Below are 57,671 nucleotides of genomic sequence, written 5' to 3' on the forward strand. Positions count from 1 at the left end.
GCGATGACCAGATGCAGGGTCGCCGTGGTCGTGGGAGCGAAGCGCAGCCCCCAGGGGGCCCGCGCCACGGTGCGGCAGTAGAGCTGCCCTCGCAGACGGGTGCGCTCGAGGATCTGCCCCAGCAGGTCGGAAGCATGCGAGAGGTCCATGCCCTTGAGGCTAGCAGCGGGCTGCCCTCAGCGCTCACGGCTTGAGCGTCTCAGACAAAAGGTTGAGCTGTCCGCGAATGGCGACTCCGAGGCCTGCACGTCACATTTCCAGCCATGAAAGACACCCGCGTTTCAGCTGGAGGCCTCATGAATCCGAATCCCTCACAATTGCCCTGGAGGCTCACTTCGCCCACGGCCTTGTTCACCTTGCTGCTGGGCGGCTTCATGCTGTTCCTCAGCCTCCGGGCCGTGCTGGACCCGGTCAGCGCGGCCCGGGGCTTCGGTCTGGCCGACTCCGGGAGCGAGGTCATCCCCTGGCTGTACGTCAAGGCGGGCAGGGACCTCGGCCTGGCACTGGCGATGTTCGCCCTGGTGGCCATCCGGCAGCGAAAGGCCGCGGGCGTGTTCGTCCTCGCGTGCATCGTGATGCCCACCGTGGACGCGCTGACCGTGCTGCACGGCGGTGCTTCGCTCGCCTTCGCGCTCGCGGTCCATGGAAGCGCGGTGGCCTACGGAGTCGTGCTGGCCGCCGCGCTGCTGCGGCCCCAGAAGGTCACTTCTTGATGCATCGATCCGCACCTGCTCGACTACGAGGGCGGGCAGTTCCTCGACGGGGCGCTGCACGTGTTCTCGTGTCGCGAGCGGGTCTGCGAGGTGACGTTTGAGGCCCTGGTGTGCTCTCCACCTCTGCCCGGCTGGCGCGGGGCCTCTCAATGCACCGCGGGAGGCTGCTTCTCCGCGGCGGGACGCTCCTCCCGCGCCTCCACCGGCTCGAACCGGAACTCCCCGTCCCGGAAGTCCACGCGCACCCGGTTCCCCTCTTGCAGCGTTCCGCTGATGAGGGACTCGGAGATGGGTCCCTCGATGGCGCGCTGGATTTCCCGCCGCAGCGGCCGGGCTCCGTAGCCAGGATCCCATCCGCGCTCCAGCAGCGCGTCGATGGCCGCAGGCGTCGCCTCCATCTGGATGTCCTGGCCGTGGAGCAGGCGCCGCGTCTTCTCCAGCATGAGGTTGACGATCTCGCGCAACTGGGGGCGGTTGAGAGGCTCGAACACCACCGCCTCGTCGATGCGATTGAGGAACTCCGGCGGGAAGTGCCCCTTGAGCACCGTCATCACCCGGTCACGGATGCGCTCCTGCGACTCCTGGCGCGCCGTCATGTCCTGGATGAGCTGCGAGCCCAGGTTGCTGGTGCCGATGATGACGGTGTTCTTGAAGCTCACCGTCCTCCCCTGGGCGTCGGTGAGCCGCCCGTCGTCGAGCACCTGCAGCAGGACGTGGAACACGTCGGGGTGGGCCTTCTCCACCTCGTCGAAGAGGAGTACTGCGTAGGGGCGCCTTCGCACGGCCTCGGTCAACTGCCCGCCCTCGTCGTAGCCGACATAGCCCGGTGGGGCACCCACCAGCCGGCTCACGGTGTGCTTCTCCATGTATTCGCTCATGTCGAAGCGGATGAGCGCCTTCTCGTCCCCGAAGAGCTGCTCCGCGAGCGTCTTGGCCAGCTCCGTCTTGCCCACCCCCGTGGGGCCCAGGAAGAGGAAGGAGCCGATGGGCTTGCTCGGGTCCTTGAGGCCGGCCCTCGCCCGGCGGATGGCCTGCGAGAGCACGCGGATGGCCTCGTCCTGTCCGATGACGCGCTCGTGCAGCCGCTGTTCGAGGTAGGTGAGCTTCTTGCGCTCGTCCTCGGTCATCTGGGTCACCGGGATGCCCGTCATCCGCGAGAGCACCTCGGCGATGTCCGTGTCCCGCACCTCGGGCGTCTCCTCGCGCTTGGTCGAGCGCCACTCCTTCTGCTCCGCCGCCGCCGCCTTCTGGGCCGCCTCCAGCCGTTGCTCGCACTCCCGGACGCGCCTGGTGTCCTTGCGGTCGCGGGCCTCGTCGAGCGAGCGCCTGGCCCGCGCCACCTCCTGCTCCGCGTCCGTCAGCCGCTGGGGGCGCGCCGTCTGACGCAGTCGCACGCGCGCGGCCGCCTGGTCCACCAGGTCAATGGCCTTGTCCGGTAGGAAGCGCCCCTGCACGTACCGGTCGGACAGCTCCACCGCGGCCACGATGGCCTCCTCCGTGATGCGCACGCGGTGGTGCGACTCGTAGCGGTCCTTGAGTCCCTCGAGGATTTCGATGGCCTGCTCGGGCGTGGGCTCGGGCACCAGGACTGGCTGGAAGCGGCGCTCGAGCGCGGCGTCCTTCTCGATGTTCTTGCGGTACTCGTTGAGGGTCGTGGCCCCGATGACATGCAGCTCTCCACGGGCCAGCGCCGGCTTGAGCATGTTGCCGGCGTCCATGGCTCCCTCGGCGGCACCCGCCCCCACCAGTGTGTGCACCTCGTCGATGAAGACGATGACCTCCTCGCTGTGGTCCTTCACCTCGTCAATCACCTTCTTGAGCCGCTCCTCGAACTCGCCGCGGTACTTGCTGCCCGCCAGCAGTCCGGAGAGGTCCAGTTGCAGCACCCGCTTGTTGCGCAGGGTGTCGGGCACGGACTCAGAGGCGATGCGCTGGGCGATTCCCTCCGCGATGGCCGTCTTGCCCACCCCCGGCTCGCCGATGAGGCAGGGGTTGTTCTTGGTGCGGCGGGAGAGGACTTCGAGCGTTGTCTCGATCTCGTTCGCCCGCCCCACCACAGGGTCCAGCTTGCCTTCGGAAGCCAGCTCCGTCAGGTCCCGGCAGTACTCGTCCAGTGAGGGCGTGTCCGACCGCTTCTTCTCCGCCCCCGGGGCGAGCGCCTCCTTGACGGCCTCGCGCGACCTCTGATGGTTGGCGCCCATTTCGCGCAGGATTTCCGACGCCGTGCCCTCTCCCTCCTGAAGCAGGCCCAGCAGCATGTGCTCGGGGCCCACATAGGAGTGGCCGAGCGCGTAGGCCTCCTCATAGGCGAGTTCCAACGCGCGCTTTGCATTGGGTGACAGCTCCGGCCGCTCCATCGGCCGCTTGCCCCGGCGCATCTCCGCTTCAGCGCGGGTGGCCACCCGGGCCGGATCGAGCTTCAGTCGGGTGAGGACCTCGCGGCCACGCGGGTCCCGGGCAATCGCCGCGAGCAGGTGCTCGGTGTCGATGCCCGGTGCGCCCGCCTGCTGCGCGGTCTCGAAGGCGGAGGCGAGCACCCGGCGGGTGTCCTCGGAGAAGGCCTCGGTGATGTCGTAGCGCTCCACCGGCTGCCGGATGGACTGGGGTGTATCGCCCGTTCCCCCGAAGTCATCGTCGTCGAAACCACTGAAGAACTGGTCGAACAGGGACGTGCCCAGCCCCATGCGCCCGAAACGCGAGCGCTGGCTGGCGCACACGTCACACAGTTCCTCAGTAGTCCTCCGGTTGCCTGTCACCCGGGTGACCCGGGTCGTCGCCGGGCGCTGCTGACACAGTTGGCAAAGGTCGGCCATTGCGTTGGGTCCCCTACAGGGCTGTCACATCCGCGGCGCCCCGTGTCTCGAATGCTGGTGAACCTGGAGACCGCGGCGCGACCCCACCAGTGAGCGCCGAGCAACCGCTCTCTCTTCCCCAGGGGCATGCAGTCCTCCGCAGCGCGCCTGCCCTGCGCCAGACGTGCGCAAGGCGGCGCAAGCGAAGCGGGCAGGAGGACGCGTTGAAGAGCGCACGAGCGTAGCGCTCGGCCCTCTCCCAGTCCGTCTCCTCGCGTCAGGGTTGCTGCGCTCCTTCAACCATGGAAATGGGGCGGTGCCTGGAACAAGCCCATGCGCGGCACGCGGTCGCCTTCCCAGGGGAGCCCTGTCATCGGCTCGAGCTGTGGCCCCTGCCGGTCCTCGATGGCGGCGAGCAGCGCCTCGGCTGTGTAGCCGCCGTTGTGGCGCTCCCCGTTGAGGAAGAAGCTCGGGGTGCCGTTCACGCCGCTGCGCACGCCCTCCATGAAGTCGCGGCGAACCTTGGAAAGATGGCGGTGCTCCTGGAGGTCACGAGTGAAGCGGCCCATGTCGAGCCCCAGGTCGGCCGCGTAGGTCAGCAGCGCGGGAGCCTCCAGGTTCTGCTGGTTCTCGAAGAGCCTGTCGTACATCTCCCAGAACCGGCCCTGCGCGCCGGCGGCCTCCGCGGCCTCCGAGGCCAGCAGCGCGTGCGGGTGGAGTTGGGAGAGCGGGAAGTGGCGGAACACGATGCGGACCCGGTCCCCGACAGCGCTCTCGAGCCGCTTCAGCTCCCAGAAGGCCCGCCCGCAGTAGGGACACTCGAAGTCGCCGTACTCCAGGAGGGTGACGGGGGCATCGGCCGGCCCCTTCGCCCAGTCATTGGTGTCCACGCCTCTGCGAAGTCTGCTCATGTCCGGGCCTCCGGAAGAGATGGCTGCTGCTGTGGCTGGAAGGTGGGGACCTCCATCTGCTTGCCGCTCAGCCGCTCGAGCGCGTCGATGACGCCGTCCGCGCCGGGGTTGATCTCGATGGGCGAGACGTGGCTCCAGTAGATGTCGCCCTTGCCATCGATGACGTAGAGCGCCCGCTCGCAGATGCCGGCGTCCTCCCGGTAGACGTTGTAGCGGCGCGACAGCTCTCCCTTCGGATGGAAATCGGAGAGGAGCGGAATCTGGATGTGGAGTTCCTTGGCGAAGGCGATGTGGCTCCAGAGGGAGTCGCACGAGATGCCGAACACCTTCGCGCCGAACTGGCCAAACTCGGGCAGCAGCTCGTTGTAGAGCCCCAGCTCTCCCGTGCACACAGGGGTGAAGTCCCCCGGATAGAAGACGAGGACGACGGGGGAGCCCCGCTGGTCCGCAAGCTTGATGCGACGCCCGTCGGGGGTGGACGGCGCGTCCCATTCGGGTGCGCGGGTGCCGGGCGGCAGACCGTGCACAAGGATGCCTGAGGCGGGAGGGGGCGGAGCAAGTGTGGCCATCGGGTGGGTTCCTTTCGCCCAAAGCTGTTACCCGACGCGCGCTGGCGTCCACCCCCTGCCCCAAGGCCTCAATGGAAGCACGTGGCGGAAGCACGTGGCCCGGGCCCTGTCAGCGCGCCCTCTTTCGCGTGGGCGTCCTGTAAGGCCCCCCCTCCGCCAGTCCCCGGACGCTCGCGCCAGGGAGGCCCTCGACGTCCTCAGCCAGCCCCTTGCCGTCCTTCTGCCGGGCGGCCGGCACCCGAGGAGGGCCGGGTTGTCGTGACGTGCGCTCCTGCCAAGGTTCGACAAGAACTGCTGCAACGCCATGCACAGCATGCACAGGGAGACGCCATGAAGGCACTCGTCTACGAGGGACCGCGCAAGGTCAGGGTGAAAGAGGTGCCGGACGCGAAGATCGAACGGCCCACCGACGCGGTGGTGCGCATCCGCAGCACCAACATCTGCGGCTCCGACCTGCACATGTACGAAGGCCGCACCGACATGGAGTCGGGCCGGGTGCTCGGGCACGAAAACCTCGGAGAGGTGGTCGAGGTCGGCTCGGCGGTGGACAAGCTGAAGGTTGGCGACTGGGTGGCCGTTCCCTTCAACGTCAGCTGTGGCCACTGCGAGAACTGCGAGCACGGCCTGACTGCCTTCTGCCTCAACGCGAACCCGGCGGGGACGGCCGGCGCCGCCTACGGCTTCGCCGACATGGGGCCCTACAGCGGCGGGCAGGCCGAGTACCTGCGCGTACCCTGGGCGGACTTCAACTGCCTGCGGCTGCCAGAGGACGCCGAGGAGAAGCAGCTCGACTACGTGATGCTCTCCGACATCTTCCCCACGGGCTACCACGTCACCGAGCTCGCCGGGCTCATGCCGGGCGAATCCGTCGTCATCTTCGGTGGAGGGCCCGTGGGACAGATGGCCGCGCTCTCCGCCACCATCAAGAGCGCGAGCAAGGTGATGCTCGTCGACAGCCACCCGGACCGGCTCGCGCTCGCCGAGAAGATCGGCGCCATCCCCATCGACTACTCGAAGGTGGACCCCGTCGAGCGGGTGAAGGAGCTCACCCACGGCAAGGGCGCCGACCGCGGCTGCGAGTGCGTGGGTTACCAGGCGCACGACCCGCAGGGGAAGGAGTACCCCAACCTGACGATGAACAACCTGGTGAAGGCGGTGAAGTTCACCGGAGGCATCGGCGTGGTGGGCGTCTTCATCCCCAATGACCCCGGTGGCCCCGACTCCCTGGCCAAGAAGGGTGAGATCGTCTTCGACTGGGGCATGCTCTGGTTCAAGGGGCAGCGCGTGGCGACCGGCCAGTGCAACGTGAAGGCCTACAACCGCCAGCTGCGCGAGCTCATCCACCTGGGCAAGGCGAAGCCCTCGTGGATCGTCTCGCACACGCTCCCGCTCGACAATGCGCCGGACGGCTACCAGCGCTTCGACAAGCGCGACAGCGGCTGGACCAAGGTCGTCCTGCAGCCGGCCGCATGACGTGCGCAGGGGCGGGCGCGACTTCCGCTTCCACCCCGGGTCGCATCAGCGGGCGGTGTGCGGACGCCGCTCCGCGCGCCGGCCGGCAGGAGGATGCGAGAGTGCCTGCTGCCCGGCTCAGGGACAGGTCGCGGGCTCCAGGTAGAAGGCTTCCCACGAGCCCGTGTCGGTGGGATTGCAGATGCCCCCGTTGCCGCCATTGCCGCTCTGGATGGGAGCGCCGGGGGTGTTCTCCTTCCAGTTGCGCGCGGTGCCTGTCGACGACTCGAAGCCATAGCGATTGCGGCCACCGAAGACGCCGCAGTCATGGCGGGTGAACGACTCCGCCGTGCTGACCGAGGCGTTCACCGTGAGCTGATCCGCGACCACCGCGAGGTACGCGCCGCTCGTTCCCTTGAGCTTGTACTTCGCGCCGCTGATGACGAGCTCGAAGACCTCGCCCCCGGTCTGCGTCGTGCCGAGCGCGGCCACCTTGCTCGCCCCGTCGACGGTGAGCCATTTGTCGGTGCGCTCGCTCTGGATGCGGAAGCAACCCGCGCTGCCGCTGGCCTCGGTGTGGCACGTCGCATCGCAGCCATCTCCGGGCTGGGTGTTGCCATCGTCGCACTGCTCGCCGGTCTCGACCGTGCCGTTGCCGCAGACGGGGCCGGTGCTGCCATCCGGGCAGGCCACCGGCTCGAGGTAGAAGGCTTCCCAGGCACCGCCATCCGCCGGGTTGCAGGCGCCGCCATTTCCGCCGTCACCGCTCTGGATGGGCTCGCCCGTGGCGGTCTCCTTCCAGTGGGGCGCGCTCCCCGACGAAGCCTGGAAGCCGACGCGGGTGCGCCCGCCATAGCCGCAGGCGAGCCGGGTGAACGACTCTCCGCTGGAGAAGTTGGCGCTCATCGCCAACTGGTTCGTCACCACCGTCAGGAACGCGTCGCCCGAGCCCTTGAGCTTGTATTGGGTGCCATTGGGAACGAGCTGGAAGATCTGCCCGCCTGCTTGTGTCGTGCTGCCAGCGACGACCTTGCCCGCGGTGTTGACGGTGAGCCACTTGTCGCTGCGCTCGCTCTGAATCTGGTAGCAGCTACCGCCCGAGGTCTCGACGAACTGGGCGGTGTAGGTGGCCGCGCTGCCAGGCGTGATGAAGGTATGTGATTGCGCGCCGCCGTCCGACCACGACGAGAACGCCCAGAACTTCCCGTTCGCATACTGCGGCGACTCGACGCCGACGGAGCGGACGACACCGACCACGCCCGTCGTTTCGTGTGGCGCCGCGAACGGCCGCCCGTCCATCAACACCTGAAGCCCGCTCGGCACGCTGGTCACCGTAAGTGGGACCGTGACGGGGTGGACGTCGCGATACGTCGTGTGGGTGAGGCCAATCGAGTCGCGCACCGTGAGCCGCACGCGATACCAGACGTTGGCCGAGCTCTCGCCGATGCTCGGGATGGGCCAGCTCCCGCTCGCGATGCCGGTGGTATCGGCCATGGCGGGGTGCGTGTGGGTATCGTGGTGGAAGGTGATGGTCCAGGTCATCGCGCTCGCAGGCAGCGCGCCATCCTCCAGGTCGCTGGCCGAGCCGGAGAACGTCAGGTTCGTGGCCGCGGTGTAGGTCGCGCCCGCGGCCGGAGTCACAATCGTTGCCACCGGCGGCTTGTTGGACGTCACCGTCAGCACGGCCTCGGCGCTGGTGGCCGAGCCCAGCCCGTTGGTCACGACCGCGCGGAAGCGCGCGCCGCTGTCCGCGAGCTGCGCGGCGCTCAGTTCGTAGCTCGGGGAGGTCGCGCCGACGATGTCCACGCCGTTCCGCTGCCACCGGTAGGTGAGGGGCGGCTCCCCGCTCGCCGACACCGTGAAGGTCGCCGGCTGGCCGACGGACACCAACGTGCTCGCCGGTTGCTGCGCGATGCTCGGCGGCAGCGAAGCGGTGTAGGCGATGCGGCCCACCTGGCCCGCGCCGCGCGCCAGGTAGTAGAGCGCGCCATCGGGTCCGACATCGAGGTCCACGGGCCCCGGGGTGGCTGTCGCGAACAGCGAACGCGCGCCGGTGTTCGGGTCGATGCGTGCGATCCAGTTGTTGGTGTAGTCCGCGAAGAAGTACTGCCCGACATACGCGCTGGGGAACGCGGAGACCGGTGGGTTGTAGAAGGCACCGCCAGCGATGCAGTTGCCAGCGGCCGTGCCGGAGCCATGCGGGTACGCGAAGAAAGGCTGCGTGAGCTCCGGGCGGTTCGTGAAATAGCCCTCGGTCATCGGCCAGCCGTAGTTGGCACCTGCCTGGCCGCGGTTGATCTCCTCCCAGCCGCCTTCACCCACGTCGTTGATGAACAGGATGCCCGTGCCGGGCTGGACGTCGAAGGTGAAGGGGTTGCGCAGTCCCATCGCCCAGGTCGCCTTGGCGAGCCCGGTGGCGGTCGCGTAGAACGGATTGTCCGTAGGGATGGTGCCGTCCGGGTTGAAGCGCAGCAGCTTGCCCAGCGGAGTGTTCAGGCTCTGCGAGTTGGAGGAGACCGCGTTCTCTCCGACTGACACGTAGAGCTTGCCGTCGAGTCCGAAGCGAACCGCGCCGCCGTTGTGGTTGGCGGCGTCGAGCGTCGGAAAGTCGGCGAGCACCAGCTCGCTTCCAGGAACCACCACGTTGCCATTGGCGGTGAACCGACTGAGTCGGTTGTGGATGCTGCCGGCAACCGACGTGTAATAGACATACAGGTAGTGGTTGTTTTCGAAGTTGGGATCGAACGCCACGCCCATCAGTCCGCGCTCGTTGCCGGTGTCCACGGCGAGCGTCATGAACGGAGTCGTCAGGAGCTGGCCGTTCGCGACGACCCGCAGCGAGCCATTCTTCTCCGAGATGAACAGGCGCCCATCGTGCGCGAAGGTCATCGTGGTGGGGCCCTGGAGGCCACTGACGAAGACGGAGTCGGCGAAGTTTGCGTCTTGAACGACCGCGCCCGCGCGCGTGACCGCCAGCTCCGGAGACAACTCCGTCGAGCAGCCCACGAAGAGGGAGAAGACCGCGCACACGACGAAGAGCGGCGTGAAAGGCGCCGCTCGTACATTCGTTCCTGGCATCACTGCTTCTCCCGGTTGAACAGGCTGGTGCTATCCGGATTTACACTGAAGTCAGGGTGGGCCGGAACAGAATAAGAATGAGGTCATTCGAGAAGGTGAGGAGCGGTTTCTGCTCGGTTTGCGGTTCGTCGCTGTTCTAGGAGCCCATTCAACGCGATTGGATTGGAATCGCGATGGGCGCCTTTCAATGGACCAGACCCGCACGCATGCCACGGATAGAAAGCGCCGTGACGCAATGTTCATTTGACAGGCCAATGCCCGCCTGACGCATGGCCCCTGCGCGAGGGCCGCCCTGGAGCGCGTGGTGTTGAAGCTCAAGCCGGGTACCAGCGCCGCGCGCGTAGCACGCGGCGCACCGATTCTCCTACCGAGACCGCGCTGAACTTAGGGCACAGCGCCCCATGGCGGTATCGCGGACAGCGACTCAGAGTCCGTTGGGGACCACGGTCACGGTGCCGGAGCCCCTGTTGGTCAGGATGAGATCGGCGTACCCATCCGCGTCCATGTCCGCGGTGGCGATGGCGTTGAGTCCAGGCGATGCACCGGTCGTGACGACGGTGCCCGAGGTGAAGCCTCCGTTGCCGTTGCCGGTCATCGGGCGGACGCCGCCCGTGGCCGTTGTCACGAGGATGTAGGCATCGAGCTTGCCATCGCCGTTGAAGTCATCGGCCACGACGCCCAGCGCCGAGTTGGTGGCCGTCGTGGCCGCGGCGGTGGACTGAACACCGCTCGCGAAGGTGCCGTTGCCGTTCCCCTTGAAGAAGAAGAGGTACCGGCCAGCCGCGCCGTTCGAGAGGATGTCGAGCGTGCCGTCGCCGTTGGCGTCGCCGAAGGCGATGCCCGCCGTCTGGCCGTTGACTGCGTTGCTGTAGGAGACGGGTGCGGCGAACGAGCCGTCGCCCTGGTTGATGAGAATCGACAGGCGTGCGCTGGCGGGGCTCGTCACCACGAGATCGGAGAAGCCATCGCTGTTCAGGTCACGGCAGGCGATCGTCGACTGCACGCCGCCGGTGTTCGGGATGCCGATGAACGTGGGCGCGCCGAAGCTGCCCGTGCCGGTGCCGAAGAGCACGCTCACCTGGCTCAGGGTCACGCTTGTCGTGGCGATGTCCGCCACCCCGTCGTGATCGAAGTCCCCGGTGCAGAGGTGGACGGAGCCCGGGGTGCCGGTGGTGAAGCTCGTCGGCGCGCCGAAGGTCCCGGGCGCGCTCGGGCCCAGGTTCTTGTAGACGCTGATGTTTCCGGGGATGAGGGGCAGGTTGGTCTGGCCGTTGACAGTGACGGCGTCGAGCCACCCGTCGCCGTCCACGTCCACGGCCACGACCGCGTTGCTGGAGAGCGAGGCGCTCCCGTAGTTGACCTCCGACTGGACGCTGGCGTCGCCGTTCCCCAGGAAAACGGAGAGCGAGCCGGAGGGGAGCAGGATCGACCCGGATTCGGCGTTGGCCACCAGGATGTCGAGCTTGCCGTCGCCGTTCACATCGGCGACCGCCGGGGCCAGCGGGTTGTGGTTCGCGGGGGAGCTGATCGGCGTGCCGGGGACCTGACCGATGGGAGCGGTCTGGCATGTGCCGTTCGAGCAGATCTGGCCCGTCGAGCACACGATGCCGCAGGCGCCGCAGCTCTCGGCGTCGCTCTGGAGGTTCACCTCGCAGCCGTCGGACGAGTTCCCGTTGCAGTCCCCGAGGGTGCCGGAGCAAGCCTCGCAGTTGGTCCCCTCGTAGGTCGGCGCGCACTCGCAGGTGTAGCCAGCCACGCCGTCGGTGCAGGTGCCACCGTTCAGGCAGGGGCTTGCGGCGCACTCGTCGATGTTGGTCTCACAGTTGGTGCCGGTGAAGCCCGGAGCGCACGCGCACGTGTAGCTATTGATGCCGTCGGTGCAGGTGCCGCCGTTCAGGCAGGGGTTTGCGGCGCACTCGTCGATGTTGGTCTCACAGTTGGTGCCGGTGAAGCCGGGAGCGCACGCGCATGTGTAGCTATTGATGCCGTCGATGCAGGTGCCACCGTTCAGGCAGGGGCTCGCGGCGCAGTCGTCGATGTTCGTGCAGGTCACGCCGTCGCCCTCGTATCCCGCGTTGCATGCGCAGGTGAAGGAGCCCACGGTGTTGGTGCAGGTGGCGTTTTCGTCGCAGTTGTCGGTACCGGCGGCGCACTCGTTGGCGTCGACGCAGGTGCCGCTCTGGCACGTGAGGCCGTCGCAACAGGGGACCGTGGCGTCGCACGGCGCGTTCACGGGCAGGCAGCCCTGGCCGCTGCACGTCGGGTCGTAGAGCGACGAGGTCGGGTCGAGGCTGGTGACGTAGTCACCGTCGTGAGCGCTGTGCGCGTTGATACACGCCTGCTCGCTAACACGGACGATCGTGTAGGAATGAATCTTCGAGCTGGTCTTGTGGCAGAGCTGGACCTTGCCGTTGGTATCGAAGTAATCGCACTGCTCGGCGGTGAGGGCGGAGTCGGCAGAACCGACGTCCGCGTCATTGTCTCCGGCGGAGACCGGGCTGCAACCGCCGATGAGGCCGAGCAAACCGACCCCCATGATCATGACAAAGCGCGAAATGGATTTGTGTTTCATTGAGGTTCCCCCTGAAAGGACGCACCACGGCTTGCGCTAAGCTCGCGGGCACCCAAGCTGGATTGTATTTGAAGGCAGGCTGGCTTTGTTCACCGGCAGTGAAATGTATTGCACCGCTGAGATGGCTTGTCAATTGCTATTTCGTGATCGCGGTCGGACTCCTGCCGATTCGGCACAATGCCCGTCGGTTTCGCACAGCTAAATCCATGCACGAGTCGACACAAACCCCTCACGTTCGACGTGGGTCGAACGCGCCTGCGGCGATATGTAATTTGCGAATGAAATAGATGGGAAAGAGCTTCTTGTATTCGACGCTGAATCGCCCTCCGGATACGAAGCCGAGCGAGGCCATGACGCTGGCGACGGTCGTCCCCGGCGTGCGTGCGAGCAACGTTTGTCTCACAATCTCGAAGAGAGCGCTCCGGCACCCCGGTGGCGGCGACGATGTCGGCCAGGGAGATGGGCTCGTCCGAGTGCGCCTCGATGAACTGTCAGGGCCGGATCGCGCGGCTTGAGTCGATGGTTCGTCTTGTCAGCCATTGCATGATTGCCTGCCCTGGCGGGCAGTTCTGAATGCAATGGGCGTGGAGGTCTCCTGCCTCCATGCCCGTCATCATCCGTGGCCGCCGCGTCATGTTCCTTCACGGGGCGCTCACAGGCCGAAACCCAGACAGCATTCCCACGAGAGCCATGGCTGGGAAGGTGCCTGGGTGATGGGTGGGATTGATGCCCGGACCCTGGCAGAATCCGTCATGGGCTGCCACGACTCATCGGGGGAGGAACGCCTGGTCTGGGATGAGAGGACCCTGCTCTCCAATGCGTGACATCTCATTGCGTGAGCGGTCCGGGTCGCGGGGTAGGCGTTACCTCGACGATCCCGTCGAACGAGCCCTGGGTTCAGGGTACCTGATGAAAACGAGGACAAGGAAAAGCCCAGCAACCCTTCAAGAGTGCTGGGCTTCTCGGGATGGAGGCGGCGGGAATCGAACCTGCGGCCCGTGGCGGTGGCGTTACGGCCAACCGGCGCTTACTCCTCCACGGCCTCCTGGGGCTCCTGGAAGTCCACGTCGAAGTTGACGCGCTGGCCGGGCTCGATGGTGAAGGTCTTCTGCCAGTGCGACGGGCCCACGGTGACATTGAGGCGGTGGTAGCCCTCGTAGACGTCCAGTTCCTCCACCGGGACCGTGCCCGCGGGCTTGCCGTCGATGGTGACGTTGGCGCCTGCCGGGCCTCGCACGTTGATGAAGGCCTTGTTGAGGAAGAACTGGTAGGCGGAGCGGCCCGTGGGCGCCACCGTCACGGTGCGCGACACGGAGATGCCAAGCGCGCCGTTGGTGAAGGTGAGCAGGTGCTTGCCCGGCGGCAGCGACGCGGACAGCGGCGTGCGGCCCAGCAGTGCGTTGTTGAGCGTGACCTCCACGCGCGGCTCCACCGTGAGGTCCAGGATGCCCATCGTCGGACCCGCGTCGACACCTGCGTCCACGCCCGCGTCCTCGATGCCCGCGTCGAAGGGCTCGGCCACCACCACGGTCGGCAGGCCCGCGTCGAAGGTCTCCACCGTCATCGTGCCCTGGAGCTGGCGTTGGACGATCACCGCGCCCGCGCCGAGCGTCAGCACGAGTCCGCCCACCACGAACGGTACCCAGGAACGCGAAGGCTTCTGTGCGGCCGCGGACTGCACCACCGGGCTCGCCGCGCCGCCGAAGATGGGGCCTGCGGGCCGCGTCTCCGTGGAGGTCGTGGGGGCAGGGGAGGGCGTTCCAGAAGTGGCGCCCTGAGCCGTTACCGCGCTCGCGCTGCTCGCGGCAGCGGCCTGTGCACCGTGCGAAGCCTGAGTGCTCTGCGCAGCCGACGAAGCAGGCACGCTGTGCGCGGACGGCTGGGCGGACGCAGCCTGCGTGGTGGCGGAAGCCTGCGCGCCTTGCGAGCCGTGCGCGGCCGAGGAGGATGCGACCTGCGAGGCCTGCACGGACGCGGAGGCGTGTGCTGCCGGAGCCTGCGTGGAGGCGGAAGCCTGGGGGGCGGCAGTGACGGACTGCACGGGCGCGGGCTTGCTGCTCTCCGCCGAGGAGAGCTCTGGCGCCTTGTTCTTCACGGGCTCCGCGAGCCCCACGCCCTGCGCGATGAGCTCCGCGATCTGCGGCGCGGACATGCCCGCCTTGGACAGCGCCTCCGCGATGCCCTTCTCGATGGTCGCCCGCCGCGCCGCGCGCGCCTCGGCCTCCGGCGGGAACAGCTTCGCCAGGTGCGCCGCGAACTCCTCGTGCTCCGGCAGCTTGCCAATCGCATCCACCAGCGCCTCGCGGAACGCGAGCGCCGACGGGTAGCGCTCCAGCGCGCGCTTCGTCGTCGCGCGGCGCACGACGGCGTCGAGCTTCAGCGGCACGTCCGCGGGCATCGGGGGCAGGGCGCGGTTGAGCACCGCCTTGTCCGGATCCGCCGACTCCTTGAACGGCATCTTCCCCGTGAGGCACTCGTGCAGCGTGAGCCCCAGCAGGAACACGTCCGACTGCACGTTGACCGCTTCACGCCCGCCCAGCAACTGCTCCGGGGACGTGTACGCGCGCCGGTTCTTCACGCGCTTGCCACCCCGCTCGCGCGGCGCCACGGAGAGCGCTCCGTAGCCCGTCACCTTCGTGAAGCCGCTGAAGGACACCATCAGGGTCTCGGGCCGGATGTCCCCGTGCACCAGCGGTGAACCGTCGTCGTTGCCGGCGACGTGCGCGTAGTGCAGGCCCATCGCCGCGTCCGCCACCACCAGCGCCGCGAACCCGGGCGACATGCGCGGGTTCGCCTCCAGCACGCGCCGCAGGGGCTCGCCGTCCGCGAACTCGGTGACTCGCGCGAGGCCGCCGTCCAGCTTCTCCAGGCCGTACACGCGCAGGATGTTCGGGTGTTCGAAGACGATGGCGCGGTTCGTCTCGCGCTCCAGGCGCGCCACCAGCTCCGGGTTCTGGGCAATCTCAGGCGGTGCCCAGATGAGCACGACGGGACGGGGCGTGGCGCCTTCCTCCAGCGACAGGCCGAGGAAGGCACGCGAGCCCTCTCCAGCAAGGAGGGGGCCGAGTGATTGATAGCGAGGCGAACTCATGGGAACGGCATGCTAGTGCCCTTCCCGTCGATCCTGGAATCCCCGGGACGTCCCTAGAGACGCTGGCCTTCGAAAGGCAGTGTCAGGTGGTAGCCGTAACGCCCGCGCCGCACGAGCAACAGCACGCTACGTCCCCGTCGCGCCGTCAGCAGGGCTTCACGGAAAGTGTCACCCGTCGGGACAGGCTGATTGTTCATCCGCAACAGCACGTCCCCCGGCTCCAGGCCAATCTCCGAGGCGGCGGAGCCCGTCCGCACGGACGCGATCGCCATCCCGCCCTTGCTCTCCTTCACCCGCAGTCCCAGCTTCTCCCACGCCAGGGTTTCAAGCAGGCGAGCAGGAAATTCAACCGGCGTCACCTGCACCGTGCGGTTTCCGCCTGCTCGGAAGAGCACCAGGGGGAAGACCGAGCGGGCCGGATAACCACGCACGCGCGAGTCGAAGTCCTCCGCGTCCTGGATGCGCGAACCGCCCAGCTCCGCGACCACGTCGCCGCGCTGCACGCCGGCCTGCGAGGCGGGGCTGTCCGGATCCACGTTCGTCACGATGACGCCGTACGTGCGGTCCCACCCGAGCCGCGCGGCCACCTGCGCGGGCAGGTCCGCCGTGTCCATGCCCACCCACGCGGGGCGCACCTTCCCGAAGCGCGTGAGCTCCTCCACGATGCGCCGCACCTTGTCCGCGGGGATGGCGAAGCCGATGCCCTGGCCGTTGGCGTAGATGGCGGTGTTGATGCCGATGATCTCCCCGTCCACGTTGAGCAGCGGCCCGCCGGAGTTGCCCGGGTTGATGGCCGCGTCCGTCTGGAGGAAGTCGTTGTAGACGCGGTCGTCCGCGCGGAAGGTGCGGCCCGTGGCGGACACCACGCCCGCCGTCACCGTCTTGCTCAGGCCGAACGGGCTGCCAATGGCCACCACCGTCTCGCCAATCATCAAGTCACTGCTGGTGCCCAGCTTCGCGGTGGGCAGGGGCTCCTTCGCGTTGACCTTGAGGACGGCCAGGTCGTTGTTCGCGTCGCTGCCCACCACCTCCGCGTCGAACGTGCGCCCGTCCGCGAGCACCACGTGGATGGCGGAGGCGCCGCGGATGACGTGGTCGTTGGTGACGATGATGCCGGACGCGTCGATGATGGCGCCGCTGCCCAGGCCGGTGATGCGCTGGCGCGTCTGCGGCTGATCCATCCCCTGGCCGAAGAACTCCTCCAGCGGCGAGCGCTGCCGGCCCCGGAAGCGCGACTCCACCTCCTGTTCGGTGCCGATGTAGACGACCGCGGGGGAGACCTTCTGCACCACCTCCACCACGTCGCTGCGCCGCCGGGACAGGTCCGCGTGCGCCGGAAGCGCCAGCACGAGCCCCGTCAGCAAGAGCCCCCACCGGATGTGTGCTGCCCTCATGCCCTTCCTCCATACGCCGCCGGAAATTGTCTCCCGGAAGACAGTCTGAATGTCGGGAAGGCCGCAGCCATTCCCTGGGTGTCTGGAAGCGGCGTCCGGCTCTTCATAGACCAGAAGACGCGGCCGTGAACGAACGCACTTCAGGCAGAACGTCCCTGCCCCGGCCCGATTGCGGCCCGGGAGCGCAGGGCGGCCCTGGGCGTCCCGGCGCGGCGAGTTGCTTGATGCCCGCGGGGGCCGAGGGAGTGGTCGCACATGAGTCTCGTCCTGGTCGCGGATGATGAACCCGCGGTGCTGGAGGTCCTGAGCCAGGTGATTGAGGACCTGGGGCACGACGTGGTGCGCGCACGGGATGGCGAGGAGGCCCTGGCGCTCGCCCGCACCCACCGGCCCCGGCTGGTGGTGACGGACCACATGATGCCGCGCATGAGCGGCATGGAGCTGTGCAGCCGGCTGAAGCAGGAGCCGGGCCTGCGCGAGGTGCCCATCATCCTCTTGAGCGCGGTCCTCCAGCAGGGCTCGCCGGAGGCGTCCGCGTTCCTCAACAAGCCCTTTGAAATCACCGACTTCGAGACGCTGATCCACGACGTGCTGGAGAAGGCCCCCGCCGCGCCCCTGGAGCCCGCGACGCCGGTGGAGGCGCTGAGCCGGTGGGTGGCGCAGTCGCTCCAGGGACCGCTGGAGGCCGCGCGCGAACAACTGCGCACGCTCCGTGACCTGCCGCCGCCCGGCAGGGGCGCGGTGGAGGCGCTGAGCACGCAACTGCAGTCGCTGGAGCGGATGGGACACTACCTCCAGGACGCGGCCCGCCTGAGCGCGGGCAGCGTGACGCTGCGGCCGGTGGAGGGCGACCTGCGCCGGCACCTGGAGGCGTCCGTCGCAAGGTGCCGCACGGCGGGGCCCGGCGTGCCGGTGGAGGTGACGGTGCCCCCGGAGGCGGTGGGCCTGCGCTTCGATCCGGAGCGCCTGGCGCAGGTGTTCGACGTGCTCCTGTCGAACGCGGCCCGGCAGGGCGGGGTGCGCGTGGAACTGGAGGCGTCCCCGGAGCAGGTGCTGGTGCGCGTGAGCGACCGGGGTCCGGGCATCCCGGAAGCGGAGCTGCCCCGGCTGTTCCAGCCCTTCCCGGAGGGCCCCGCGCGAGGAGAGGCGCTGGGGCTCTACGTGGCCTCGGAGCTGGCGAAGCTGCACGGCGGCGCGCTCTCCGCCGAGTCGCGCCCCGGTGAGGGCGCGACGTTCAGCGTGTCGCTGCCGCGCGTGGCCTGAGGGCTCAGGCCTTCTGCGACTTCAGCATCCAGCCGATCATCTTGTAGAGCAGGCGGGCGCCCACGTTGGCGTCCCACTCGCTGCCCTCCGGGTCGGGGGCCACTTCGGTGAGGTCGAAGCCGACGATGGTGCGGCCCGAGCGCACGACGCCCGCGACGAGCGCGGTGGCCTCCGGGAAGGACAGGCCGCCGGGGACGGGCGTGCCGGTGTTCGGGCACAGCACCGGGTCCAGCCCGTCGATGTCGAAGGACAGGTAGACCTGCTGCGGCAGCTTGTCGACGATCTGCTTCACCTGCTGGTTCCAGGGCAGGCCGTCGAAGCGGTTCTGCTGGAGGACGGCGTCGTAGAAGGCGTGGATGCGGCCGCCGGAGCGCTCGATGTAGCGGTGCTCGTTCTCGCTCATGTCGCGCAGGCCCACCTGGACCAGCGTCTTCACGCCCGGGATGCGCTCGCACACGTTGTAGAAGATGGACGCGTGCGACCAGGTGAAGCCCTCGTACGCGACGCGCAGGTCGGCGTGCGCGTCCAGGTGGAGCACGCCCATGCCGGGGTACTTCTCCGCGTGGGCCTGGATGATGCCGTAGGAGATGGCGTGGTCTCCGCCCACGGCGGCCACGCGCTTGCCCTGCTCCAGCCAGTGCTTCGCGGTGCGGTAGACGTGGTCGTTGAGCTTCTCGCTGAAGCCGTTCACGTCCTTCGCGGCGGAGAGCAGCTCGGCGTCGCCGGACTCGATGCCGCCCGCTTCGATGACGAGCAGGGCGCGCTCCTTGGCGCGCTCGTTCCACAGGTGCAACTCGGCGGGGGCCTCCAGCATGGCGATGCCGCGCTCGTAGGGCCGGCCGGTTTCCACGTCGAACAGGTCCACCTGCTTGCTGGCCTCCAGCAGGGCGGCGGGGCCGTTGGACGTGCCGCCGCCGTAGCTGGTGGTGGCCTCGAAGGGCACGGGGATGACGACGACGTGAGCCTCGTCGGGAGAGTGTGGGAGGCCGAAGATGCCGGAGCCCGGCTGCGCGGCGGCGGCGGGGTCGAAGTGGGTAGCCATGGCGGCGCAGGATACGGTTCCGCTCCCCAGGCGCAATGACTTCGGTGATGCCTGGCGGCAAGGCAGGGAGGAAACGGATGGCGGCGCGGAAGAAGACGGCGGCGAAGCGCAAGGGACGGCTCACGGTGGACGACGTGCGCGAAATGGCGCTGGCGCTCCCGGCGACGGAGGAGCGCCCCTCCTACGGCACGCCGGGTTTCCGGGTGAGCGACACGCTCTTCGCGAGGGTGCTGGATGACGACTCCATCGTCATCCAGGTGGACTTCGACCACCGCGAGGCCCTGCTGCAATCACAGCCAGACGTCTTCCTGGTGACGCCGCACTATCAGGACTGGCCCATGGTCATCGTGCGGCTCACCACCGTGGACCGGCCCTTGCTGCAATCCCTGCTCAAGGAGGCCTGGCGGCGGTGTGCCTCCGCCAAGGTGCTCAAGGCGCAGGAGCCAGCTCCAAAGCCCGCCGCCCGCAAGCGGACCGTGTAGCGGCTTTCAGTCCCAGCGAACGACGATCTTGCCCACCGTGCCGTTGCCCGCCATCCGCTCCAGCCCGGAGCGGAGCTCCGTCATGGGCAGCACCGCATCCACGACGGCCTTCAGCGCGCCGGAGTCGAACAGGGGCAACAGCTGCCGCTCCGCCACCTGCGTGAGCAGCATCTTCTCCTCCGCGGGCCTGCTGCGAAGCACCGTCCCCGTGAGCGTGAGCCGCTTGCGCATCACCAGCCCCAGGTCCAGCTCCGCGCGCGCTCCCGCCACCGAGCCCACCTGCATCAACCGCCCCCGGGGCGCCATCGCCTTCACGGACTCCGGCAGGTAGGCGCCACCCACCAGGTCCAGGCACACGTCCGCGCCGCGGCCTCCCGTCGCGGCCAGCACCGCGTCCGCGAACACCGGCGGGTTGCTCTCACACAGCACCGTGTGGCCCACGCCCCACTCGGAGGCCCGCGCCAGCTTCTGCGCGCTGCGCCCCGTGCCCACCACCCGCACACCCATGGCCTTGCAGAGCAGCGCCGCGGCGGACCCCACGCCGCTCGCCACCGCGTGCACCAGCACCGTCTCCCCGGGCCGCAGGTCCGCCTGGAGCACCAGCGCGTCGTACGCCGTGAGGTACGCCTCCGGCAGCGCCGCCGCGTCCGCGAAGTCCAGGCCCTCCGGCATGCGCAGCACCTCGCGCTCATGCGCCGTGAGCACCTCGCTCCACGCGCCCCCGCCGACGAGCCCCATCACCCGGTCGCCCGGCTGGAACTTGCGCGCACGCGGGCCCACCGCCACCACCTCACCCGCGTACTCCAGGCCCGGCACGTCCTGGGGCGCGTCGGGCGGCGGCGGATAGGCGCCGCGCACCTGGAGCAGGTCCGCCCGGTTGAGCGCGCTGGCCCGCACCCGCACCTGCACGTCGTACGGCCCCGGCACCGGCTCCGGCCGCTCGTCGAACGCGAGGACCTCCGGACCGCCCGGCTTCGTGATGCGCACGACCTTCATGACCCTGCCCCCTTCCGCGAGGAACTCCACCACCGTTACAACAACAACCGCGTCACCAATCCGAAGTACGCCAGCAGCGTCACGTTGTCGGACACCGCCAGCACCAGCGGCGCCGACGCCAGGTGCGGATCCACCTTCAGCCGCTTGAAGAGGAACGGCAGCACCCCGCCCAGGCACGACGCCAGCGTGGCGGACACCGTCACCGCCACGAACAGCGCCAGGGGGAAGCCGAACCCCGGCGAATAGAAGCGCCCCAGGAGCGCCACCACCGTCGCCGCCATCAACCCGGCCAGGCTCGCGGCCAGCACCTCGCGGACCACCACCTTCTTGTCCACCTCGCCGTGGGAGACCATCGACACCGACACCGCCGTCGTCTGCACGCCCAGGCTCTCCGACAACACCAGCACCATGGGGATGAAGGCGCTCACCACCACCAGCTCCGCGACCGTGCGCTCGAACAGCCGCGTCGTGGTGGCCGCCAGGAACCCGCCGGCGATGTTCACGAGCAGCCATGGGAAGCGCTTGAGCGCCATGCGCCCCGGACGCGTCTCCCGCTCCTCGCCCTCGGGGAGGCCCACGAAGCGGTAGACCTCGTCGCGCACGCGGCCCTCCACCTCGTCGAAGAGCGTGTCGGAGAACGCGTCCACGAACTGGTTCATCTCCACCACGCCCACGATGCGCCCGTCCGCGTCCACCACCGGGAACGCCAGGAAGCGGTAGGTAACGAAGAAGTCCTCCACCACCGCGTCGGACGCGTCCACCGGCAGCTTCACCACCCGCGTGAACATCAGCGACGCGATGCGCTCGTCGGGCCCCGCGCGGATCAGCTTGCGGATGGGCACCACGCCCACCAGGCGGCCGTCCGGGTCGCACGCGTAGCAGTAGAAGACCTCCCCCGTGCCGGGGTGGGCGCGCAGCTTCTCCAGCGCCTGGGCGACCGTGTCCTCCACGCCCACGGCGGTGAAGTCCCGGGACAGCCGGTCGCCTTGCAGCAGCGTGTGAGCGGTGTCCGAGGGGGTCTGCACGTGCCGGGGCACGAAACGTCCTGGCCCGCCGGAGCGTCAAGGCTTATCTAGGAGTCCATCCACCATGCCACTCGCGCCGTGTCCCATCTGTCAGAAGCCCGTGCCGCCGCGCCCGGAAAACACCTCCCAACCCTTCTGCTCCCGCCGCTGCCGCGCCGTGGACCTGGGCCGCTGGCTGGGCGAGGAGTACCGCGTGCCCGACCGTCAGGCCGAGCAGCAGGAGGACGAGCTACCCTCCGACGGCGAGACGCGCCGCCACGACGCCTGAGCCCGCGTCCGGTGCCGGAGAGTTCCCGGCCCGCTCGGGCGACAGGGCAGGGGAGCGGGCCGCTGGAGGGCCCACGCCCATGCGCCCCGGAGGGCAGGGGCCAGGCGTCCCGCTGGAGTCGCGGAAAGAGTGACGCTATACCCGCCTGCCGTGAAACGCGCCGTCAACCTCATCGCCAGCCTGCTCGTCACCGTTGCCTTCATGTGGTGGGCCTTCCGGGACACGGACGTGTCCACGCAGATCGCCAGCCTCAAGGCGGCCAACTACGCGTGGCTCCTGCCGTACTTCCTGTGCCTCGCCGGCATCCACGTCTTCCGCACGCTGCGCTGGGGCGCGTTGCTGTCGGGCCTGGAGCACGTCCCGTTCCGCAAGCTGAACGAGGCGTCCGGCATCGGCTTCATGATGCTGCTGGTGCTGCCGTTCCGCCTGGGTGAGTTCGCCCGGCCCTTCCTCATCGCCCAGCGCAGCTCCATCCGGCGCAGCGCGGCCATGACGTCCGTGGTGCTGGAGCGCATCACGGACGGCCTCTTCGTCGCGGCCCTGTTCCGCGTGCTGCTCTTCTTCATCCCCACGGAGACCCCCGAGGTCCGGTACGTGAAGCTGGGCTCGTGGCTGATGTTCGCCATCTTCGGCGGCGGCCTGGTGTTCCTGCTGCTGGGCCTGTGGCAGCAGGAGCGCACGGTGCGGCTGGTGCGCGCCACCGTGGGCCGCTTCTCCCCGGGCGTCGCGGACAAGGTGGCGGACATCGTGGACACCTTCGTGGGGGCCATGCGCCAGCTGCCCGACCGCAAGCACGTCGCCCTCTTCTTCCTCTACACGTTCGTCTACTGGGGGCTGAACGGTCTGGGCATGGCGCTGCTCGCGCGCGCGTTCGACTGCTCCGGCGCGGCGCCGGGCGTCGCCTGCGAGCCCATGAACCTGTCGCTGTTCCAGTCCTACATCGTGATGTGCGTGCTGGTGGTGGGCGTGATGATCCCCGCCGCGCCCGGGATGATGGGCACCTTCCAGGCCGCGACCAAGGTGGGCCTGGGGCTGTTCCTGCCCGCCGCGATGGTGAACGCGCACGGGCTCGCGTACGCGAACGTGCTGTGGCTTTGCCAGACGGTGCAGCAGATCGCCTTCGGCCTCATCCTGCTGTCCATCAGCCACATGTCCTTCCGCGAACTGGCGGGGAACATGAAGAAGGGCGACGACACCTCGGCCACCCGCTCGGCGGCCTGAGGCGTTGCCTGGCTAGGGCGTAGGCTGCCCCCCGTCGGCAGCCTGCGAGGCCTGCTGCGGGCGGACGCCCTTGCGCACCTGGTCGGTGACGGCGGCCGGGTCCACGCTGCCCTTGAAGGTGCCGAAGGGCGTCTCGATGCGCTCCTCGTGCCGGCCGTCGGTGCCCGGCGGGCCGCACCAGGCCTTGTCCTGATGCTTGAGGGACGCCACGGGCGTGTGCACCGAGGTGCGTGTCTCGGTGGTGGACTTGGCCACGAGCACGTGGTTGCGCATGAGCACGCAGTGGTCCTCGTCGAAGTACCAGGCCGACGAGCCGTCCGGGAACTCCTGGGCCCGCGCCGGCCCCTTGCCCATGGTGTCCGCCACCTGGGCGGCCGTCATGCCGGGGTAGAGCTTCTCGAAGCGGGGGGTGGCGCAGCCGGTGGCGGCCAGCGCGAGGAGGGCGGTCAGCAGTGCGGAACGCATCAGGGCGCGGCTCCGGAAGAGGGGAGGCGTGCGACCCTAGCGTGCTCCCCCGCGGCGGCTCCAGGGAGGCCCCGGAGGCAGCGGGGAGAGGACTACAGTTCCTGCTCCAGCCAGCGCCGCAGCCGTTCACGCAGCGACAGCGCACGGCGGCGGGGCAGGAGGCCGCTCACGACTCGCCTTCCGTCTTGGCGGGCATGCGGCCGTACTTCGACAGCAGGTCCTCCACGGCCTCGCGCAGGTACTCGCTCTGGTGGATGCGGGTGCGCCGCGCCAGCTCGCGCAGCTTGTGCACCTGCTCCTCGGGGACGAGGACGTGGGTGGAGACGATGTCGGCCTCGGGGCTTCGGACCTCACCGGGTTCCACCGCGGACGGGGACGACGGAGCGTCGGGGCTCAGCGGGCTGGCGCTTCCATCCTGCATCGGGCTTCCTCCAGGAATGCTGCTACAGGCCGCTACCGACCTGGCGTGGGCATTAGGGGGCCGGCCTCTCGTGTCGTCAAAAAAAGGAACACGCGACGCGCCGGGTTGACTTGGTACCCGGTGCGCTGTTACTCGCGCATCCACGTAAGGGGAGTAGTTCCCGCCCGGCATCGAGGGGCGGAGGGGCGCTCGACACACTGGCTGGTGACAGCCCGGGCCCCCATCTCGCGAAGCGCGGGACGAACGAGACCTTCGGACAGGGATTCAATGCTCCCTGGCCGAGGTCCGTCGTGCGCGCTCCTCCCTGACGCGCTCCACCCGACGCCCTCCGTGCCAGGACTGGGATGGAGTGTCATCGTGTCGTTGGAAGCCATCGTGGGTTCATTCGTCCTCGTCGCCGCCAGTGAGATGGGCGACAAGACGCAGCTGCTGGCGTTCTCGCTGGCGTCCAGGTTCCGCAAGCCGTGGGTGGTGCTGGGTGGCATCTTCGTGGCCACCGTGGCCAACCACGCGCTCGCGTCGTCGGTGGGCACGTGGGTGTCCACGCATGTCCCCGCGCGGGTGATGGCGCTGATCCTGGCGGTGCTGTTCCTGGGCTTCGGCCTGTGGACGCTCAAGCCGGACACGCTGGACGAGGACGGCGGCAAGCCCCCGCGCTTCGGCGCCTTCCTCACCACGGTGGCGCTCTTCTTCATGGCGGAGATGGGGGACAAGACGCAGCTGGCCACCATGGCGGTGGCCGCGCGCTACCAGGCCCCGGTGCTGGTGACGCTGGGCACCACCGCGGGGATGCTGGTGTCGGACGGCCTGGCGGTGTTCCTGGGCGACCGGCTGTCCGGGCGGGTGAACATGAAGTACGTGCGCTGGGTGACGGCCGCGCTCTTCTTCCTGTTCGGCTTCGTGTCGCTCTGGACGGCCTGGCGCGGCTGACGGAAGCGCGAAGCAGGCCCCGGCGCGCGCGGACGCCGGGGCTTCACCGGAGCCTGGGAGGCGGCTACTTCGCCTTCAGGCTCGCCGTGTCGATGACGAAGCGGTAGCGCACGTCGTTCTTGAGCATGCGCTCGTAGGCCTCGTTGATCTTCTGGATGGGGATGACCTCCACGTCGGAGGCGACCTGGTGCTTCGCGCAGAAGTCGAGCATCTCCTGCGTCTCCCGGATGCCGCCAATCATCGAGCCGCCCAGCTTGAGCCGGCGGGGGATGAGCGAGAAGGCCGCCAGGGGCGTCGGCGTCTCCGGCGCGCCGACGATGATCATCGTGCCGTCCGTCTTCAGCAGGCTCAGGTACGCGTTGTAGTCGTGCTGCGCGGAGACGGTGTCGAGCACGAAGTCGAAGGACCGCCGCAGCGTCTTGAACGTCTGTTTGTCGGACGTGGCGGCGAAGTGCGCGGCGCCCAGGGCGAGCGCGTCATCGCGCTTGGACGGCGAGGTGCTGAGCACCGTCACCTCCGCGCCCAGCGCCTTGCCCAGCTTCACGGCCATGTGGCCCAGGCCGCCCAGGCCCACGACGGCCAGCTTGCTGCCCGCCTTCACGCCGTAGTAGCGCAGGGGCGAGTACGTGGTGATGCCCGCGCACAGGAGCGGCGCGGCGCGGTCCAGGGGGATGCCCTCCGGGATGCGCAGCACGTACTTCGCGTCCACGGTGATGTGGGTGGAGTAGCCGCCGTAGGTGGGCTGCCCCTCGTAGTCGCGGCCGTTGTAGGTGTTCACCGAGCCGCGCTCGCAGTACTGCTCCTCGCCCTTGAGGCACTGGGGGCACTCGCGGCAGGAGTCCACGAAGCAGCCCACGCCCACGGCGTCCCCCACCTTGAACGCGGTGACGGCGCTGCCCACCTTCGACACCTTCCCGACGATCTCGTGGCCCGGCACCATCGGGAAGAGGGCGCCGCCCCACTCGTCGCGGGCCTGGTGGATGTCGGAGTGGCACACGCCGCAGTACTGGATGTCGATGAGCACGTCCTGGGGGCGCGGCTCGCGGCGCTCCAGGGTGAAGGGGCCGAGCGCGGCCTTCGCGCTGGGGGCGGCATAGGCGGAAGTGGTGGGCAAGGGTGGCTCCTGAAGGGAAGCGAGGCGAGGGCGTCAATGTACCGACGCGGGCGCGTGCGTGCCGGAGAAAGCAAAAGTGTGGACCTGCCTGGGAGCCGTCCGGGAGACTGCCCGCCCATGAGCCAGGAACGCCTGCAGCAATCCCTGTCCGCCGGTCCCCATCACCTCCTCTCCCAGCTGGTTGGCGCATGGGAGGGCGTGGCGCGCACGTGGTTCGAGCCCGACAAGGTGGCGGACGAGTCGCCCATCACCGGCAGCTTCCAGAGCGTGCTCGACGGGCGCTTCGTGGTGCACCAGTACACGTCCGCGATGGGGGACACGCCGCTGACCGGGATCGCGACGCTGGGCTACCACCTGGACGGGCGGCACTTCACCATGTCGTGGGTGGACACCTTCCACGTCGGCACGGACATCATGACGCTGCAGGGAGAGGCCGGGGTGGGTGACCGCATCTCCGTGCTCGGCAGCTACCGCACGGGGGACGACTCTCCCCGCTGGGGCTGGCGCGTGGACATCCAGGTGACCGGCCCGGATGCGCTGGTCGTCACGCACTTCAATATCGAGCCCGGAGCGGCGCCGCAGAAGGCCATTGAAATCCAGTACAAGCGCCGGGACTGACGGGGCGGGGCAGCGTTTGGAGTGAGCCGGGTGGCTGATGTATCAACGCCCGGCGCCGTGCGTTCCGCCGGCGCTCCATTGGAGTCCTCCCCATGCACCTGAAGTCAGTCATCGTCAGCCTCGCGTTCGGTTCACTCCTCGCCGCCTGTGGCGGGGTGGAGGCGGAAGACGGGATGGCGGACCCCACGCCGTCCCTCGCCACCTCCGAGCAGGGCCTCTGTGAGGGGTACGATGCCGGCGCGAGGCGCTGTTCCGTACGGTGCACGGCCAACGGCCCCTGGTACCTGTACGAGCCCGGGATCCTCTACTACGGCGAGTGCCAGGCCCATGGCACGTCGTACTGTGGCCGCACGCCGTCCGCGACGTGCTGGAGCTTCTGAGCCCCCTGGGGCCCGCGCCTGACGTGCTTCAGCCCTGACTGTCATTGACGGGGCGCCGTGCCAGAACGCGCGCCTCGTGACGGCCGGCGTCCGTCCAGCCCTCGGTGAGTGAGAGGGATTGGAGCCCCTGGAGCAGGGTGGGCAGCTCGCCGTCGTCCAGGAGGAAGCGCGCGGACGGGTGCGGATGGCGTTGCAGGTTGCTCCGGGTGGGCTGGGCGAAGACGAACAGCCCACCGGGTGCGAGCAGCCGCGGCACGGCGGTGAAGAGCGGCCGCCAGAGGTAGTTCAAGCACACGACGAGGTCGAACGGACCGGGAGGCAGCGCTCCGGCCTCCAGGTCCAGGCGCAGGCACGTGAGGGAGACGCCCGCGTCGCGCGCCAGGACTTCCGCCTGTGCCAGCGCCACGTCGGAGATGTCCACCAGGGTCACGTCCAGCCCGCGTCGCGCGAGCCAGCACGCGTCCTGGCCCGGCCCACCGGCCAGGTCGAGCGCCCGGCCTTCCCGGGGCAGCCGGTCCGCGAGCGAGCGGAGGAAGTCGGATGGCTCCCGCGGCAGGGCGGCCTGCTGGTAGCGGTCGTTCCAGCGCTGACGATCCTCCTGGGACATGGCTCGGTTCCCTCCGGGGCGGTGTGGCTACTTCCGGCTCATCAGCCCGTTGAGGGACGGATAGCTGGCGGCGGCTTCGAACAGGCTCGCGGAGTGTCCCTCGCGGAGGAACGTGGAGGCGAGCGCTCCCGCCCGACCGAAGATGGACTCCGCGATGGCGGAGCCGGCGCTGAGGCGCTTCACGCCCATCCGCCGCAGCTCCGCCGGAGCGGGCAGGTCCGGCCGCGCGAGCACGTTCACGGGCAGCGGGGTGCCCCGGGTGATGGCCTGGATGTCCGCCGCGTCCGCGATGCCCGCGACGAAGAGGCCATCCGCGCCGGCCTGCTGGTAGCGGGCGGCACGGGCCAGCGTCTCCTCCACGCGGCGCTCGGGCGGCACGAGCTTGCGCAGGTAGACGTCCGTGCGCGCGTTGACGAAGACGTCGACACCCAGGCGCGCGCCGGCCTGCTTCACGCGCTCAATCTTCGCGGCGAGCAGCTCCGGAGGCCCGTTGCCGTCCTCCAGGTTGCAGCCCACGGCGCCCTCGGACAGGAGGCGGGCCACGTTCTCACCGGCGGTGGCCGGGTCATCGGAGTAGCCCCCTTCGGCGTCCACGGTGAGGGGCACGCGGATGACGCTGGCGATGGCGCGCACCGTGGCGACGAGCACGTCCACGGGCAGCGCGTTGCCGTCCGGGAAGCCCAGGGCCCAGGCGACGCCCGCGCTGGTCGTGGCGATGGCGGGGGCGCCCAGGCTCTCGAAGAGGCGGGCGCTGCCGGCGTCCCAGGCATTCGGCAGGAGCAGCAGTTCAGGTCCCTGGTGCAGCGCGCGGAAGGAAGCGGCGGTGTCTGGACGGGAGGTCATGCGAGGGTGCTCCAGTGAGGGGTTGAGAGGGATTCAGGCGTGGGTCTGCTCATGATTCAGCAGCCAGCGTTTGCGTTCCAGCCCTCCGGCATAGCCGGTGAGTGAGGCATTGGAGCCAATGACGCGGTGGCAGGGGACGACGATGCCCACGGGATTGGCGCCGTTGGCCATGCCCACGGCGCGAATGGCCTTGGGGCGCCCGATGCGTTCCGCGAGCCGGCCATAGGTGGTGGTCGTGCCCGCCGGAATCTCCCGGAGGGCACGCCAGACCTCGCGCTGGAAGGGCGTTCCGGCGGTCTCCACGGGGAGCGAGGCGATGGCGGACAGGTCTCCGCGCAGATAGGCCTGGAGCGCGGAGGTCCGTCCGGACGGATCGCGTGCGGGCTCCAGGACGCAGCCGCCCTCGCCGTAGTGCAGGCGCAGCAGCCGGTGCATGCGGGCCTCGTAGCCCTCCCAGTCCAGCGCGCGCAGGCGGCCATCCTCATCACAGACAAGGAGCGCCACGCCGGTGGGGGTGGGCGTGGAATCAATGAAGAAGCGCAGGCGGTCAGGCATGGGCGTTCCGGCGGGAAGGCGCGGTGGAGGGGGGCGCGTCGGTGCGTGAGGAGCGTGCCCGGGTTCTGGCCGGAGCAGGCGGGGCCCGCCTGGGCTCGCGGCCCTGGAGGGCCACCGAGGTCCAGAGGTGCTGAGCGGCGTACGCGCGCCACGGGCTCCAGGCTTCGGCGCGTCGCAGGAGCGCTTCGGGCGTGGGTCGCGGGCCCCCGGGCTCCGTGGCGGCGCGAAGCAGGGCCACGTCGGAGGCGGGAAAGGCATCCGTTTCGCGCACGGCGCGGAGGGCGATGTACTGGGCGGTCCACTCGCCGATTCCGGGCAGGCGCGTGAAGCGGGCCACGGTGTCCGCGAGCGACGGGCCGGGCTGGAACAGCGTGGGGTCCGCCACGGCCGCCGCGGCGAGCTGGGAGAGCGCCCGGGCCCGAGCGGCCGGCATGCCCATGCCGGTGAGGTCCGCGGAGGCGAGGGCTTCGGGACGGGGGAAGGCGCGCAGGAGGCGGGCATCGCCGGTGAGCGCCGGGTCCAGGCTTTCCCCCTGCGTGTCCAGGAGCCGCTGCCCCAGCTGCCGCGCGGCGGCGGTCGTCACCTGCTGGCCCAGGATGGCGCGGACCGCCAGCTCGAAGCCGTCCCAGCCGCCCGGAGCGCGAAGGCCGGGCCGAGCGGCGAGCAGGGGCGCGAGCAGGGCATCCGCCGACAGGTGCGCGCGGATGGCCTCCACGTCCGCGCCCACGTCGAAGACGCGCCGGACCTGGGCGACGACGGAGGGCAGCATCCGCACGTCACTGACGCGCAGCGTGGCCCGCAGGCCGTCGAGCCCCGGAGCGGGGGACACTTCCACAGAGCCCTGGCCCCACGCATTGGTGAAGGCACGCAAATAGCGGCCCGGCTCGACGTGCTCCAGGCCGGTGAGCGCGCGGGCCGCCAGCCAGGCCACCAGCGCGTCCCAGTCGTAGGGGGGGCGGTACGGGATGAGGAGCGTCACCACGGGGACGGCGGACGCCACGGGAGCCGTCCGGGCCCGGCGCATGACGCCCGGAGGACGGCCGTAGAGCGAATGGAAGACGGCGTTGAAGCGCCGCACGCTGCCGAAGCCGGACGCGAGGGCGACCTCGGCCATGGACAGGGAGGATTCGTGGATGAGCTGGCGCGCGAAGAGCACGCGGCGCGTCTGGGCCACCGCGACCGGGGAGGCGCCCAGGTGCTGCTGGAACAGCCGCCGCAGTTGCCGGTCCCCGACGCCGAGCCGGCCCGCCAGGACGTCCACGCTGGCGTCCTCGGCGTCGAGCAGGCCGTCCGCGATGAGGGCCAGGGCGCGCGAGACGGTGACGGAGGTGCCGCGCCAGGGCGCCAGGGAAGGGGAGGTCTCCGGTCGGCAGCGGAGGCACGGCCGGAAGCCGGCCTCCTGGGCGGCGGCGGCGGTGGGGTAGAAGGTGCAGTTCTCGAAGCGGGGCGCGCGGGCCGGGCAGATGGGGCGGCAGTAGATGCGCGTCGTCTTCACGGCGGTGAAGAACCGCCCGTCGAAGCGGGAGTCCCGCGTCGTCAGGGCGCGGTAGCAGGCGGCGGGGTCCAGGCCGTTCATGGGGGAAACGTCCCACGGCGGGCCTTGGATGTCTGGCCGTTTTCGGACGTGGACGTTCCGCTCCTGGAAGCGCGCCTGTCGGCGGCTCGCCTACCACCTCAGCGTCAGGGCGGTCGTCCCCCCAGGGTCAAGCGTCGCGGTCGTTTCGTGACGGCCCAGCGCGGCGTGCTCCAGCAGGACCCGGACCTTCGTTCCGTCGACGCGGACCGCGGGCGTCGGGGACATGCCCACGAACGCGCCATTGATCCACACGCGGGCGCGCGGAATGGCGATGACCTGGAGGCGCGTGGGCGTTTCCGCCACGGGAGGCGCGCTCCATCCTCTTGAACCACCGCCGCCGCCACCGTGACAGTGATAGCCACCCGTGGCCCGTTCGTTGTGACAGCCGGAGCTGTTGGTCCTTCCGGGATGCGCCCACGCGAGGTGCGAGCACACCAGCCCCGCGACGATACCCAGCCCCAGCGCCACCTTCCTGACGCGTCTCATGGCTCCACCCGTCCAATCTGTGCTTCGACCAGCGTGTCGCCTTGCCATCCCAGCAGGGCCGCGTGCCGGCCCAGACGCACCGGGACATGGGCCACGCCCTTGCCGGAGCGCACGAGGTCCTTCGCGGAGAACTCCTGGCCCGTGAAGCGCTTCACGGCCTCTTGCAGTGCCATGGGTGACAGCCCCTGCTGCCCATGCTCTGGGGTGGTGACGTAGAGGCCACGGGTCGTGCCCTGTCCGACGAACAGGTACGTGATCGTTCCGGTGGGCGCGTCCACCACGCGAAAAACGTCGGAGCGTTGCATCTCCAGTCCGGAGGGACCGAGCAGCACCTGGGCGACCTCTACGGGCTCGTTGAGCGCGAAGCGGTTGCGCAGCAGCGCCTCCCTGCGTTCAAGGAGCGCGGCCCGAGCAGCCGTCACCTCGGCATCACTTCCGAGCACGGAGAGCAGGACGCGCGCGTCCTCGTCCGCGCTTCGAAGCTCGCGCAGCGAGGCACCGAGTCCTCCCGCGTGGGTCATGGCCCGTTCCATCCGGGTGAGCTCCGCGCCTCGGAACGAGGCGAGCGCCGCTCGGGCCGTTTCGCCCGTATCGATGGCGACCGCATCGTGGAGGGCCGAGGCGCGGCAGCGCACATCGCGGGCAGGGCATGCGTGCTCCTGAAGCAGATGGGCCCGGGTGAGCAGCGGCTCGGGACGTTCGGAGGCGAGCGTCCGGGCCCGGATGCGTGACAGGACCTGGATGGCCTCGGCCAGGTCTCCCTTCTCCAGCGCGGCCTTGCCCTTCGCGATGCGGAGGTCCTCCAGCGTCGCGCGAAGCGCGTCCATGACGGATGGGAGAGCACGCTCGGAGGACAGGGCCGCCAGCTCCGCCTCCACGGGGTCCTCCTCGCCACGTTCCATCGCGGAGCGTGCCCAGGCCTCGCGCAGCTTCACGCGCTCGGCATCCAAAGGCCCGGTGCCCTTTCCGGAGCCCGTGTAGTGGCGGACCAGCGCCACGGCGTCGCGATTGTCCATGCCCTGGATGCGCGCGAGCACGAACGCATTCCTTGCTTCGATGTATTCGGGACTGGATTCCCCCTCGGCCTCCAGCAGGTCGGCATGCAGCTCGGCCTCGCGGAGCTGGCCCGCGGCCGTCAGGCGGACCAGTTCCGAGGCCGAAGGACGGATGAAGAGGAAGCACCCCGCGAGGACGAGCGCGCAGAGCCCCGTCAGCCCGATGCCGATGCGGTCGTGCCACCGCGCGGGAGAAGTCGCGCCGCCCGCACGCCGGCGCCGCAGCCCGGTCGCGGCCCACCACCAGGTCCCCGGCCAGAATCCCAGGATCGCGAGCATGGCGAGCCCGCTCCGGTCAGGGTCTTCGTAGAAGGCATGTCGCCCGATGAAGGCGGAGACCAGGAAGGGCAGGGCGAAGAAGCCCGCCATGGCCACGCCCATCAGGGCCCCGACACGCCGGTGGAAGGCGGACGCGTCGCGGGCCTTGGTAGGCTGGAGGTCGCGTCCCAGCAGGTGGATGAAGCCCGGCCTGCCCGCGAATTCAAAACAGACAGTGGCGGACGGGGCTTCAAAGACATCCAGTGTCTGGGAAAGGATCTTCCCGCGCAGCGGTTCGAACCCGGGCTCCAGCGAGGAGCGAACCGCGAGGAAGCCCGCGGAACGGGCCTCCTCCTCCAGCGCGGAGTCGGGCAGGGGACCCGGATGTTCCATGGATGCGAGGGCGCGTGCCCCTGGCCATTGGAGTGCCCGTTTCGAATCCTCCAGCAGGCCCTTGTGCGCGGAGAGGGCCTTCGCATCCGGCCACGCACGGACCTGGGTGTGTTCGACGGTCGCGACCTTCAGCCACCGGCGCAGGGTTCCCGAGCCCCGGCAGGGGCGGCAGCCCACCATGCCCTTCGTGCAGCGAACGCACTTCCTCGTGCCGTTTCCCCGGCACTCCGAACAGTTCACCATCCGGTAGCTCTTGCGCGCCCGGCTCATCCGCCGGCCGGATCCGCCGCAGCCGGAGCAGCTCGCGCGCAGGGAGCCACGGCAGGTGGGGCACGTCACCTGTCCTGCGCCGTGACAGTCCCTGCACGCGGCGAGGTGCGACGACTGCTCCGCCAGGGCCTCCGGAGACGCGCTCCAGAGGTCCAGCGTGTCGAGCGAGACCGGGGGCGTGGAGCGGGAGTGCCGGGCCGTGTTCGCGCCGCCCGCGTAGGCCTCCTCCGCCCAGGTGCCGGTGCGGACGGCGTACCGGGTGACGAGCCGCCCATAGCGGAGCACGGACGTGTCGACCCGGGTGATGAGGTCCGCGAAACCAAGGGGGCCCAGCCGCCAGCGCGCCCAGCGGACGGCCGCGGCCCGGGCCTTCGAGTCGGTTCCCTCGTCCAGCATCGTGCGGACTCCCCCCGGAGCGTGGGTGCTGCGCGTCGGGACAGAGGGAATCCGACCGCGCCGGGAGGGGACTGCCAATCCCCCGAACGGGGGAGGGAGAGACGGGCGAACTGGAACAAAAAAGCCCCGGGGTTCACGAGCGGAACCACGCGTCGACCCGGGCGGGCTCGCAGGTCCGCCACAGCTCCAGCGTCAACCATTCCTTGGCGAGACGCGTGGCGTCCTTGTCCCGAAGCCCGAGGGTGAGCAGGGCCAGCAACTCACTCCACTCCGCGGGGGAGAGGGGCTGGCCGGTCCGAGCGCGGCGGTGCAGGGTGCGCAAATCTTCGGTACGCGTCGTGACCAGCTCGGTGAGGGCTCTCTCCACCAACGCAGGGTCATCCACGTTCGAGATTCTGGCCAGGATGTGCTGGCGCAGCGACAGGTAGTTCGAATTCCCGTACGAGAGCCGGCCTTCCTGGTCAGCCAGAACGGCCCGGGATGCGAAGCGCTCGATCCACTCCTTTAGCGCCTGGTCCAGGTCCCGGTTCTGCGCCCCCATGATGGCGCCCAGCAGCAGTTTTACCTGTTGGAGCGGGGTGAGTTCGGGGCGCGCGGCCAATGCCAGCTTTATCGAAGTGGAGAGCCTCCCTTCGTGCATGGACACGAAGTCCAGGAGCAGGCTGGCGCGACGCTCTGGCGGGCAGCCGATCTTCTCGAGGGTTTCGAAGATGTCTGGGGCTTCGTCGCACCCGCGTTCCATGTCCAAGCGCGCACTCATCACATGGATACGCTCCTCCACGGACAATCCCGTCCATTCAAAGAGGTCGGGTAGCCGCTCGAAGGAGAGCATCCACGTACCGCGCACGGTGCGGACCAGGGCATCCCGCAGCGCCTCGTTCGCCGGCTGGAGGGTCTTCAAGACGCTCGCGAACTGGAAGGTTTCGAAGTCATGGGTCTTCGCGAGCATGTGCACGGTGGCTTCGAGTACAGACGGGATGCGCGTGTCGCGGTCTCCCAGTTCGAGGAGCCCGCGGGCGGCAAGCGCCTGAAGATACAGATGTTGGTCCTCATCCTCCTCGACCGAGGCGATGTCGATGGCCAGGGCCCGGCGCAAATTCTCAATGCGCTGCCTGGCGGGCAGTCGTCCCAAGGCCGCGAGCCTGTCGAATTCAGTGATCGCGAAGAGATCCGCGGAAATGGTTTGAGCGGCCAATGCCTCGCGGACCCACTGGCGGACATCCTTGGGCGACCACAGCGGAGGCCTTGCTTCGGCTCGTTCCCGCACTGCTCCCCTGGCTTGGGGTGGCTTACACCAGCGTTGAAGTTGGTTCCCCACGCTCCTGGCCTGCGGAGAGCCGGCATGTGCGAGCACGAACGCGACGGCGAACGCCACCGCGTCTGGCACGACGCGCTGGTGTTCAAAAAGGCAATCCGAGAGCAAGGCGTGCCGTCCGGGCTCCTGCCGCCGGAACACGGCCCAGAGTTCGGGACGATTGTTCAGCCAATAACCGAGACACCCGCGGACCTCGCGCTTCGAGGTTGCTTCGGACACATAGCGGGTGAGAAACCGCTCCGCCATGTTCTGCGAATAGAAGCCGTACTCCTCCACGAATTGGATGACATGCTCGAGTTGTTCGGCGGGGCCCGAACTCAGACGCATCCCGAGGGCCGTGCACACCCGGTCACGGTATGCAGCCTGCTTCTCGAGAATCTTCACGGCGCGGGAGAAGCGCTCGAAGTCGTCGTCCTCCAGCCAGAGCGCGAGTCGCTGCAATCCGAACTCCGGCCAATGTCCGAAGAGCGCATGCATGGCCTCGAAGTCGACACGCGATGAAGAGAGGAACAGCTCGTCCAGCAGCAAGCCATTGGCCGGGCTTGGCGAATCGCCGAATCTCCAGAGCCAGGTCCTGTCGCATCCTCGCATGGATTCGCGTCCGTCCTGCTTGAGACAATCGAGCAGCGCCGTACGCGCTTCCTCCTCCATGAGCCCGTAGCGAAGCGCGAAGCGCGCGGCTTCGAGCCGGTGCATGGGGCTTGGCGAACCAGACAGGCGCTCTGATGTGGATTGGATCCACGTGGCCACATCGTCGGGGAACCATGCGACGAGCGCCTCGGCGGCAGCCAACACGAGATCCAGATCCTCTCCCTGGAGCACGAGCCGCCAGAGCCGGGCGGCTTCTTGCAGCGCATCGGCACTTCGAAGCAGGCCCGCGAGCGTGTCGGTCTGCTTCTGCGTCAGGAGGCTCGGGTCCATGGCCCGGGCCAGCTCAATGGCCTCGGGATACTTCTCGTCCCACAGTCCCAGACGGATGAGGTGGAACTGCCCGAGGGGACTCATCCCCATCCGTGCTCTTCGCAGGCGTTCCCGAAACAGATCACGTACGCCCGCGTGCCCTTTGATCAAGGAACTCAGCGCGACCATCGCGGCGAGACACGCCAGCCCCGGTTGCTCCAGGGCACCCAGCAGATCCTCCGCACAGGACGGATCCTTCTTCGCCAGATCGCTCACCAGGAAGGGCCAGTTCCCCGTCTCCAGCGGGGTATTCAGGGCGTCCTTGGGGGGAGTCATGTGGGCGAGCTCTCGCAGGAGGACGCGCACGGTGACCGCGGCCAGAGGTGCTGTCCTGTGGAGCTCCCAGAGCCGTGCACGCTCCTCCTCCTCCTTCGCTCGTACCGCAGCCTCCGCCAGGATGGTGACGGCCTGGTCGTCGAGCGCATTCCGCCAGAGCAGCTTGCGCGCCGCCGCCCGCCGCACGTTCATGTCCTCGGCGTGGAGCAGCTCGCGCAGGATGGGCACTACCTGCTCACTCAGTGCCTGCACCTGTGCCACGGCTTCCAGCGCGTCGAGCCGGGCCGCGGCCGCCACCTGTCTGTCGGCGGCACATTCGAGCCAACCTTCGAGCCGATTCGTCCTCAGCTGATACATCAGCTTCGCAGGATGCCCGTCGTACACCCACGTCCGCACGGCCCAATCCGGCGAACGTGAACACACCAGGAGCGTCTCCATCGCGGCCTCGGAGAGACCCTGCTCCAACCCCAGTGCCAGCCAGGCCCAACGTGCCCGAGCGGCATCATCCCGGCCGTTCATGCCGCGTCGTAGCGCCTTGTGGAGGCAGCCATCCTCCGGTGCGAGCCGGCGCAGGATCCTCGCGGCGGACATCCGCTGTTCGGTCCTCTCCTCGTGTTCGAGACACCTCCGGAGCAGGTCGGGCAGCGTGTAAAGCTCCTCGCCCATTGCCACCAGCAGCGACTCCAGTTGCTCGCGCTCCTTGTCCGCGGCCCCGGCCATGGACTCCAACACCTTTTGGGGCATGTCCTCGTAGAGGGGCGCCACGTCACGGACGATGTTTCTCGCACGGGTGCCCAGCGTCGAGCTGTCGCGCATCCACTCGAGCAGTGCCTCCCGCACGGCTCCTTCGTCAGCACAGAACCGCACCATGGACTGGAGCTCGGCGTCATGGAATGAGATGGAAGGGCTTTCGAGCAACAGCCTCAGCTCCCTGGCGATCTCCTCATCCCAGTACCCCGCGACCATGAGCAGGCTCGCGGCCGAGCTCCGCCGATTTCGAAGCTCGGACTCGACCCGCACCTCCTCCGCGGAGCGCTCCTCCCGCAGCTTGTCCCGTCCTTCATCGGAAGGCAGACGCGCGTGTACAAGCTCCCGCAGCCGCGCGAGTGTGGGTTCTCCGCTGCCGCGTACCAGCTCACGAATGGCATGGAGACTGTAATTCCGCGTCGCCCTGACCTGGCCCAACGCATCGATCACCTCATCGCTCCAGGCCCCGACGGAGGCTCTGGCGAGACCGTAAGCGCCGTAGAGCCTGAGCGAGGAGTGGGAGGGCTCCCTCATCCACTGTTCGCACGCGGCGCGCACGGCGGGCTCCGCGCGAGCGGCCGGCGCGACGACTCTCGCCACCCCCTCCCGTATCTCCTCCGCGCGGTGGGTGTCGATGCGGACCAGTCGCGCGACGAGCCTCGGGGCCAGAGACGCCAGCGGGACACGCTCGGCGAACCGGCCGAAGTCACCCCAGAGCAGCGAGGGAGGGCTCTTCTCGAGCACCTCAATCCAGGTCTCCCAGATGCGCTCCCGGGTATCCGCGCTGAAGCGCACGCCGTCCACGAGCCATCCCGATACGGTACACAGGCCCGGGCGCAGCAGTTGCTGGACGCCCTCCCCATCCTGCTCGAGCAGCGTTGTGGCGAGCGCGTTGCATTCGTCATGGGCGTCGAGCACGCGATCGAGCAGCGCCGCGGCGAATTGGAGGGTGAGGGGAGTCAGGTGGCTCTTCAGGAGCCGCTCCACGGCACCGGTGCCATCCCCAGCGAGGAAGCGCGCGGCGAGGAACTCGGCGAAGGTCGAGTGCCAGAAGGAGACCGTCGCCCCATTCTCTCGGACGAGGCCCGCCTCGAGCGCCAGATCGAGCGCGGTCTTCGCGTCGATGGGAGAGGGCGCGGGTCCGCCCCCGAGCCTGGCCGAGAGCATGCGGAGGAGCTTCGCGCGCCCGACGACATCGCGCTCCTCCTGGTGTACCAGCTCGGAGGCGACGGCGGACCAGACCTGGAGGATGCGGTCCACCTCCGCCGGAGGGCGCTTCAACGCGGAGCGCCACTTCCCGAGGATCGTCTGGATGAGTTCCTCGAACACGACGACCTGGTGTTCCGGAACGCCCTCCGCATTGGTGCGCGTGAGCGCGGAGAGGGTGAGCAGGAGTGGGTTGCCGCTGAGCTGCTCCCACTCCTCCCGTTTTTCGATCGCGAGCAGCAGCGCGTTCGTGCGGCGCCGCGCGCGCGCTATCCCCTCTGGACCGGGCCGGCCACGCGTCTCGACGAGCCGGTGCAAGCGCGCCACGAGCTGGCGCCGCTGCGAAGGGTCGAGCAGTGCGAGCTGTGCGTGATGGAAGCCTTCCACCTTCGGGTAGTAGCCGTGTGAGCGCGAGGTCACCAGCATGCGCGCCCGCGGGTAGGACCTCGCGAATGCGAGGAGCCCGTCGACGACTCTCTCCCGCAGCTCCTCCGCGGCCTCATCGAGCCCATCGCACAGGGCGAAAAGGCGCCCGGCTTCGAGCAGCGCACCCAGACCCTCGAACAACGCAGGGACTGCTCTCTCCTCCCGGAGCCCGCGTCGGATGAACTCCTCAAGGGACAGCGCCGCGTCCTTCGCGAGCGACCGGCCGAAATCGGCGAGGGAGAGGCGCACCGGGAGCATGTCTCGCAGCGACTCGATGGCCGCGACCGCGTGGGAATTGAACCCGGCACGGCCGCGCAGCAGCACGCGGGCCCGCTCGCCCGTCTCGCCAGGTGAGCAGGCCAGGAAGACGAGCCGCGTGAGCAGGCTCTTGCCCGCGCCCGGGTCCCCAATGACGGTGAAGCGGAGATGGTGGTGGAGCACCTCCGCGAACGAGGAGGGCCTGTCGCGGCGGGCGCCCCAATGCCTTTCCTCCATCCACTGGAGCTTCCGGCGGAGCTCCTCGCGGGCCTCCGGCGTGAGCTCCGGATCCCGCCATTGGCGCCGGAGCTCCGTCTCGGAATCTGCCTGCTCCTTGCTCTCGTCATACAGCGATGGGGCCACCGCGAAGCCGAGCAGCTCGAGAGACGTGACATAGGCGCCCCCGCCGAGCTTCACGAGGCCCCGGGAGGAGAGGTGGGCCGGATCCTCCGCACGGGCACGCTTGAGCTGCGCCAGGGCGCGTTCCTGTGCCTCGGGAGAGGGTTGCCACGCGACCGTCCGGGCGTCCTCGAGTCTGGAGACGGGAATCAATCCCTCCCCCTCGCAGTCGCCCTTCGGGCAGAGGAGCCAGGCCCGGGGCCGTGCCTCACGGCGCAGCGCCAACTTCCCGTCCATGTCACGCACCGGGTTGACCGCCAGCTCGCGTGTGACCTCACCCGTCGCCACGATGCCGTCGTCGAGCTCGTGCTCCTCGATACAGGAGAGGGCCGCGAGCGCCACGGCGAGGCCACACGACGAGCCTTTGATGATCTCGGAGAAGGGCTTGTCGAGGGAGACTCGAAAGCGGCGCTGCTCTCCCATGAGCCGCCGCGCCGCATCCAGCGCCTGCTGCATCGCCTGACGTGCGTCTTCATCCACCTCGCCTGCGCGCGGGAACTCGTCCTGGAGTGCGTCGATGGGCCTCACCGCCGCGACGACGAAGCAGCCGGTCTCCTGGGCCGGGAAGACGACCGGGAACGCCACTTCTCCCACGCGGAGCCGGGAGGTGACCGGAGTGACTCCCAGTCTCCGGGCCTCCTCCCTGCGGCGCTCATCCCAGAAGCTCGCGGGGAGCCGGTGGATGAGGTACGTGCGGAGGAATCCATACTTCAGCACCCGCCTCAGTGTCGGATCGCCCTCCTCCTTGATGAGGGAGCACGCGGCGTCCCAGGCGCGGTGCGGAAGTCCCCGCGCCATGAGCTCTTCCAGGTGGCGCTGGATTTCGCTGCGGCTCATGAAGTCGTGAGGGTGAATTCGACGGTCTTGCCCCGGAGCGAGACGTGGTGCAGTCCGGGGCGTGCCTCGGCCAGCCAGGCCTGGAACTCATCGCGGGTGAACGTGAGAGGCGTGCCATCCCGGGTCCCCCGAGGGGCCTCGTCTCCCTCGGTCCCGGATACCTGCAACACAGGAGTCCGGAGATCCTGCCCGATGGTCAGCTCCAGCACGGCGTCCCCCCAACGGTGGATCTCGACGGGCTCCGGACCGAGATCGATACCGCTACTGGCGAAGGCGTCTCGTGGAATGACCCCCGTAAGGGAGATGGCGTCCAGGATGCGCACCAGATGCGCCCCGAGAGACTCGGTGGGCCGCTTCACCTGATGCGCCGTCGCGGACGCGCGGACGACCGCCTGCCACAGCGCCATCACCGGCGCGTAGGGATCGCCACTGGACGGGCTCGGCTCCGGTTCGAGCGACCCGGCACGCGCGAGCGCCCAGTCTGCCAGGGGGGCTGCCTGCTCCGGTGAGAGTGCGAGACGCGTGGCGGCGAACCGCACCACGTGGTCGCGAGCAGCAGCGTTCGCGATGGCGGGCAGCGGCACCCCGTGGTGCTCGAGGAACATCGCCACGGAGAGCCAGTCGTCGAGGTCCAGGAGGACGTCGTGGAGGACGCCGTGAGAATCATCGCCCGCCTGGCAGGCAGCATCGAGCTCCACGAGCAGCGGTTTCACCTCATCGGGGGGAGCGAGGGTCGCCAGCCCGGAGATGTGAGGCAAGCCTCGTCGCAGCAGGGACTTGAGGGACTCGGATGAGCCGAGTTGCTCGGCACGAGCCATCAGCACGAGCACGCGAGCCGCATCATGGACATCGAGCGCCTCCATCCTCTCCTGCTCGATTCGATCGAGGAATGCGCCAAGCTCTTGCGCGAGGGGATCGCTCCAGGTGGGGGACATCCTCATCCTCGCTTTCGCGGGCTGGGTCGTCTTTGCGAGCCACTTCCGCCGCGCCGCGTTCAAGAAGGACTGGTTCCTTCCGGGTGGACCGTCCTGCCGTCTGGGCTCGGGGCGGAATGCTGTATTCACGCGCCAGCGGACCGAACCACGCTCTCTGGACAGCACGACGAACACACCTTCGTCGCCAGCGGCCATGGCCACGTGGTTCTTCTTGAAGGCGAATGCGAGGTGGCCACTCTTCACCGCCGAATCGAAGGCTCGCCAGTAGGCAGGCTCGAAGTGCAGATCATGGGCTCCGAGCACGTGTTGGCGGCAACCATCCGAAGCCAGCTCGAACCGATAGATGTCCTTTTGCAGGCAGAGCTCGGAACATCCAGCTCGCCTCGCCTCATTGCGAGGGTCGGGTGGAAGTCCAGGGCACACGAGGTGCCAGCACTCGATGGGCTCCATCAGGTGCTTGCGGACCTTGTAGAACCGCTGTGATTCAGGATCGATCCGGTCGACATCCGCTCGGAGCGGGATCCCGTCGCGGCGTGGGGCGTATGTCGGCTGCATCCGTTCTCCTCTCCAGCTGCGAGCTCAAAATTCGCTCAGATGGCCGGCCAATAGAATCGCTTGAGCGGCACGAGCGCGCGGGTCTCGCCATCGAGCGCGTCGTAGTGGTCGATGAGGAGCTTGCGCAGGGAGGCCAGGGTGATGAGCGTGACGGGGACCGATGCCCGGTCGGCCTCATAATGAGCATCCTTGCTGAAGCCTCCCGTGCTCACGTAGAGGCACTTGTCGCCCGGCTTCCGGCCGCCGAGAAAGGCACGAAGCTCCTTGCTGCCCATGATGCTGCCCGGGCGGTGCTTCACCTCGACGAAGATGCGCGGGTCCTGTAGGCCCAGGCCGTCGGGTGAGGCGAAGATGTCTACGCCGCGGTCGGCGCCCTTCGGGCTTACGGTTGTGCGATAGCCCATCGCACGCAGGATGCCGGCCACGAGATCCTGCAGTTGCTCCCAGTTGAGCCGACTGATGGCGTCCTCGACGAACGCGTCCGCCTTCTCCAGCATCTCGGCCCGGAGCTCCGCCTCGCTGCTGACTTCATCGCCCTCCTCGTCCTCGGCTGGCGCGGGCGGGGGACTGACACGGGCGGGCGCTTCGGGAAGGGGAGCGTCCAGGGGGACCTGGAGGCGGTGCAACTCGGCGGCGACGTCCTCGGACAGCTTGAAGAGCGTCTGGATGGCGCCCAGGCTGTTACGAGCGCCCGTGGAGAGAACGTCGCGCGCGACCTGGTGCGTCCACTTCACGTGGCGCACGTTGGGCTTGTCCTCCACGAACTGCGGCTGCCACTCGTAGCCAGACATGATGGTGCCCACGAGGTAGCGGCGGCGCTCGCGGTCGTAGGTGATGACGCTGTCGCCGGTGGCCAGTTCGTACGCGAAGCGCAGCAAGGTGCCGGCCCAGTTGCCGTGGGTGCCCTCCTTCTCGTCTGGGTATGAATAGGCGAGACGTGCGACGAGGTCGGCCTTGTTGGGTGACTCCAGCTTGCCCACGTGAGGCCATCCGAGAGCCACCACGGACTTCTGGAGGAACTCGTCCATGTTCTCGCCGCCACGGCCGGCGCGCACCATCCACATCGTCATCACGGATCCCTCGGAGAGGTGCAGGCGGCCAGCAGGTCGACATGCCGTGCCCAGCGCTCGCCGATGCTGAACAGCGCGAACCACCGCGCGAGGGCCTCGTCTTCGGCGAGGGCGGGTGCACGGCACTCCGAGAGGAAGTCCTCGCGACAGGTGGGCACCTCGAGGGCGGTCGCCTTCAGTAGGCGTAGGAAGAAACGAGAGGCATCAGCTTGTGGCATACGACCAGCAAGTTTACCGAACGGACGCCGCCTTCCCCAGGGAATGGGACGCGAGATCCGTGGGCGCGGTTCCTTTGCGCCGCATCGTTATCGGGTCCCGCCAGTGCCAAACGGGTACCAAATCCGGGGAACGGCTCCGAACGCGTATGGACGCTCAGGGCCCAAAGAAAAAGCCCCGGAATCACTTGGGAAAGTGACTCCGGGGCTGCTTGATGGCCAGGGTCAGACTTGAACTGACTACCTGCGGATTATGAGACCGCCGCTCTAACCAGGTGAGCTACCTGGCCGTGAAGCCCCGCCCATATACCGGGCCACGGCCGTGACCGCAAGAACTTCGGACGGGGCTCCCAGGCCCCTTCTGACAGGGCCGCGGGAGGGTTCACCCGCCCCTTTCCGCCCCTGGACCGGCTGCCCGCCTGTGCGGCAGGGCTCCAGGAGCCGGGGTGTCAACCAAATCGCGGCGCCAGAAGCCCTCGGCGAGGCAGGCGCGCGGCTGCCGCTGCTGCGCGCGGACTGAAGCCGCGCAGGCGCCCCCCTCGCCTCAGCCTTCGACGGTCCGGGTGAGGCCCAGCGCGTCCGCGTAGCTGTGCAGCCCGCGGATGTGATTGCCGCCGTCCACGGCGAGGGTGTCTCCGGTCATCCAGGACGCGAGGTCGCTGCAGAGGAACGACACCACCTTCGCCACGTCCTCCGGCTCACCCCACGCCTTCCCGAGCGGCGTGTGGGCGAGGAAGCCCTGCGCCATGGCGCCAGTCCCCAGGCCGGCCATCTCCGCCAGTGGGGTGCGGATGGCGCCCGGGGCCACGACATTCACCCGGATGCCGTAACGCCCCAGCTCCGAAGCCGCGGCCTTTGAGAAGTTCGCGAGCCCCGCCTTGGATGCGCAGTAGTGGGACAGCCCGTCCGTCACCGCCGTCTGGTTCAGTGAGGAGATGTTGACGATGGAACCCGGCTGCTTCGCGGCGACGAGCGCCTTCGCGAGTGCCTGGGTGAACAGGAAGGGCCCCTTCAGGTTGATGGCCAGGACCTGGTCGAACTCCGCCTCGGGCAAATCGAGCACCGTGCGGATGGTGGCCGTTCCGGCGTTGTTCACCAGGATGCCTGGGAGGCCGAACTCACGCGTGGCGACTTCGAGCGCTCGCGCCACGTCCTCCGCGCGAACCACGTCTCCCGCGAAGGGCACGGCCCGGGTGCGCCCCTCCGCCGCCCGGTTGAGCTCCGCCGCGGCCGTCTCCAACTTCTCCGGTGTCCGCCCGAACAGCAGGACGTTGGCGCCGTCCCGCATGAGGCGCGCGGCGATTCCCAGACCGATGCCCTGTCCTGCTCCCGTCACGATGGCACTGCTCGACATCAGCTTCATGGTGTGGCTCCCAGCTCGGGTTCCCGTGCGGGTCACGACTTTACTCCGAGTGCGCGTCGCCGCGGGTGATGCGAGCTTTTCGGTCGTCACCTCGAAAGGGTCCGGAAGCCGCGTAGCATCGCGCCTGGGGATGGAGACCGCGGCGGCCGTCGTCCCGATGAAGAGGAGCCCGAAGCGTGCCCCGTGCCATGGATGCCATTGAAGCCTTGAAGGAACGTCTTGGTCGCGAGAAGGGACTCCCCCTCCAGACGGTGCGGTTGACGCCTGTCGACGCGAAGGAGCTTCACCTCCTGGAGGGCACCCTGGGCAAGGTGCTGCCCGGGTCGTATCTCCAGTTCATCACCCGGCACGGGTTGTTCTCGGCGACGGATGCGCGTGGCTGCGAGCTCGCGAGGATGCTGAGCCCCGCGGAGGTGCTCGAGCGCCACGAGTGGCAGAAGCAGTTCGTGGAGGAAGGCTCGTTCGGAGACGAAGAGGAGGAGCTCGAAGCCGCCCGCCGCGAGGCAGCGGTGCGGGCGAGACTCATTCCCTTTCAGTACGTCTCCTACGACGTGAGCGACTTCTACTGCTTCGACATGGGGCTGCGCCGCGCCGAGGGGCTGCTCATCTTCCAGGCGTACCATGACGACTTCGACCTCGCGCCCTGGCTGCTGGACGAGTCCCCCGACGTCTCCGCCTGCACCTTCGACTTCGACGAGCACCTGACCTGGGTGCTCCGAGAGTGTCTGAACGAAGGCAAGTGGGGGCGGTAGGTGCTGGACTCGGAGGCAGCGCGTTCCCCGCGGAGCTACTGGTAGCGAGCGACCCACAGGGTGTCGCCCTCCTCGGCGAGCTCAATCCACACCGCCGTCGCATGCCCATTCAGGTCCATGGTCCCCGTGATGGCGCCCACGACGGCTTCAGGCGCGGACCGCAGGGGTTCCGGGGCCCGGAAGTTGCCAGGGGCATACAGGTAGCTTGCCCAGGCCGTGTGGTCGGACTGTGCCCAGAAGGCGACCTGGTCCCCGGCCGGGTCGGAGGCGAGCACGGGATACCCGCCCAGCACGGTGCCTCCGAGCCGCTGGTTGTTCGGGTCGACGCTGCGGTCGAAGCGCGGACGGATGTCCCAGTCGTCCTTCGCCGCGACGTACACGCGCCCCTCGGCGGCCCCGGTGAGGGGCGGGGGATGGGGAAGATACAGCCAGCCGGCCAGTGCATCGCCCGTGTTCGTCGCGATGACGATGGACGGGTTGAACATGCCTCCGTAATCGGAGATGTGCGAGTCGATGCGCTCGGAGGGCTGCCATGTGTTGCTCGCACGGTCGTAGCGGCGTGCGTCGATTCCCTGCATCAGTTGGCCGGACAGCGTCGCGACGTGCTGTGGCCAGACGGCGATGGCGTTGCCCGCCGCGTCCATGGCGATGGCGGGCGTCGAGGCCGGGCCGTAGTTCGTCCGGCTCAAGATCGCATCGCCACACCACTGGAACGTGTCGGCGTTGTACCAGCTGCCATGAATGGCCTGGGTCCCTCGGGCGTCCGCCTGCTGCCACAGCACGAGCGTGCTGCCGTTCGCGTCGAGGGCGGCGGCGGGCCAGAGCGATGGGGTGTCACGCGCCGAGTTGAGGGGCACCGGCGGTTGGATCCACCGGTCGCCGGCCACCGCGTAGCGCATGGCCATCACCCGGTGCTCGACGGGCTTGCACAGCGTCTTGCAGAGCGTTGTCCAGACGAAGACCGCATCGCCCGTGGGGGACATGGCCAGACGCATGGTGGGGGTGTCGTCAACGGGGAACGTGAGCTGGAGCGCGCGGCTCCATTGGCCCGTCGCCTCCGAAAAGCGGCTTGCGAAGAAGGTGTTGCCGGCGGGGGTCTGCTGGAGCCAGACGGTGATGGCATTTCCCAGCTCATCCGCGGCCAGACTGCTCCGGAGAACGTTTCCGGGTTGGGATTGGAGCGGCTGCTCGGGCGTCCATGTGTCGGATGTGGCGGCATAGCGGCTGGCGTAGAGCGCCGTGTAGTCGTGGGGCGCGTTCTGGGTCGTGACATGCGCGAAGATGGCGACGGCGCTCCCGGAGGGGCCCGCCACCACGCGAGTGTGCTCCCACGAAAGCGACGGCCCGGCGGAGAGCCGCTGGGGCTTGCTCCAGCTCATGATGCTGGCAGCCCCCGCGATGGGACTCCGGGGGGAGGGGGGCGCCCCGAGGGTGCAGACCGCGCAGCCGAACCCCCCCAGCGCCAACCCCATCACCATCACGAACAGCCAGACGCAACGGACATGGAATCGCATGTGTCTCCGGGCGCGCCTGTTTGCCCCGGATCTATTCCCCAGGCCCCCTGGCGGACCAGTGTCCGCGCGTCCCTCCTGCGTGAGCAGAATGCAACGGCCAGGGGCCCTGGCGCCCGATGAGAGGGGATTGAGCCGCGAGCCCTCTACGCGATGGCGTCGTAGACGCCTCGAAGCTCCGTGAGCCGATGCCTCACCGTCGCCGGCTTCGTGAGCTGCCGGGCGCGGACCACGATGGAGATGTCGGCGTCGTTGGCTCGACAGGCGTCACCGCAATGATGACCCACCGCGTGCTCGTCATGGGCGCGCAGCTCGTAGAGCACACTGTCTCCATAGGCTTGTGAGAGCCGGCCATAGCCCTGGGTGCGGACGGCGGGAGCTGCGTCGAAGATCTGGTTGACGGCGATGATGGCGTTGGCGTTCGAAATCTCCGCCCGACCCCTGAGCACCTTGCTTGCCTGAAGCTCCAGGAACAGGCCGTTGCCCGCCGGGTTGGCCCAGGACTCGGAGAGCGTCACCGTGCCGTCATGGTTCATGCACAGCATGAACGAGTGCCCATCCGCCTGGGCGGTGCACCGGAAGTGCAAGAGATAGAGCTTGTTGTGATCCGACAGCAATTGCACGGCGAGGGCCCGTGCTTGCTCGCGAAGGGCGGGGCCCCTGCCTCCCGCCTTGTAGGTGGCGTGCTTGCGGCCCAGGATGTTGATCATCCCGGCCGCCGTGGCGTGGCAGATGGCCAGGGCGCCCATCTGAGCATTGTCGAGCGACGCCTGCTTCGCGAACGCTACGAGGTCCCGGCTCCCCTCGGGGACGCGCTCCAGCGGATTCGCGACGACCGCCCGCCTGCTGGAGTTCCACCCATCACCGTCGGCGATGTTGGCGGGGTCGCCGGCGTTGTTGATGAGCAGCTGCGCCCGCCCCGCGAGTTGCTTGTCGGTCAGCAGCCCCCGGTTTCCATTGAGCTCGGCCATGACGACATTGATGGCCTTCGCGCCATTCCAGTCGTTCCGGGTCGAAACCGCATCCGGCCTGTTGATGGTCGCCGTTGTCTGGCAATGCCCCCGCAACACGAGCGCCGCCGCATGCAGGCGTTGAACCTGGGCCTTCGGCTTGGTGACCATCGGGATGTTCAACAGGACATCAATGACGGCGACCTCGTCATTGAAGTTGAACCGGGCCGTCGAGCGATCCGAGAGGGCGTTCACACAGTCGGCACAGATATCAATGAGGTCCTGCCCCAGCGCCCTCGCGACGTCGCGCTTGTAGACATGGCTTCCACCAAACCCCAGGAAGTTCTTCGCCGTCTCCGGGGGAAGCGCGTTCCGGGCAGCGCGCAGCTCGGTCAAGACCGTCTTGAAATCGTGAAGAGTAGCCATGCCCTGAATAGACTCAGGTCGTCCGTTTTCCGTCAAGATGTGGACACATCAATAAAAACAAACTGCCTGCGACGTCTGTTTCAGCGGGCGCTTCCAGCAGCTCGCGCGCCGCCGGGGACTCAACGTGAGCCGTCCTTGGAATCGCGGTCTCGCTGGCGGAGCAGCGCCGCGGCCCGGGTGCGGACGCTGGCCATGGGGTGCTCCCGGGCCGCATCCTCCAGCGCGGGCACCGCGGCCTCGCCCAGGTCCTTGCGCAGGAAGTCCTCGCAGGTGCCGTGGAACCGGTCGCTGACGAGGCAGTGGATGGCGTCCTGGATGATGACCGGCGCGTTGCGGTACGCGGCGTCATTGCGCAGCGCCGCCCGGTAGGCCGCCACGCCATCCACCCAGCGGAGGTTGTCGAAGTCGACGTTCCCCTCCAGGTAGCGGACGTAGGCGCTCGTCGGGTACTTCGCCGCCAGCTTCTTCAACGCCGCCAGGGCCGCGTCCCGTCGCTGCGCCTTGATCAACCGCTGGGCCTCGTCGATGCCCGGGAGCTGCTCCACGACGGGCTGCCATTCCGTGGCGCCCGTTGGAGCCTCCGCCGGTGCTTCTTCCGGCGTGGGGGCCTTGGGCGAAGGGCGCTCCGAGGACACAGGCGCCGGGCTCGTGGACCTTGACGCCACCGCCCACCAGCCAAGGCCCACCGCGGCCAGGGAGAGCACCGCCGCGCCGCCTACCACCCGGCGCGAGCGGCTCCGGGTGGGTGAGGGTGTGATGGGGCCAGACCGGACCGTGGCCTCGGACTCCTCCTTCCTGGCCACGGCCTCCGTCGGAGCCACCGGCAGGGGCTCCGGGGCACGGGCTTCGGCCTGAAGGCCCACCGGCGTCGCGCGGGGCTGCGCCCGGACGTTGCGGGTCGCGAGCACCTCTTCCCTGGGACGTGACGGCGTGGGCGAGGAGGCGCGCGGCGCCACCGGTGCATCGGCGGCCACGGCAGACACGGGAGACACCGCCGGACCCACCCCGGCCCCTTCGAGGGCGGCCAGGAACTCCGTGGCGGACTGGAAGCGATCCCCCGGGGCCTTCTCCATCGCCTTCGCCAGCGTCGCTTCGAGCTCCGCGGAGAAGCCCGCGTCAGGGGCTGCGTCGCGCAACCGGGGCGGCGTCACCTCGCGCTGCATGCGCAGCAGCTCCGCGTTGCTGGTGGCGTTGAAGGGCTTCTTCCCGGTGAGCAACTCGTAGAGCAGCACGCCGGTGGCGTACAGGTCCGTGGGCGGGCCCACCGGCTCGCCGTGGATCTGCTCCGGGGCCATGTAGGACGGCGTCCCGAGCATCATCCCCGAGGTGAGGCCCGTCACCTCGTCGCGCAGCTTGGCCAGCCCGAAGTCGAGGACTCGCACCTGCTCCCCGAGCCCCTCCGCGTGGGTGACGATGATGTTCTCGGGCTTGATGTCGCGGTGGATGATGCCCTGCGCGTGGGCATGGGCGAGGCCGGCGAGCACCTGCCGCACGGTGCCCAGGGCCCGCGCCGGGAGCAGCGGACCGTCGCGCAAGAGGCTCCGCAGGGTCTCTCCGGTGACGAAGTCCATCACCATGAACGGCGAGTCCTGGTCCACGCCGAAGTCGATGACCGACACGCAGCAGGGATGGGTGAGGCGGCTCGTGGCGCGCGCCTCCACCTGGAAGCGCCTGCGGAACTCCTCGTCCCCGGCGGCCCAGGCATGGAGGAACTTGATGGCGACGGGCTTGCCCACCTCCAGCCGCTCGCCCCGGTACACCATGCCCATGCCACCGGCGGCGAGCCGCTCGATGATGCGGTAGCGCTCCTGCAACACCGAGCCGATGCGGGGATCCGAAACGGCTGTGGGCTCATTCATGGGCGCGCACGATAACAAGTCACGGCCCCGATGAAGCCGTCATACCCGGAGTGCATCGAAGAGCCGGGACGCGGGGGCGGTCATGGATGAAGGAGATTCCCTGCGCACCCAGGAGATCGCATCATCGCGGCACACCGCTGCGCGCTCTGTTCTTTTGGAGATGAAATGACGTTCGTATCGCTTCTCGTCGTCCTCGCCTCGACAGCGACCGCGGGTGACGTGCCGCGCTCGGGCTATTTCGGTGCGGGAATCAACCTGGAGCCCCTCGCGGTGGGGCCCATGCAGGCGTTCTCGGGCGGCCGGACGGCGGTGGGCATCAGCCTCCAGGCCTCGTTCCAACTGGATCTCGGTTCCCGGTGGGCGTTCCGGCTGCCGCTGGAGGTGGGTGTCGGTGGCTCCGGGGATGCCACCTTCTCCGAGGTGGGCGTCACCCCGGGGCTGCTCTACCGCTGGCGCGACGACGCAGGCCAGCGATGGGTTCCGTACCTCGGTGGCGGGGTGAAGCTCGGCGCCGCGGGAGCGGGCAGGGAGCTGCTGGGGCTGCCTCTCGTCACCACCGTGCAATCGCTCGACCTTGACTTCGATGACGACGGCGACAGCGAGTCGGATCCCAACTTCGAATCGCGCCTGGGCGCCTTCCCGGAAGTCTGGGCCGGGGTGGAGTGGCACCCCAACCGATGGTTCGCGCTCAACCTGGGAGCGGCCTACACCTACGTGCGGCTCCTCGGCAGGAACGTTCACCTGCTGCATGAGCGAGTGGGCGTGAGGTTCTCCCTGTAGCGCGTCTTCCTCTGGGGGGAGGGGACTCCGATGCTCGAAACCCGATAGCTGCCTGGCAGGTCCTCGGGGGAAGGGGAGGCGGGCCGTTGCGCGCGGCCGCGGCCGTCACGATGACGGTAGGAGCATCCTGTTCCATCCCAGCGCGCATGCCGCCGCAGGGGAGCGAGGGGCCGATGAGACAGCACCCTGTCTGGCCACTGCTGAAGCAGACCCTGTCCGAGTGGGTGGACGACAACGTGCCCGCGCAGGCGGCGGCGCTCGCCTACTACACGCTGTTCTCCGTGGCGCCGATGCTCATCATCGCCATCGGCGTGGCGGGCCTCGTGTTCGGACGGGAGGCGGCGCAGGGGGCGCTCCAGAGCCAGCTGCAGGGCCTCCTCGGCGACGCGGGCGCGAAGGTCGTCGAGGATCTGGTGGCCAGCGCGAGCAGGCCCAGTTCGGGCATCCTCGCCACCGTCGTCGGCATCCTCGTGCTCGGCTTCGCCGCCACCGGCGTCTTCGTCCAGCTCCAGGACTCGCTCAACGCCATCTGGAAGGTGAAGAAGAAGCCGGGGAACGGGTTGCTCGCCTTCGTGCGCCAGCGCCTGCTCTCCTTCGCGATGGTGCTGGGAATCGGCTTCCTGCTGCTCGTCTCGCTCGTGTTGAGCGCGGCGCTCGCTGCCGCCGGCACCTTCCTCGTGGGCCTGCTGCCCGGCTGGGAGGCGGTCCTGCAGCTCGTGAACCTGGCCATCGCCTTCACCGTGACCACGGTGCTCTTCGCGATGATCTACAAGGTCCTGCCCGACACGCGCGTCGCCTGGAAGGACGTGTGGCTCGGCGCCGCGGTGACCAGCTTCCTCTTCAGCCTGGGCAAGCTCGGGATCGGCCTCTACCTGGGCAAGAGCAGCGTGTCCTCCTCATACGGGGCCGCCGGCTCCTTCGCCGTGCTGCTGCTGTGGGTCTACTACTCCTCGCAGCTGCTCTTCCTCGGCGCGGAGTTCACCCAGGTGTACTCGCGCTGGCGCGGCAGCCGGCACGCGGCGACGTCGACGCGCTGACGCGCTGACGCGCAACGTGCCGGCACTTCCGCGCGCGGCGTCGCCTCACTCGATGGTCACCAGGACGAACTTGTTGTTGATGTCCCGGTCGATGAGGGTGACGGTCTTGTCGGAGCCCACCGCGGTGCGCAGCAGGTTCAATCGGTTGTGCTCCACCAGCGCCCACTTGCGCCCAGGCCGCGACGCGTACCGGCGCATGCGCGTGTTGGCGTCGCTCGCACGGAACTGCTCCACCGTGTTGCGCGAGTAGAACGTCTCCCCGCGCCAGTTCATCATGTACGCGGCGATGGGCTCTCCCGCCTGGCGCTGGTTGTAGTAGCGCCAGAACAGGTCGCGTTGCGTCCAGTGGTGGGACAGGTCCACCCAGTGGCCCCAGTTGAACCAGAGCGCGAACGCCGCGGCCAGGCCCCAGAACGTGCTGAACAAGAGCACGCGCGAGCGCTGCAGCGCGGCCACCACCGCCAGCACGCCGGCCACGCCGAACGCGAAGCCCATGCCCAACTTCACGTTGATGGTGCCGGACAGGGCCTTGAACAGCGCGTCCGACGCGGGCGGGCCCTTGAAACCGCGCACCGCCAGCGCCACGCCCACCAGCGCCAGACCGAAGCCCACCACCTGGAGCACCGTGCGCCCCGGCGCCTCCTCCGGCCGCGACGACTGCCAGACGAGGAAGCCCGCGAGCGCCAGCAGCGCCACGCCCCACAGCCCCATGGCGGACACCTGCCCCTGCGTGGCCACCGCGGCCAGCGTGGCCCCGCCGGTGAGCAGCGGCCCCAGCGCGACGGCACGCCCGGCGGCCGGACGCTCCTGCTTCACCTTGGAGGAGAACGCGTCGAAGGCCAGGTACACGCCGAAGGCCAGCAGCACCAGCGTCACCAGGTCGCCCATCCACAGAGGGCGCGAGGAGAAGAACGCGATGGGCCGGGAGACCAGGTCCTGCGGGTAGGGCCGGTCGTAGTTGAAGACGAACAGGTCGGTGAAGTCCTTGGGGTTCTCCGCCAGGTCCTTGCCCACCAGGATGAAGAGCACCAGGCCGAAGATGAGGCTCACGGCGTGCTCGGAGATGCCGTCCTTCCACAGCCGGTCCACGAACAGCGCGATGAGGATGGCCAGGCCCGGCAGGATGGGAAAGACGTAGTGGTGGAACTTCGTGGCGCTGGAGGCCAGCAGGTAGAACGCGAACGCCACCCACAGCACGGCGATGAGCGCCAGGTGGTCCGCCTTGTCCCGCGAGCGCAGCTTCAGGCGCGACACGACCGCGAACGCGCCGGGCAGCAGCGCCACCCACGGGAAGATGGCGAAGCCGCCCTGCTCGATGAAGTAGGTGAACGACCCGCCCGGCGTGGTGGTGAACACGCCCGCGGTGAGGCGGTTCAGGTGGTCATGGATGAAGAAGCGGTACCAGAACAGCTTGCCCTCGTCGTCCACGCCGTCGAAGAGGCACAGCGTCAGGTACCAGGGCACCGCCACCGCGAAGAACACGAGGATGCCCGTGCCCAGCTTCATCCGGTACATCTGCGCCCACAGCACCGGCATGGTCCGCGTGCCCGCGCGCACCTCGGCCCGGTAGTCGCCGTTGAAGAGCCAGCGCAGGTGCGCCTCCAGGCTCTCGCGGCTCCACGGCATGACGGCGGCGGCCGCGTACAGCACCAGGATGACCGCGGGCAGGCCCACGCCCAACAGGCCCTTGGCCAGCGTGGCCAGACCCGCGAAGACGTAGAACGCGTACCACCAGCCGGCGCGGTGCTTCGTGGTGTCGTCCAACTGCCCGATGAGCGCGCACGCCATGGCGCACACGAAGGTGGTGACGAAGGGCGTGTCGGTGACGGTCTGACGGGTGAGCAGGAAGTACAGCGGCATGGTGGCCAGCACGAAGCCCGTGGCCAGACCCGCGCGCATGCTCACCACCCGCGCCACCGCCAGCGACAGGAGCGCCACGGCGGTGATGCTCAAGAGGGCGAAGGGCATCCGCATGCCCCACTCCGTGTAGAGGCCCATGGCGCCGTCGCCTTTGAGCGCGCCGACGATGTTCATCCCCAGCGCCTGCATCCACATGGTGAGCGGCGGCTTGGAGAAGAACCACGCGTTCTCCCAGAAGGGATAGACGTAGTCGCTGCGCTGGATCATCTGCCGGCCCACTTCGCCGTAGTGCGTCTCCCAGGGGTCCCACAGTCCCACGGCGCCCAGGTAGGGCACGAAGAGCAGCGCCGCGAAGCCCGCGGTCGCCAGGACCACGCGCGTGCTGAAGGACAGGGCCAGCCAACGCCTCGCCCATGAAGACGTCAGGGTGTCGTCACCCAGGATGGCCTGAGCGAAGGTGGATTCCCCCTGCGAGCTCTTTTCGCCGTCGCTTGCCACGCGCGCGTGCTCCTTCGTCGTCCGGGACGGGCCCATCGTGCTCCCCATGGAGCTGGGGGGCTTATATTCCCACCCCCTTCGCCGGTCGACCGACCTGGGCGGGAGGGGAGGGGGCCGGAGGGTGACTGAATGGAGGACGGCCCCGACCGGGTTCGACCCCTCTAGGATGTTTGCCCATGCCCTCCATCACCTTCCGACACGCCCAGGCCACGGACCTGCCCACCATCCTCAAGCTGCTCGCGGACGACGCCATCGCGCAGTCGCGCACTGGCAACACGGAGGACATCAGCCCCTCCGTCCGCGCCGCGTTCGATGAACTCCACGCGGACCCGAACAACGAGCTCATCGTGGGGGAACAGGACGGGGAGGTCGTGGCCACGCTCCAGCTCACGTACATCCCGGGCCTGAGCCGGGGCGGGATGCGGCGGGCGCTGGTGGAGGCGGTGCGCGTGCGCTCGGATCTGCGGGGACAGCGCATCGGTGAGGCGTTGATGGTGGACGCCATGGAGCGCGCCCGGGCCCGGGGCTGCGGCCTGATGCAGCTCACGACGGACAAGCGCCGCCACGAAGCCCACCGCTTCTATGCGCGGCTGGGATTCGTGGCGAGCCACGAGGGCATGAAGCGCCCTCTCTGAATCACTGCCGCGGCCGAGCCGTGGCGGAAGCCGAGGTGCGCGCCGAGTGGGCAATAGGTTGCCCCCGCGGGTAGTTTCTCCGAAGCGCCTCGAAGCCCAGCTTCCGCGACATGCCTGCAGGAGCGCGTGGCCGCCGGGCGGGAGCGAGCAGCATGCTGGAACTCGTGGACGTCGGGGAGCGCTCGCTCGAGTCCTATCGTGGCGTCGCACCCGACTCCCTGCTCGACACGTCACATCCCCACCCGGACGTCTGGAGCTTCATCCGCGCCTTCCTCCCGGACTCCGACGCGGCCATCTTCACCCTGGCGGAGCCCTGCCGCTCCACCTTCCTGGAGGCTCCTGGCCACGACGTCAGGGCTCACTGAAGGGGGAGCCATGTCCCAGTTCCGTCAGAGCCCCTTCACCAAGGAGTGGGTCCTCATTGCTCCCGAGCGCGCGGGCCGCCCGCAGCCTGCGCATGCAGGCCCCGCGCGGCCACCGGCAGAGCATTTCGTGCCCTCCTGTCCCTTCTGCCCGGGCAACGAGTCCCTCACCCCGTTCGAGCGCCTGCGCCTGCCTGCCCCCGGAGGTGCGGGGTGGCTGCTGCGCGTCATCCCGAACAGGTATCCGGCGCTCATGGAAGGACAAGCGCTGGAGTGGCAACGCCGTGCCGGCCGGCACAGCCTCACGGGGGCGGGCTTCCACGAGGTGCTCATCGAGACGCCGGACCATGCGCTCACGCCCGCGCTCCTGCCCGAGGCGCATGTCGAGGCCATCTTGCGGACCTACCGCGAGCGCTTCATCCGGCTGAGCGAGGACCCGCGCATTGCCCACGTCACCCTCTTCAAGAACCACGGCCGAGGTGCCGGCACCAGCCTGGACCATCCGCACTCCCAGATCATCGCGGCGCCGGTCATCTCTTCATGGCTGCGCACGCGGCTCTACGAAGCACGCCGTCACTGGGACGAGTCCGGCATGTGCATCTTCTGCGAGCTGATGCGGGAGGAGCTCGCGGCGGGGGAGCGCATCGTGGAGCAGAGCGAGCACTTCGTCGCCGCGGCCCCCTTCGCCTCGGCCGTGGCCTTCCAGGTGAACATCTACCCGAGGCGCCACACAGCTTCCTTCGGTGACATCTCCCCGGCGGAACTGGACGGTCTCTCGAAGATGCTGCGCTCCGTCCTGAGGCGGCTCTTCTTCGGCCTGGGCAATCCCGACTTCAACTACGTCATCGACACCGCTCCAGCCGAGGAGGCGCGCGTCCGGTACTACCACTGGCACGTGCGCATCCTCCCGCGCATCAGCGAGGTGGCGGGCTTCGAGTTGGGTTCGGGCATCGCCATCAACGCCGTCGCGCCGGAGGACGCGGCCGAACTCCTTCGCAACGTGGACGTGGAGTCGGAAGCCCCAGGGCCCATCTCCTGAAAGGAGACCTGTCATGGATCCGACGATCGAGGGACAGGAGCCGCCAGGCCGGAAGCCCCAGGGGACGGAGCCCCTCCAGGGCGCGTCCGGCCTCACGTCCCAGGAGGCCGCTCGACGACTGCGTGAGCAGGGGCCCAATGAAATCCGGCGGGCCGAAGCCCGGTCCCCGGTGCGTCAGTTCCTCGAGCAGTTCAACTCGCCGATGATCTGGCTCCTGCTGGGCGCCTGCATCCTGTCCGGCTTCATCGGGGAGCTGGCGGACGCCGTCGCCATTGGCACCATCGTCCTCTTCAACGCGCTGGTGGGCTTCTTCCAGGAGTACCGGGCGGAGCGCGCGGTGCTGGCGCTGCGGTCCATGACGGCACCTCGCGCGCGCGTCCTGCGCGACGGCCGCTCCCGTCTCGTTCCCGCCGCCCAGGTGGTCTCCGGGGACGTGCTCGTCCTGGAGGCGGGCGACGTGGTGGCCGCGGATGCGCGGCTGCTCGAGGCCCACTCGCTCGCGACGAACGAGGCCCCACTGACGGGCGAGAGCACGCCAGTGGAGAAGCACGCCGTGCCGGTGGCTCCGGAGGCTCCGCTCGCGGAGCGCCATGACTGCGTGTTCCTGGGAACCGCGGTCACGAGCGGGACAGGGCGCGCCGAGGTCATCGCCACCGGGATGCGGACGGAGCTCGGGAGGATCGCGCACCTGCTCGAATCCGCGGAGGAGAGCGTGACGCCCTTGCAGGTGCGCCTCGCGGGCGTGAGCCGCATGCTCCTCTTTCTCTGCCTGGGGCTGGTCGCGGTGGTGTTCGTGCTGGGCCTGCTTCACGGGCAGCCTTGGCTGGTGGTGCTCCTGAGCGCCACCTCGCTCGCCGTCGCCGCCGTTCCCGAGGGCTTGCCGGCGGTGGTCACCATCGCGCTGGCCATCGGCGTCCAGCGCATGGCCGGGCGCAATGTGCTGGTGCGCAAGCTGCCGGCGGTGGAGACCCTGGGCTCGGCGTCCGTCATCTGCACCGACAAGACGGGCACCCTCACCACGGGGCGGATGACCGTCCGGGAGCTGTGGGGACAGGACGGGCCGGCGCTCCTCTTCGCGGCGGCTGCCTGCTGCGACGCGGAGCTGGGCGAGGAGGGCCGGACCGGGACGGGAGACCCCACCGAGGTCGCGCTGCTCCTGGCCGCGGCCGAGCGGGGCATCCGCCGCGAGGACATCGAGCGGGAGCGCCCCCGCAGGGCGGTCCTCCCGTTCGACTCCGACCGCAAGCGGATGTCCATCCTCCGCGCGGACGGCGTCCTCTACGTGAAGGGCGCCGTGGACGTGCTGCTGCCCCGGTGCGGCTCGGGCACGCAAGGGGCGCTCGCCGCCAACGAGGACATGGCCCGCCGCGGGCTGCGGGTGCTGGCCGTGGCCACCGGTCATGACACCCACGAGGAGGAGCTGCGCTTGCTGGGCCTCGTGGGGATGGCGGATCCGCCGCGCACGGACGCCATCGACGCGATCGCCGCGGCCCGGCGCGCGGGCGTGCGGACGGTGATGCTCACGGGGGACCACCCCATCACGGCCCAGGCCATCGCCCGGGAGATGGGCATCCTCCACGCAGGGGAAGCCCCGTCCCTGGCCGTCCATGCCCGCGTCACGGCCGAGGACAAGCTCAAGATCGTCCGCGAATGGAAGGCCCGCGGCGAAGTGGTGGCCATGACGGGAGACGGCGTGAACGACGCGCCGGCCCTGCGCGAGGCGCACATCGGCATCGCGATGGGCCTGACGGGCACCGAGGTCACCCGCGAGGCCGCGGACATGATCCTCACCGATGATCGCTACTCCAGCATCGTCGCCGCCGTGCAGGAGGGGCGGGGGATCTTCGAGAACATCCGCAAGACGCTGGTGTACCTGCTGGCCGGCAACTCCGGGGAGCTGGCGCTGATGCTGGGTGCCTCAGTGGCCGGGCTCCCGGCGCCCCTGCTCCCGCTGCACCTGCTGTGGATCAACCTGGTCACGGATGGACTGCCCGCGCTGGCGCTGGTGATGGACCCGACGGACAAGGACGTGCTCGAGCACCCGCCGCGCCGGCTGGAAGAGCCCATGCTGGGCCGTTCACAGTGGGGCGCGGTGCTCTTCACCGGCGCGCTGATGGCCACGGTGGGCCTTACGACCTTCATCTGGACGTATCACTCGCGTGGA

The 57,671-nt window shown here is 69.0% G+C and carries 45 protein-coding genes and 1 tRNA gene (2 of these 46 running past the window's edge); 16 read left to right on the top strand and 30 right to left on the bottom strand.

Going from position 1 to position 57,671, the window contains the following annotated elements; all coding sequences use genetic code 11:
• Positions 1-149 carry the start of an AraC family transcriptional regulator gene (locus tag AABA78_RS27995; RefSeq protein ID WP_338267556.1) on the bottom strand. It extends 787 nt beyond the left edge of the window, so 149 of the gene's 936 nt are visible here — the first part of the coding sequence; it begins with the start codon at positions 147-149; its stop codon lies beyond the left edge, outside the window.
• 147 nt (positions 150-296) lie between these two features.
• Between AABA78_RS27995 and AABA78_RS28000 the strand changes: the two genes are divergently transcribed.
• Complete coding sequence (locus AABA78_RS28000; protein WP_338267557.1) at positions 297-713, top strand: DUF4267 domain-containing protein; 417 nt, start codon at positions 297-299, stop codon at positions 711-713.
• A 146-nt stretch (positions 714-859) separates the two neighbouring features.
• Here AABA78_RS28000 and AABA78_RS28005 read toward each other — a convergent pair whose 3' ends face one another.
• The 3 genes from AABA78_RS28005 to AABA78_RS28015 form a co-directional block, all read right to left on the bottom strand.
• Positions 860-3,526 (bottom strand): ATP-dependent Clp protease ATP-binding subunit, encoded by a 2,667-nt coding sequence (locus AABA78_RS28005; RefSeq protein ID WP_338267559.1) that lies wholly within the window; start codon positions 3,524-3,526, stop codon positions 860-862.
• A gap of 275 nt (positions 3,527-3,801) precedes the next feature.
• Positions 3,802-4,416: a DsbA family protein gene (locus AABA78_RS28010; RefSeq protein WP_338267561.1), complete on the bottom strand. Its 615-nt coding sequence runs from the start codon at positions 4,414-4,416 to the stop codon at positions 3,802-3,804.
• Positions 4,413-4,985 carry a redoxin domain-containing protein gene (locus AABA78_RS28015; protein ID WP_338267562.1) on the bottom strand — a complete coding sequence of 191 codons (573 nt, stop codon included), beginning with the start codon at positions 4,983-4,985 and terminating at the stop codon, positions 4,413-4,415. Before AABA78_RS28015 ends, AABA78_RS28010 begins: the two co-directional genes overlap by 4 nt.
• A 330-nt stretch (positions 4,986-5,315) precedes the next feature.
• Here AABA78_RS28015 and AABA78_RS28020 point away from each other — a divergent pair, with 330 nt between their 5' ends.
• Positions 5,316-6,458, top strand: a complete 1,143-nt coding sequence (locus tag AABA78_RS28020; protein WP_338267564.1) for a glutathione-independent formaldehyde dehydrogenase — start codon at positions 5,316-5,318, stop codon at positions 6,456-6,458.
• A gap of 117 nt (positions 6,459-6,575) precedes the next feature.
• Here AABA78_RS28020 and AABA78_RS28025 read toward each other — a convergent pair whose 3' ends face one another.
• The 4 genes from AABA78_RS28025 to AABA78_RS28040 all read right to left on the bottom strand — a co-directional run bounded on the left by AABA78_RS28025 (position 6,576) and on the right by AABA78_RS28040 (position 16,572).
• Complete coding sequence (locus AABA78_RS28025) at positions 6,576-9,515, bottom strand: PQQ-dependent sugar dehydrogenase (RefSeq protein WP_338267565.1); 2,940 nt, start codon at positions 9,513-9,515, stop codon at positions 6,576-6,578.
• A 424-nt stretch (positions 9,516-9,939) separates the two neighbouring features.
• Positions 9,940-12,087, bottom strand: a complete 2,148-nt coding sequence (locus tag AABA78_RS28030) for an FG-GAP-like repeat-containing protein (protein ID WP_338267567.1) — start codon at positions 12,085-12,087, stop codon at positions 9,940-9,942.
• Between the two features lie 1,027 nt (positions 12,088-13,114).
• Positions 13,115-15,178, bottom strand: coding sequence for a protein kinase domain-containing protein (locus AABA78_RS28035; protein ID WP_338267568.1), 2,064 nt, complete (start codon positions 15,176-15,178; stop codon positions 13,115-13,117).
• A 53-nt stretch (positions 15,179-15,231) separates the two neighbouring features.
• Entirely contained in the window at positions 15,232-16,572 is a 1,341-nt protein-coding gene (locus AABA78_RS28040; protein ID WP_338267570.1) for a trypsin-like peptidase domain-containing protein, read from the bottom strand.
• A 255-nt stretch (positions 16,573-16,827) separates the two neighbouring features.
• On the opposite strand from AABA78_RS28040, the gene AABA78_RS28045 reads away from it, so the two are divergent.
• Positions 16,828-17,835 carry an ATP-binding response regulator gene (locus AABA78_RS28045; protein ID WP_338267571.1) on the top strand — a complete coding sequence of 336 codons (1,008 nt, stop codon included), beginning with the start codon at positions 16,828-16,830 and terminating at the stop codon, positions 17,833-17,835.
• A 4-nt stretch (positions 17,836-17,839) separates the two neighbouring features.
• Here AABA78_RS28045 and AABA78_RS28050 read toward each other — a convergent pair whose 3' ends face one another.
• A complete protein-coding gene (locus tag AABA78_RS28050) occupies positions 17,840-18,877 on the bottom strand; it encodes an agmatinase family protein (RefSeq protein ID WP_338267572.1) in 1,038 nt (345 codons plus the stop codon).
• A gap of 77 nt (positions 18,878-18,954) precedes the next feature.
• Here AABA78_RS28050 and AABA78_RS28055 point away from each other — a divergent pair, with 77 nt between their 5' ends.
• Positions 18,955-19,359, top strand: a complete 405-nt coding sequence (locus tag AABA78_RS28055) for an MmcQ/YjbR family DNA-binding protein (RefSeq protein WP_338267573.1) — start codon at positions 18,955-18,957, stop codon at positions 19,357-19,359.
• A gap of 6 nt (positions 19,360-19,365) precedes the next feature.
• Here the strand turns inward: AABA78_RS28055 and AABA78_RS28060 are convergent, their stop codons facing one another.
• A complete protein-coding gene (locus tag AABA78_RS28060; protein WP_338267574.1) occupies positions 19,366-20,355 on the bottom strand; it encodes an NAD(P)H-quinone oxidoreductase in 990 nt (329 codons plus the stop codon).
• 35 nt (positions 20,356-20,390) lie between these two features.
• Positions 20,391-21,380, bottom strand: coding sequence for a magnesium transporter (locus tag AABA78_RS28065; RefSeq protein ID WP_338267575.1), 990 nt, complete (start codon positions 21,378-21,380; stop codon positions 20,391-20,393).
• A gap of 64 nt (positions 21,381-21,444) precedes the next feature.
• On the opposite strand from AABA78_RS28065, the gene AABA78_RS28070 reads away from it, so the two are divergent.
• Positions 21,445-21,648, top strand: a complete 204-nt coding sequence (locus tag AABA78_RS28070; RefSeq protein ID WP_120526005.1) for a DNA gyrase inhibitor YacG — start codon at positions 21,445-21,447, stop codon at positions 21,646-21,648.
• A 150-nt stretch (positions 21,649-21,798) separates the two neighbouring features.
• The gene (locus AABA78_RS28075) at positions 21,799-22,869 is read left to right on the top strand and encodes a lysylphosphatidylglycerol synthase transmembrane domain-containing protein (protein ID WP_338267578.1); all 1,071 of its coding nucleotides are present in this window, start codon (positions 21,799-21,801) and stop codon (positions 22,867-22,869) included.
• Between the two features lie 12 nt (positions 22,870-22,881).
• On the opposite strand, the gene AABA78_RS28080 is transcribed toward AABA78_RS28075, so the two are convergent.
• Positions 22,882-23,334 carry a hypothetical protein gene (locus tag AABA78_RS28080; RefSeq protein ID WP_338267580.1) on the bottom strand — a complete coding sequence of 151 codons (453 nt, stop codon included), beginning with the start codon at positions 23,332-23,334 and terminating at the stop codon, positions 22,882-22,884.
• 166 nt (positions 23,335-23,500) lie between these two features.
• A complete protein-coding gene (locus tag AABA78_RS28085; RefSeq protein WP_014396286.1) occupies positions 23,501-23,755 on the bottom strand; it encodes a ribbon-helix-helix domain-containing protein in 255 nt (84 codons plus the stop codon).
• A gap of 363 nt (positions 23,756-24,118) precedes the next feature.
• Here AABA78_RS28085 and AABA78_RS28090 point away from each other — a divergent pair, with 363 nt between their 5' ends.
• Positions 24,119-24,685, top strand: a complete 567-nt coding sequence (locus AABA78_RS28090; protein WP_171413018.1) for a TMEM165/GDT1 family protein — start codon at positions 24,119-24,121, stop codon at positions 24,683-24,685.
• Between the two features lie 64 nt (positions 24,686-24,749).
• On the opposite strand, the gene AABA78_RS28095 is transcribed toward AABA78_RS28090, so the two are convergent.
• Positions 24,750-25,799: an NAD(P)-dependent alcohol dehydrogenase gene (locus tag AABA78_RS28095; RefSeq protein ID WP_338267584.1), complete on the bottom strand. Its 1,050-nt coding sequence runs from the start codon at positions 25,797-25,799 to the stop codon at positions 24,750-24,752.
• A 117-nt stretch (positions 25,800-25,916) separates the two neighbouring features.
• Here AABA78_RS28095 and AABA78_RS28100 point away from each other — a divergent pair, with 117 nt between their 5' ends.
• A complete protein-coding gene (locus AABA78_RS28100; RefSeq protein ID WP_338267586.1) occupies positions 25,917-26,417 on the top strand; it encodes a DUF1579 domain-containing protein in 501 nt (166 codons plus the stop codon).
• A gap of 92 nt (positions 26,418-26,509) precedes the next feature.
• Positions 26,510-26,797 (top strand): hypothetical protein, encoded by a 288-nt coding sequence (locus AABA78_RS28105; RefSeq protein WP_338267588.1) that lies wholly within the window; start codon positions 26,510-26,512, stop codon positions 26,795-26,797.
• Between the two features lie 28 nt (positions 26,798-26,825).
• Here the strand turns inward: AABA78_RS28105 and AABA78_RS28110 are convergent, their stop codons facing one another.
• The 12 genes from AABA78_RS28110 to AABA78_RS28165 all read right to left on the bottom strand — a co-directional run bounded on the left by AABA78_RS28110 (position 26,826) and on the right by AABA78_RS28165 (position 43,798).
• Positions 26,826-27,404: a class I SAM-dependent methyltransferase gene (locus AABA78_RS28110; protein ID WP_338267590.1), complete on the bottom strand. Its 579-nt coding sequence runs from the start codon at positions 27,402-27,404 to the stop codon at positions 26,826-26,828.
• A gap of 27 nt (positions 27,405-27,431) precedes the next feature.
• Complete coding sequence (locus tag AABA78_RS28115) at positions 27,432-28,247, bottom strand: isocitrate lyase/PEP mutase family protein (protein ID WP_338267591.1); 816 nt, start codon at positions 28,245-28,247, stop codon at positions 27,432-27,434.
• Between the two features lie 33 nt (positions 28,248-28,280).
• On the bottom strand, positions 28,281-28,802 hold the full coding sequence (ogt, locus tag AABA78_RS28120; protein ID WP_338267593.1) for a methylated-DNA--[protein]-cysteine S-methyltransferase: 522 nt from the start codon (positions 28,800-28,802) through the stop codon (positions 28,281-28,283).
• Positions 28,795-30,378, bottom strand: coding sequence for an AlkA N-terminal domain-containing protein (locus AABA78_RS28125; protein ID WP_338267595.1), 1,584 nt, complete (start codon positions 30,376-30,378; stop codon positions 28,795-28,797). Before AABA78_RS28125 ends, ogt begins: the two co-directional genes overlap by 8 nt.
• A 90-nt stretch (positions 30,379-30,468) precedes the next feature.
• Positions 30,469-30,864, bottom strand: a complete 396-nt coding sequence (locus tag AABA78_RS28130) for a YHYH domain-containing protein (protein ID WP_338267596.1) — start codon at positions 30,862-30,864, stop codon at positions 30,469-30,471.
• Positions 30,861-33,236, bottom strand: a complete 2,376-nt coding sequence (locus tag AABA78_RS28135; RefSeq protein WP_338267598.1) for a hypothetical protein — start codon at positions 33,234-33,236, stop codon at positions 30,861-30,863. The genes AABA78_RS28130 and AABA78_RS28135 overlap by 4 nt, the downstream gene beginning before the upstream one ends.
• 133 nt (positions 33,237-33,369) lie before the next feature.
• Positions 33,370-39,660 carry a hypothetical protein gene (locus AABA78_RS28140; RefSeq protein ID WP_338267600.1) on the bottom strand — a complete coding sequence of 2,097 codons (6,291 nt, stop codon included), beginning with the start codon at positions 39,658-39,660 and terminating at the stop codon, positions 33,370-33,372.
• Positions 39,657-41,150 (bottom strand): hypothetical protein, encoded by a 1,494-nt coding sequence (locus tag AABA78_RS28145; RefSeq protein ID WP_338267601.1) that lies wholly within the window; start codon positions 41,148-41,150, stop codon positions 39,657-39,659. Before AABA78_RS28145 ends, AABA78_RS28140 begins: the two co-directional genes overlap by 4 nt.
• Positions 41,151-41,185: 35 nt before the next feature.
• Positions 41,186-42,220, bottom strand: coding sequence for a restriction endonuclease (locus tag AABA78_RS28150; protein WP_338267602.1), 1,035 nt, complete (start codon positions 42,218-42,220; stop codon positions 41,186-41,188).
• Positions 42,220-42,378 (bottom strand): hypothetical protein, encoded by a 159-nt coding sequence (locus AABA78_RS28155; protein ID WP_338267604.1) that lies wholly within the window; start codon positions 42,376-42,378, stop codon positions 42,220-42,222. The genes AABA78_RS28150 and AABA78_RS28155 overlap by 1 nt, the downstream gene beginning before the upstream one ends.
• 273 nt (positions 42,379-42,651) lie before the next feature.
• A tRNA-Ile gene (locus AABA78_RS28160) sits at positions 42,652-42,725 on the bottom strand.
• Between the two features lie 254 nt (positions 42,726-42,979).
• Complete coding sequence (locus AABA78_RS28165; protein ID WP_338267607.1) at positions 42,980-43,798, bottom strand: SDR family NAD(P)-dependent oxidoreductase; 819 nt, start codon at positions 43,796-43,798, stop codon at positions 42,980-42,982.
• Positions 43,799-43,974: 176 nt separating this feature from the next.
• Here AABA78_RS28165 and AABA78_RS28170 point away from each other — a divergent pair, with 176 nt between their 5' ends.
• On the top strand, positions 43,975-44,550 hold the full coding sequence (locus AABA78_RS28170) for an SMI1/KNR4 family protein (protein WP_338267609.1): 576 nt from the start codon (positions 43,975-43,977) through the stop codon (positions 44,548-44,550).
• A gap of 35 nt (positions 44,551-44,585) precedes the next feature.
• Here AABA78_RS28170 and AABA78_RS28175 read toward each other — a convergent pair whose 3' ends face one another.
• From AABA78_RS28175 to AABA78_RS28185, 3 genes are all read right to left on the bottom strand, one after another.
• Positions 44,586-46,064, bottom strand: a complete 1,479-nt coding sequence (locus AABA78_RS28175) for a hypothetical protein (RefSeq protein ID WP_338267611.1) — start codon at positions 46,062-46,064, stop codon at positions 44,586-44,588.
• A 143-nt stretch (positions 46,065-46,207) separates the two neighbouring features.
• The gene (locus tag AABA78_RS28180) at positions 46,208-47,437 is read right to left on the bottom strand and encodes a hypothetical protein (protein WP_338267614.1); all 1,230 of its coding nucleotides are present in this window, start codon (positions 47,435-47,437) and stop codon (positions 46,208-46,210) included.
• Positions 47,438-47,556: 119 nt separating this feature from the next.
• The gene (locus AABA78_RS28185; RefSeq protein WP_338267616.1) at positions 47,557-49,296 is read right to left on the bottom strand and encodes a serine/threonine-protein kinase; all 1,740 of its coding nucleotides are present in this window, start codon (positions 49,294-49,296) and stop codon (positions 47,557-47,559) included.
• Positions 49,297-49,461: 165 nt separating this feature from the next.
• Between AABA78_RS28185 and AABA78_RS28190 the strand changes: the two genes are divergently transcribed.
• Positions 49,462-50,076 (top strand): hypothetical protein, encoded by a 615-nt coding sequence (locus AABA78_RS28190; RefSeq protein WP_338267617.1) that lies wholly within the window; start codon positions 49,462-49,464, stop codon positions 50,074-50,076.
• A gap of 173 nt (positions 50,077-50,249) precedes the next feature.
• Positions 50,250-51,113: a YihY/virulence factor BrkB family protein gene (locus AABA78_RS28195; RefSeq protein WP_171416317.1), complete on the top strand. Its 864-nt coding sequence runs from the start codon at positions 50,250-50,252 to the stop codon at positions 51,111-51,113.
• A gap of 45 nt (positions 51,114-51,158) precedes the next feature.
• On the opposite strand, the gene AABA78_RS28200 is transcribed toward AABA78_RS28195, so the two are convergent.
• A complete protein-coding gene (locus AABA78_RS28200) occupies positions 51,159-53,471 on the bottom strand; it encodes an ArnT family glycosyltransferase (protein ID WP_338267619.1) in 2,313 nt (770 codons plus the stop codon).
• Between the two features lie 176 nt (positions 53,472-53,647).
• Here AABA78_RS28200 and AABA78_RS28205 point away from each other — a divergent pair, with 176 nt between their 5' ends.
• The 4 genes from AABA78_RS28205 to AABA78_RS28220 form a co-directional block, all read left to right on the top strand.
• The gene (locus tag AABA78_RS28205; RefSeq protein WP_338267620.1) at positions 53,648-54,106 is read left to right on the top strand and encodes a GNAT family N-acetyltransferase; all 459 of its coding nucleotides are present in this window, start codon (positions 53,648-53,650) and stop codon (positions 54,104-54,106) included.
• Positions 54,107-54,258: 152 nt separating this feature from the next.
• Positions 54,259-54,471 carry a hypothetical protein gene (locus tag AABA78_RS28210; RefSeq protein ID WP_338267624.1) on the top strand — a complete coding sequence of 71 codons (213 nt, stop codon included), beginning with the start codon at positions 54,259-54,261 and terminating at the stop codon, positions 54,469-54,471.
• Between the two features lie 10 nt (positions 54,472-54,481).
• Positions 54,482-55,507, top strand: coding sequence for a galactose-1-phosphate uridylyltransferase (locus tag AABA78_RS28215; RefSeq protein ID WP_338267627.1), 1,026 nt, complete (start codon positions 54,482-54,484; stop codon positions 55,505-55,507).
• Positions 55,508-55,520: 13 nt separating this feature from the next.
• On the top strand, positions 55,521-57,671 hold the 5' portion of the coding sequence (locus tag AABA78_RS28220; RefSeq protein ID WP_338267629.1) for a cation-translocating P-type ATPase. It continues 324 nt past the right edge of the window; only the first 2,151 of its 2,475 coding nucleotides appear in the window; its start codon is at positions 55,521-55,523; the stop codon falls past the right edge of the window.

The organism is Corallococcus caeni (assembly GCF_036245865.1).
GTDB lineage: Bacteria > Myxococcota > Myxococcia > Myxococcales > Myxococcaceae > Corallococcus > Corallococcus caeni.

Bases quoted from the DNA above. Each gene is read 5' to 3' on its own strand.
- AABA78_RS28000 (WP_338267557.1), top strand. From the start codon at position 297: ATGAATCCGAATCCCTCACAATTGCCCTGGAGGCTCACTTCGCCCACG.
- AABA78_RS28005 (WP_338267559.1), bottom strand. From the start codon at position 3,526: ATGGCCGACCTTTGCCAACTGTGTCAGCAGCGCCCGGCGACGACCCGG.
- AABA78_RS28010 (WP_338267561.1), bottom strand. From the start codon at position 4,416: ATGAGCAGACTTCGCAGAGGCGTGGACACCAATGACTGGGCGAAGGGG.
- AABA78_RS28015 (WP_338267562.1), bottom strand. From the start codon at position 4,985: ATGGCCACACTTGCTCCGCCCCCTCCCGCCTCAGGCATCCTTGTGCAC.
- AABA78_RS28020 (WP_338267564.1), top strand. From the start codon at position 5,316: ATGAAGGCACTCGTCTACGAGGGACCGCGCAAGGTCAGGGTGAAAGAG.
- AABA78_RS28025 (WP_338267565.1), bottom strand. From the start codon at position 9,515: ATGCCAGGAACGAATGTACGAGCGGCGCCTTTCACGCCGCTCTTCGTC.
- AABA78_RS28030 (WP_338267567.1), bottom strand. From the start codon at position 12,087: ATGAAACACAAATCCATTTCGCGCTTTGTCATGATCATGGGGGTCGGT.
- AABA78_RS28035 (WP_338267568.1), bottom strand. From the start codon at position 15,178: ATGAGTTCGCCTCGCTATCAATCACTCGGCCCCCTCCTTGCTGGAGAG.
- AABA78_RS28040 (WP_338267570.1), bottom strand. From the start codon at position 16,572: ATGAGGGCAGCACACATCCGGTGGGGGCTCTTGCTGACGGGGCTCGTG.
- AABA78_RS28045 (WP_338267571.1), top strand. From the start codon at position 16,828: ATGAGTCTCGTCCTGGTCGCGGATGATGAACCCGCGGTGCTGGAGGTC.
- AABA78_RS28050 (WP_338267572.1), bottom strand. From the start codon at position 18,877: ATGGCTACCCACTTCGACCCCGCCGCCGCCGCGCAGCCGGGCTCCGGC.
- AABA78_RS28055 (WP_338267573.1), top strand. From the start codon at position 18,955: ATGGCGGCGCGGAAGAAGACGGCGGCGAAGCGCAAGGGACGGCTCACG.
- AABA78_RS28060 (WP_338267574.1), bottom strand. From the start codon at position 20,355: ATGAAGGTCGTGCGCATCACGAAGCCGGGCGGTCCGGAGGTCCTCGCG.
- AABA78_RS28070 (WP_120526005.1), top strand. From the start codon at position 21,445: ATGCCACTCGCGCCGTGTCCCATCTGTCAGAAGCCCGTGCCGCCGCGC.
- AABA78_RS28080 (WP_338267580.1), bottom strand. From the start codon at position 23,334: ATGCGTTCCGCACTGCTGACCGCCCTCCTCGCGCTGGCCGCCACCGGC.
- AABA78_RS28085 (WP_014396286.1), bottom strand. From the start codon at position 23,755: ATGCAGGATGGAAGCGCCAGCCCGCTGAGCCCCGACGCTCCGTCGTCC.
- AABA78_RS28100 (WP_338267586.1), top strand. From the start codon at position 25,917: ATGAGCCAGGAACGCCTGCAGCAATCCCTGTCCGCCGGTCCCCATCAC.
- AABA78_RS28105 (WP_338267588.1), top strand. From the start codon at position 26,510: ATGCACCTGAAGTCAGTCATCGTCAGCCTCGCGTTCGGTTCACTCCTC.
- AABA78_RS28110 (WP_338267590.1), bottom strand. From the start codon at position 27,404: ATGTCCCAGGAGGATCGTCAGCGCTGGAACGACCGCTACCAGCAGGCC.
- AABA78_RS28115 (WP_338267591.1), bottom strand. From the start codon at position 28,247: ATGACCTCCCGTCCAGACACCGCCGCTTCCTTCCGCGCGCTGCACCAG.
- ogt (WP_338267593.1), bottom strand. From the start codon at position 28,802: ATGCCTGACCGCCTGCGCTTCTTCATTGATTCCACGCCCACCCCCACC.
- AABA78_RS28125 (WP_338267595.1), bottom strand. From the start codon at position 30,378: ATGAACGGCCTGGACCCCGCCGCCTGCTACCGCGCCCTGACGACGCGG.
- AABA78_RS28130 (WP_338267596.1), bottom strand. From the start codon at position 30,864: ATGAGACGCGTCAGGAAGGTGGCGCTGGGGCTGGGTATCGTCGCGGGG.
- AABA78_RS28135 (WP_338267598.1), bottom strand. From the start codon at position 33,236: ATGCTGGACGAGGGAACCGACTCGAAGGCCCGGGCCGCGGCCGTCCGC.
- AABA78_RS28140 (WP_338267600.1), bottom strand. From the start codon at position 39,660: ATGAGCCGCAGCGAAATCCAGCGCCACCTGGAAGAGCTCATGGCGCGG.
- AABA78_RS28145 (WP_338267601.1), bottom strand. From the start codon at position 41,150: ATGCAGCCGACATACGCCCCACGCCGCGACGGGATCCCGCTCCGAGCG.
- AABA78_RS28150 (WP_338267602.1), bottom strand. From the start codon at position 42,220: ATGACGATGTGGATGGTGCGCGCCGGCCGTGGCGGCGAGAACATGGAC.
- AABA78_RS28165 (WP_338267607.1), bottom strand. From the start codon at position 43,798: ATGAAGCTGATGTCGAGCAGTGCCATCGTGACGGGAGCAGGACAGGGC.
- AABA78_RS28175 (WP_338267611.1), bottom strand. From the start codon at position 46,064: ATGCGATTCCATGTCCGTTGCGTCTGGCTGTTCGTGATGGTGATGGGG.
- AABA78_RS28180 (WP_338267614.1), bottom strand. From the start codon at position 47,437: ATGGCTACTCTTCACGATTTCAAGACGGTCTTGACCGAGCTGCGCGCT.
- AABA78_RS28185 (WP_338267616.1), bottom strand. From the start codon at position 49,296: ATGAATGAGCCCACAGCCGTTTCGGATCCCCGCATCGGCTCGGTGTTG.
- AABA78_RS28190 (WP_338267617.1), top strand. From the start codon at position 49,462: ATGACGTTCGTATCGCTTCTCGTCGTCCTCGCCTCGACAGCGACCGCG.
- AABA78_RS28195 (WP_171416317.1), top strand. From the start codon at position 50,250: ATGAGACAGCACCCTGTCTGGCCACTGCTGAAGCAGACCCTGTCCGAG.
- AABA78_RS28205 (WP_338267620.1), top strand. From the start codon at position 53,648: ATGCCCTCCATCACCTTCCGACACGCCCAGGCCACGGACCTGCCCACC.
- AABA78_RS28210 (WP_338267624.1), top strand. From the start codon at position 54,259: ATGCTGGAACTCGTGGACGTCGGGGAGCGCTCGCTCGAGTCCTATCGT.
- AABA78_RS28215 (WP_338267627.1), top strand. From the start codon at position 54,482: ATGTCCCAGTTCCGTCAGAGCCCCTTCACCAAGGAGTGGGTCCTCATT.